The following is a 56,193-nucleotide window of genomic DNA, read 5'->3' as shown; positions in this document are numbered from 1 at the left end:
GACACCCCCTCCAAGGGGCAGGAGAACGACGCCGCCCCCCTGCTCTTTCAGGCTCTGCAAGGCTTCGATGGCTGCAGCGGATTCGAGTCTCCGCTGCTCGATGGCCTCCAGCTGGCGCCCCATGATCTCCATCTGCTGCCCGTACTCGTTCAGGTAGACCTGGAGAGTCTGCAGCTCCCGTGCATCCACTCTCTCCATCTCACTCGCCATCGAGTACCCTTATACGGTCTACTTTGATATAATTTCGTTTAAGACGGTGTTTGCTGCCGATGATCGTGTACGTGCGCTCCATGGCGAGACGCTCATTGGGCGCTTCGATCACCTTGGTATATGGTTTCCATTCATCGTTTATCCTGCAGCTTCCCTGCACTTCGAAGCTCTTCCCTGGCATGATTCACCCCACGAATCCGAATACTTCTTCTATTCTTCCGAGTTCAAAACCGCTTGTCTGTGTTCCGGCGATGTATCCCCGTGTATTGGCGACGAGCCCGCTGCCCACCAGCACTCCGCCCAGGTTGACGGAGCCCGTCCCGATGGGCAGGTCGGTGACGCTGGAGAGTGCCGCGAGCTCTGTCCTCGTCGTGCGCGGATGGACGAGAACTCCCGAGTTCGTCGCAACAGCCGCCATTCCAACGGTCTTCACCCCTCCGAAGGTTACCTTCACGGCCGGTACCTTCAGAAACGCTGCGATCTCCTTCTCGATCTCGGGATCCATGTCCGGGTGAAGCGCGGCAAACCGATCGTTGGCCAGGATCACATTCCCGGCGGCGTTCATCCCGGACCGGAGCTGCATTACCTCTCCATACTCCTCCAGAGTGCCGATCTCCTGCTCGAGTGCGAGACCGCTGACGATCATGCCGCGACTGTTCCCCGAGAGGAGCGAACCGACGATCTCGCTCTCCTGGATCGTCGTACGTACGACCTCGACACCCAGCTCTTCCCGCAGCGCATCCGCGAACGCACCGGGGGCAGTCGGAGATACCACGGCGAGATCACCCATCACCCTGCAGAAGACCCCGATGTTCGGATCGCCGGCGTAGTCGAGGGTCGTACTCATGTCACTCCTCTGCGAGTTCTGCCTGGACCTGACCATCCTCGAACTTCATCGCGCGGACGCGAATGCGGGATGGCGGATTTTCGGCACCGCGAGACCAGATCTTTTCATTGATGCTTGCATCTATCTTGATGTCATCGCTCTTCATGTGACGGGCGAGGTACTGCCGCACCTCCTTTACCGCCCGGCTCGCCCGCGTCCATCGCGGAACCCGCTTTGTCTGGATCATCGGGATGACGTATATCTGCTCCTGCAATTTCTCTACCATGGATTACACCTTCAGGGTGCTTCTTCTCCAGCTGCGCCGCTTGGGGTGCGATGTGACCGTGCGCTTGGTCCGGAGCATCACCCATGCCGGCACCCGCCGGTTCTGCTCGCATGCCTTTGCAAAACGGATCTTCAGACCTTTTGTGAATCTGCTCATACGTTCACCGTACAGTGTGATTTTGAAGGGGAGGATCTCATATTATCCTGCCGATCACTTTCGGACAATTTTGAACTCTCTCTTCTTGGGCACGACCTGCCGCAGAAGCTCGCGGAGCTGGTCGTCTGTGATCTTCTGGCGCAGACGACCGCTCTGCGCAAGCATGACGAGCTGCTGCTCGATCGCACGTGCGAACTCCGGACGGGCAAGCCGAATCGTGTTCAGCCTCTCCCGCGCTTCAGGTTCGAGGATCTGCATGAGGATCATCTGGAGCTGGGCTTCCTGCCGACGCTCCCGCTCGATCTCTTCCTCGAGAGCCCTCTGGTCACCGGCCTGACGCTGGAGCTGCTCCAATCGCCGCCGGCGAAGCTCCTCCAGCTCATCTTCTGGCAAGATTGACGCCTCCATCCTGGTGGTTGTCTACCTCGGAGCGGCGCCTTCCGCAGCTTTCAGGGCCTTCTGCGCCACCGTATCCAGGAACGACATGCCAAGCGCCGAGATGCGGCGCCCGGTTCTGCCCTTCTCAACGAGACCTGCCGCTTCCATCTGCTGGAATATTTTGCGGAGGATGGAGCCGCTCCCTTTTCTGAACTGATTGGGGCTGGACCCGCGGTCTCGTTTTCCTCCATATGCGGTCCGCATCCTCTGGACTCCCACCGGGCCGTCGATATAGAGCCGGCGCAGAACGGATGCTGCGCGGATGTACCACCAGTCGGGATTCTCGGGGGGCATCTCTCTGTGTATACCCGTCTTCACAAAAGCCGACCATTCGGGAGGTTTGACCTCAGGACGCTGTTTCAGCGCCTCTGCCGCATGTTTGATGAGCAAATCAGCCGGGACATCATAGACAGTTGTCATGAATACTCCTTACCATGGGGATTTAACAGTCTTTACATATTTGTCCAGTAGCCTTTTATATATTTCGAGTATAGGCGCCCGTCCTCTGCATCGGAGACGGTTCGTCCATCGGATTTCGAGAAGAGGAGCGGCGGTGCAGATCCTGCCGCCGGGCGCTCCGGAACGGCCCCGCTGTTCGTCCGCCGCGGCATCACTTTTTTGCCGAAAGGACCAGCGTTCTCCCCCGCACGAGAACCACGTCCGATTCCGTCTTTTCGGCAATGGCGTAGGGATCGACATCGGTATTGCGGAGCCAGCGGACCTTGATCACCCGGCGAGCGGCGAGCTGCCTCTCGATCTCCTGGAGGGTACCCTCCGTGCACCCTTTCTTCCCGATCCAGACCGTTGGTTTCAGCTCCTGCATCGGCTTCCGATCCCGGCTCAATGCACCACCCGGTATCGTCTCCGGCTCCTGCAGCGGAGGCAGGTGATCACCACCCGCCCTCGGTGAACGCGGACGCGCGAGGTTCTGCCCGGAACGAGGAACGCACTGCAGCGGCGGCAGAACTGTCTCTTCAGCGGGCGGGGGATTCTCACACGATGTTTCATGGCGATGGATCGGGCCAGAGCGACACACCGATCGCTCCAGAGGGGATTCTCCGGGAAGAATGCCGCCGCCTGCTGGAACAGCCTCTCTATTCGTTCGCGGGCAATTCTCTTCCCTTCCGAGCGCTGCGACTTCGCACTCATGGCCATCTGACCAAACCAGCTCGGGAGCATTTAAAGGATCCGCGGATCGCACGCAAACAGGAATGGTTCATCGTATCCGCACCGTTCTTCCAACGAGCTCCAGCCTCCCCTCGCAGTAGAGCCGAACCGCCTCCGGGAGGGCGACATGCTCTTCCTTGAGAATGCGGGCGGCAAGCGTCTCCTCATCATCGCCGTCCAGCACCGGAACGCACCGCTGCAGGATGATCGGGCCAGTATCCATCCCCTCGTCCACAAAGTGGACCGTGCAGCCGGACACCTTCACCCCGTACTGCAGCGCCTTCTGCTGGGCATGGAGCCCGGGGAATGCCGGCAGGAGCGCCGGATGGATATTGATGATTCTCCCCGGGAATGCATGGACCGTATCCGCCCCGAGGATGCGCATGTAGCCTGCCAGCACGTAGAGGTCCGCCGAAACTCTCTGCATCTCCCGAAGAAGGGCCTGTTCGAACTCCTGCCGCGTCGCGAACGCGGAGAAGTCGACCAGGGAATGCGGGATGCCGGCAGACTGCGCCCGCTGTATCGCATATGCCCGAGGATTATCCGTGATGAGATACAGGGCGGCGTCCGGAATGGCACCGAACTGGACGGCGTCGATCAGGGCCTGGAAGTTGGACCCCCGTCCGGATGCCAGCACAGCGATGCGGTGCATGGATTAAGGTTCCTTGGAATCCCTCTTAACAGTTTTTCATTCTTTCAGCGGAGGATTCTCCGCGGGAGGCGGGATGAGTTTTACCTTTACGACACGCCGCCCCCGCATCTGGGCGACCGCCAGGGTGATCCCGCTATCCTCCAGCACGATCCTCTCCCCCTTGTAGGGGATATGGCCCAGCCGTTCGATGAGGAGGCCGCCGATGGTCTCGTAGGCCTCGTCGAGCGGCAGCTCGATGGCGAGCTCGTCGTTGATGTCCTCCACCCACGCCCGTGCGTCCACGAGATAGCCTCCGTCCGTTTTCTGGATCTCCGGTTCCTCCTGATCGAACTCGTCCAGAATCTCCCCGACGAGCTCCTCCAGGATGTCCTCCACAGTGACGATTCCCGCAAAGCTGCCGTACTCGTCCAGGACAATGGCCATGTGAACCTTCCGCCGTTGCAGCTCCTTGAGGAGCTCGTCGATCTTCTTGGACTCCGGTACGAAGAACGGTTCGTGCATGAGATCGCGGATCGCCGTGTGTTTCCTGGCCAGGACGACGGGGAAGAGATCCTTCACGTTCAGGAGCCCGACGATATTGTCGATCTGGTCGTGGTACACAGGTAACCGGGAGAATCCCGTCTCGTTGAAGATATGGATTGCCTCTTCGAGATCGCTGGTGTCCCGCACCAGCACAACGTCCAGACGAGGGGTCATCACCTCCCGTGCCGTGGTATCCCCGAACTCGAATACGCTGTGCAGCAGATCGCTCTCCTCCTCCTCGATCGCACCTTCCTCTTTGCCAAGATCGATCCAGCCCTTGATCTCATCCTCCGTGATGGAAGGTTTGGCGAACGCCCTCGCGAGCGCATGCGTGCTGCTGATTCTGTCCACGATCCAGAAGAGAGGGGTGAAGAGGCGGGAGAGGAGGTAGATGGGCCTGGCTACGGCCAAGGCTATCCGGTCGCTCGCCCGCACGCTGTATGTCTTCGGCCCGATCTCCCCGAAGATCAGCAGCAGGAAAACGGTGACACCGGTTGCGATGCCCACGCCGGCATCCCCGAAGCGGTCGATAGCGATCGAGGCGGCCAGCGTCGATGCGGTCACATTGAAGATGTTGTTGCCGATGAGGATCGTGATCAGCAGATGATCCGGCGACTGTTTCAGCGCTGTCAGCGCCGCTGCTCTTCGGTCGCCCTGCACCAGAAGGCTGCGAACTTTGGCTCGAGTGATGGAGAGGAGCGCCACTTCGGAGCCGGAGAAGAATGCGGACATGACAAGGCTGATAATAAAGAGCAAAATCTTTGCAGATTCTGAAATCATGGCCTCCACGCCGCAGTTACGGCCACATACGAACAGGCATTCATATATAGTTTGTATTGATTATTGAGTTCTAACTAAATAAAACCAGCGATCTAGCCCATATAATGGCGTATAAACTCCCGTTCCCGCGCCAGCAGCAGAATCTTCTCCTCGGCTGTGGCTTCGTAGCCGAAGTTCAGATCCTCGATCTCCAGCGTAAGATGCCCCGCATATCCTCTGGAGGCCAGATCCTCCAGGATCGTCGCGGCAGCGGGATCCCCGTGGACCGGGAGATGTTTACGGCCGTCTCTCACGCTGGACAGGTGGATATTTACTAAGCGATCGAAGCAGAGATCGATATAGGCGTGGGCGGATGCCAGATCCCGTGAGAGCGCATGCGCCGTATCCAGCGTGAACTTGAGCCAGGGCTCTCGATCCAGAAGGTCCCGCGCATCCTCCGGGGTGTGGAGCAGGGAGTTCACCTGGGGCTCCATGTTCTCGATGCTGATGGAGACGCCGGTTCTGCGCGCCGCATCCCGAAGCGTCTGGATCAGCCTCTCGAACCGCTCGTAGTCGGCCGCAGTCGGGACCCGTTTTGCCGTGCGCCGCCCGGGGTGAACGGTCACCACGTCCGCATCCGCCTGCGCTGCGATCTCCACCGCCTGCAGGATGTCGGAGAGAGACAGGGCGGCTACACGGGGGTTGATGGAGCAGGGATTCAGGTCGAGGATAGGTGCGTGAACGGTGATCGGCGCCAGCGACCGATGGCTCGCGATGCACGCCAGAAGCTCGCCGACAGGGAGATCGCGGGTCCAGAAGTGCGGGGTCTCGACCCAGAACTCGATGCCGTCGAGACCCGCGGCAGCGACGAAGTCGAATACGTCGGGCAGCGGGTATTCGTGGAAGAACATGCTCGAAGCCGCAATGCGAACCATCGTCGCCCCCAACAGTTGATATAGGGACCGATCCTAATAGAACTTAATGGATTCAGCGGAGCCCCCGGGCATGGACGGGAAGGGCTGGGCGGGCGCCCTCACAGTCACCGAGGTCACCTGCATCATCGGCGAGATGCTGGAGTCCCGGGCGCTGCAGGACATCTGGGTTCGGGGAGAACTCTCCAACGTCAAGCAGCACAACTCCGGGCACCAGTACTTCACCCTCGGCGATCCCGATGCGCTGCTGCAGTGCATCATGTGGCGGGCGGACGCAAAAAAAATGCAGTTCCAGCCGGAGAACGGAATGGACGTCCTGGCATACGGCTCCATCGGCATCCACCCGCAGGCGGGGAGGTACCAGTTCTACGTCCGCGAACTGGCGCTCTCCGGGGAGGGGGAGAGGCATATCCTTGTGGAGCGCTGGAAGCGGGAGCTGGAGGAGGAGGGGCTCTTCGATCCGGGGAAGAAACGCCCGCTTCCATCCTATCCACGGCGGATCGGCGTCGTCACATCGGAGAGCGGCGCGGTGCTGCACGACATCGTGACAGTGCTGTCGCGGCGGTTCCCCCTCGAGGTTGTCCTCTCACCCACGGCGGTCCAGGGCGAGAACGCGCATCGAGAGATCGCAGAGGCGATCCGCCGGGCGGACGGGAAGTGCGACATCATCATCCTGGCACGGGGAGGGGGGAGTTTCGAGGACCTATTCCCATTCAACCATCCCGATGTGGTGCGGGCGGTGCGAGGCTGCGGCGCACCGCTGATCAGTGCGGTCGGGCACGAAGTGGACGTGACCCTCTCCGACTTCGCTGCCGATGCGCGGGCTCCCACGCCGTCGGCGGCGGCGGAGCTTGCCGTCCCCGACCGGGCAGAACTCCTGCGGGATCTCGCGGACCTGCGAGAACGCCTGAACCGCATCCTCGACGGCGCGATTGTCGGATGCTGGAGCGACCTGGAGGATCTCCGGCTCCGCATGCATCCAAGACGGCTGTTGCGCCGGATGGACGCGGCACGCCTGGAGATTCAGGATCTCACCGAACGCCTGGCACGCGGTGCGCGATCATCCCTGTCCACTGTTGCGCGCCGGCGTGAACGGATGGAGATCGCACTCGGGGACAGATTGCGACGATCGAGGAGCGAACTGATCGAAGCGGCCGCGTGGCTCCAGCCATGCCGCCTGTATGGCAGGGTCGAAGAGGCACGGCGCGTGCTCGGAGCGCTGGCGGCGCAGGTCGAGGCCGGTCTGCGGACCCGGATCGAGAGGGAGCGCGTCATGCTCGCGGAGATGCGCGTGAGACTGGACGGGAGCAACCCGCGCCTGATCATGGCACGCGGATACTGCTACCTCGAAAAAGGATCGGTCCCGGTCGGCTCCGTACGCCAGCTCTCGATCGGCGATCGCATCGTCGCCCATCTGCAGGACGGCAGGTGTGAGATGCGGGTGGAGTGGATAGACAGATGACACAGAAGTACGAAGAACTCGTTGCAGAGCTGAAGCATATCGTTCGTAGAATCGAGGAGGGGGATCTGACCCTCGAGGAGAGCATCGCCCTCTACGAACGGGGGATAGACCTGATCGGGGAGTGCGAGAAGATCCTGGAGACGGCCGAGTTGCGGATCAGTCGTCTGAATCAGGAGCAACAGCGATGAGCTCGACGTTGAGGCTGCAGCCCTGCCGCAGGAGGGTAACGAGGCTGCGCGGCAGGGTGCGGGCGGTATGGCTGGCTCCGATGCCCACCGTCCGTCCGCAGACGAAGGTGCTCCTCCGCCATACCAGATCCGTCGGGTGATCCAGGGTAAAGCGGGAGCTGCCATGGGCGATCACCTCTACGGTCTCGTCCTCTGCCGTAAGCCGGGTGATGAGGATGGCGTCGTCGCGCACGAGCACCTGCTTGAGGCGGGAGTCGAGAGCGGATGCCCCCTTGTCGGCACAGATGCCGATGATGCAGTCCCCGGCGGGGGTCAGATCCCGGTCGCGGGTAACCTCGAACGTCGAGGGATGCGTCGCCCGGATGGTCGGACTTCCCCGGCACCGCACCACATCCCTCGCCTTCATATCCTTTATAAGGAAGCTCCGCTATTCCTAATCAATGTATACCTCGCACTACTACTGTCCGGCCTGCAACGAGGAGACGGAGTACGTCGTCCTGCAGGAAGCGCGGGAGCTCCTGGTCCGCTGCAGGGTCTGCGGCACCGTCCGGCGCATACCCCGGCAGGAAGAGACCCCACGAACCGTGAAGACCATCGTCAGTTTGCACGACGCGTCGAAGGTCTGCAGTACCGAGGTCATGGAAGGGGACTACTATGCCGTTGGCGACATGTTGGTGGCGGAGTGCGGTGAGGAAGCCCTGGGCGTGGAGATCACGGCAATCGAGCAGAAGGGGCGGCGGGTGAGGAAGGCCAGCGGGGATTCGATCGATACGCTCTGGACGAGGGCGGTCGATCAGGTGGTGGTGAAGGCCTCCATCCACGCGGGGTGGAAGACGATTCCGATGTATCAGGCGTTTCCCGGCGAGGAGGAGTTCGCCGTTGGGGAGTCTTACCGGTTTGGAAACCGTCCCTTTCGAGTCTCCCACATCAAGCTCCGGAGAGGGGATGTGCTCCGCCGGAAAGGCCAGAAGGCTGTGGCGCGGGATGTCAGGCGCCTGTACGGCTACGGATCGTAGGGGATCGGCAGGGCGCAGCTGCGCCCCCGACATCGCCCCAGCCCGCCCCATACCGTCTCCCCTGAAGAGCCGCTCCCTGTCACCCGCTCTGCCGATGATGGGAGTGCGATACGCCTGTATCAGCGTTCGCATGGATCGACCAGGGGGAGACCCCGGGGGCGCGATAATCCCTATGTCGCCCGGGTTGGGCGCGTGATCGTGAAGAATCCTTCTCGTTACCCGCTCTCCGATGCGGCAAGAGTTCGGTGTGGGGGGTGTTCGCCGTACGGAGCTACTCCCACGAGCACCCTGCCGCATTGACAGGGGACGGTCGGAAGAAGGATTCGCCCCCACGCGCTACTCCACCGGCATGGACAGTCCCCTCTTCGAATCCGCACGGGAATCGCGGTTCCGGTGACATGGCGAGGGCGGGCAGGGAGGGAATTGCCCCGGAACTATACTCTGAACATTCGATCGCCGAGAATGCGGGTAGGATGCTGCTCTTCATCGGGCCCCCGATGTCGGTGCTTCCTTCGGCATCCCTTCGCGGCTCCCCGCAACAATCCGGAGAAATTTGGGGGCAATCAACGGGAAGGAGGAAAACCGCGCCATTCCGACCAGGGGAAGTTCGCCTACAGGAATCTCCGTATCTCGCCCTCGAGCTCCTCCCGGTGCACCAGGCCTTCGAACCTCTTCAGCTCCGCGCCGTCTTTCAGGATCACGATCGTGGGCGTAACCCGCAGTCTATACTTCTTGATATATTCGGGATGCTTCACCGCATCGATCTCGTCGATATCGATGTTCAGTTCCTTCCTCACTTCCTGGTTGATGGCGGTCTGCTCGATGCACCCCATGCAGCCCTCCTGGTGAAAACTGATGACCCGAATCGTCATGTTCAAAGAAAAGAGGATTGGTTATAAAAAGCCTGCGGTATCCGATCTACCGGATATCGCTCACGATGATATCCACGGACCCGTAGCGATGCACGATGGTGAGATTATCTGCATTTTTCTCGGTAATTTTCGCCATTCTCAAGCTGCCACTGGGAGTGACGTTCTCCCCGGGCGCCGAGATGACCGGAGTGTCGGTAAAGCCCATGGGCACCCAGTCCCCGACCTCCGCCGTGGTGAAATTTCCGCCGATGATGTCGAACTCTTCGGCATCGATATCAACGGTCAGAGGGTCGGCAAAGGTGAACGAAACCGACTTTATCTCCCCCGGGCGCATGCCCACGACGCCCCGGGATATGTCGTCGAGCTCCAGCCCAAGGATCGCGTACTCGAGCCATCCTGTTGCCGGATTGTACGCCGGAACGGGATTCACCACCTTATTGCCGATCTTACCAGCCTGAACAACAAGAGGCTGGGTATGGAAGGCCGGTACCCCGGAACGAAGCGCATCGGCATACGCCTGCTGATCGGTGGTCAGGATCGCCTTCCCCTCCGCATCGCGGATAGTGAAGCCCACCACAGCCGTATCGTTCACCTTCACCGTTCGAAAACCTTCGATGAGAGGGGACATGTACGTGGCGACCATGGCAACGGCAAAAAAGACGCCAAAACCGACGATGAATACTTTTGTCCAGTTTAAGGGCTTTTTCTTCTGCTCCTTCTTCATCGTCAATCCGGTTTGTGCGGTAGAGATAAAATGGTTGTGCTGCCGCAGCGCGCACAATCACGCAGTCCACAAACGCATCCGCGGCACGGAGAGAGAACCCGCCGCAAAAACCGTCTCACCAGCTATTCCCGCAGGGTTATCCGGCCGTACCGGGGATTGGCGGATCGCAGGGGGCAGTTGCGCATGGCGGCCCGTGCATGGCGCGTCGGACCGAAGGTCAAATCCCATCTCCCGGTAGCAGAGGGATGGGCCGGGAACAGTTATATAGGAATGGGGGCAGAGTAGGGTGCGTGCAGCCGTGCGGAACAGAGGGCATCGGAGGCGGATGGGCCCGCGAGGACATGACTCTGGTTGAGAGAGGCCCAGCGGATACTTCGAACGTCCGGAAGCAAAAGAGAGTGATAAGTTCCAAAGTATCCACCGGGGTTTGCCCTCATGCATGTCCTTATGCGGTGCATACGGAAACCTCGCGGGGGAGAAAAGGGGGAACGGCATTCCGCGTGGGGTGTTCGTGCGACGGCTCGCCCGCCGATTGGCCCGCCGAGCGTATCCGGTGATAGGGGCCTCTTGCCATGGGATTCATCCGCGGCAAGACGGTCTCGCATCCTCCAGCAGATACGGCAAACCGCACGGCCAGCCGAAAAAACCCTGAAATCAGGATATAGAGCCGACCCGGGGGCAGGAAGCCCCCGACCTACCGATGGATTGAAGTAACGGCATGAGGAATGTATCTGTAATGGATAAAAAGAAGGTCAAACATTATATGACCTACGATGTCGTCACCGTGGATGTCAGCGGGACGGCGAGAGACGTGATAGAGAAGATACGGAAGACCGGCCACGATGGATTCCCGGTGGTGAACGGCTCGGAAGTCGTTGGATACATAGCCGCTCGAGACCTTCTTTTTGTCCCCCCGCAGACACCTGTCGAGAGGATCATGAGCAAGCACCTGATCGTCGCCGATCCCGAGATGAGTATCCAGGATGCAGCACGGGTGATCTTCCGATCCGGCATCCAGAAACTGCCTGTGGTGGACGAGGAGAACCGGCTTGTGGGCATCATCTCAAACGCCGACGTGATCCGATCGCAGATCGAACGCGTCTCGCCGGAGAAGGTGTTCAAGTTCATCGAGACGCTTCGCAAACTCTACGGGGTCGACCCCACCCTGAAACGCGAGAATGTCCCGATAGACACTCTTCTCCCCACGCAGTCCAAGATATACGAGGACGAGCTGGAGGGGCGCATGTACGAGATCAAGAAGGGTCTTGCAGAACCCCTCATCGTGGTGAAGCGGCCGGGGAGACTCATCCTGGTGGACGGGCATCACCGTGCAATCGCCGCAAAAAGGCTGGGTATCACGAAATTGGACGCCTATATCATCGAGATCGACGAAGATCTCGAACTGGGGCTGGAGAGGACCGCACGGGCGATGAACCTCTCCACGCTGGACGACATCAAGGTCCTCGACTACGCTCGCCACCCTCTGGTGGCGCTCACCCACCGTCTGGTCCGGCACACCTAGGATCCTTCTGTGTGCACGTCGTATCGGCTGTTGAGCACATGCTCTTTGACGACCTCGTCGTCCGGTATGACCAGCTCCGGCCAGAGGCGGGTGCCGGAGTGAACGACCACCCGCCGCTGCATGTCGACACGGGGACCGATAACGGTGTCGTTCTCGATGGAGCAGCCATCGCCGATGCGGGTATCGTTGTCAATGATGCTTCCGCTGATCGAGCAGTCCCTGCCGATCCGGACACGGTTGTAGATGGACGAGGAGAAGATCTTCGTGTTCTGGCGAATGGTGCAGCCATCGCCGATGGATGTGTAGGGCCCGACCAGCACGTTCTCTTCGATGGTAGTCCCGGCGCCGATGGCGACCGGACCGATCAGGCGCGAGTTCGCCCCGAGCGTGATCGACCCGCCCAGGCGCACGGGACCGATGACACGGGCGCCCTTCATGGTGAGATCCCCGCTGATGCTCGTATGGGCGATACCCTGCAGCTTCCAGCGTTCCGCCTGCCGTAGAGAGCGCGGGCTCCCCACATCGGTCCAGTTGCCCCGTGCGAGCCAGGCCTTCAGGCGGTAACCCTCGTCCATGAGGTGGGGGAAGAGGTCGCGGGCGAAGTCGTACTTCGTGCCGGTGGGGATATGGTCGAAGATCTCGGGCGAGCAGACATACATACCGGTGCTTGCCAGGTTGCTGAACGTCTCACCCGGAGCCGGTTTCTCCTTGAACCGCTGGATTGTGTAGTTCACGTCGATCTCGGCGATTCCGTATTCACTCGGATCGTCGATGGAGAGCAGCCCGATCGTCGTGATCGTATCGCCCGTCAAATGCCCGCGGTAGAACTCAAGCAGGTTCAGGTCGGTGACGTGGTCGCCCCCGACCACCAGGAAAGGCTGACCGTCCAGGTACTTCTGTGCGTTCTTGACGCTGCCAGCAGTGCCGAGTTTGGTCTTCTCATGAACATATGTGATATCGACACCGAAGAGGGAGCCGTCGCCCAGGGCCTCCTCTATCTCGGTTGCCTTGTATCCCAGCGTCACGATCACATCGTTGAATCCGAGGCTGGAGAGGTGGTCGACCAGATGCTGGACCGATGGCGCATTGACGATGGGGATGCAGGGCTTTGGGCGATCGAAGGTGAGAGGGCGAAGGCGGGTACCTTCGCCCCCGCACATGATGCAGACCTTCATGCCGGACATATAGTTTCCCATCGATTTTAAGCCTGTCCACGCAGTCGGTCAGGCTCCTCCACGACTGCGGGGAAGGCGGCGACGCGGCGGTCCGAACGCCTATATAGCTGTAGGACAGAGGATTTTTTGAAATGCCTGCGTTTGAGTGCAGCCGCTGCGGCAAGTGCTGCATGTCGCTTGGCGGTGTCATTCGGATCGAGAGAGCGCTCTCGCCCACCGATTTCTACTGCAGACTGCTGGTTACCCAGGAGATGTTTCTCGCCCGTGTGGATAGCGCATACCGCGATCTCTTCCGGGATCGGGACGGCGGGAAGGTGCATCCCGGCTGGTGCCCGTTCCTGCGGAAGAGTGACCGGGGGTACGTCTGCACCATTTACCAGACGAGGCCTGCACTCTGCCGCGAGTTCAAGTGCTACTCCATGCAGATCCTGCACGCGGATGGCAGGCTAGCCGGCCGCGTCGGAGGAAGGAGAAGCCTCCTCTCGTCCGATGCAACGTTGAACCGCATCTGGGAAGAGAGGGTTGCGCCCGTGAAGGACGAGAGCGATCAGGCCTGGATCCTGCGCGTGAAGAATCTGCTGGAACGGGAGGGCTTTACCGTAAAGATATTCGAGTGAAGCGGGATATCCCTGGAGAAGCCGGCTTTACGACTGGACGTTCCATTCCTGGAACGGATCCGGCCATGAAGGCGTGCGGCATCGGGAGTGGCGCTGCCTGTAAAGAAGATGGTATTCAGGGGGTCTTCTTCCGCATCCCTGAGAGTACCAGGCAAAAAGGTACCGCCAGGATCGGGGCATATACGAGCGGGGCCTGTCGGGGGGGAGAGTCCACGCCGCCCGGCTTCTGATCGCCCGGCGGCGAGCCGGGCAGCTCGGAGGCATTCCACTGGAATACCGCACCCTCCATCTGGACTGCATTCTGGAAGGTGAGGTTCTGTCCCGAGAACGGGATGGGTGCAGGAGCGATCCGGGTATGCGGAATGTTTTTCAGAGATTCGGGAACGCTTTGGCCGACAAGCAGCCGTTGCAGCGCACCGCCGTCATCGACAGGACCCTGCAGGATGAGAACCCTGTCCCGGTACCAGATGCGCGGATGGCCCGCGAGGTCGGCAAGGTTCAGACTCCTGAACGGGGCTGTATTCTGCCGGCAGAATGCGAGATCAGCCTCGCACTCTCCAAGCAGCCTGGGAGTTTCGGCCAGGATTGCCCGATCTCCTATCCACGCGGTGTCTGGATTGACGAGGAGGACGGGTACACCGCTTCCGATGCCATACTGTTCATCGAAGCGTGCCATAACGAGGGCATTCTCCCTGTCGCGAAACACCTCGTACTCGATCACCACCAGGCCTGACGAGTTCTCCAGCCAGCCAGGAAAGAGAGCCTGATCGACGTTCTTGCAGTGGGAGCATCCGATGCCGTGGAAGTAGAACGCGGCGAAGGGCTCTCCATTTGCCGCCTGCACAGGGCTGCAGCCGGCAAGCGCGATAACGAGAATCGCGGAAAGACACCCGATCCATCTCATGGGACACACTCCGGTCACCCCATGTTGAACGTTCACCATTACATGCCTGACGGTTTCATCTCTGTCGTACGCCGCCCGGATCATCCCTCCGCACCCTGTAGGCAGTCATCCTGATGCGAGACCGTCCCGAAAGAAGGAGGCGACAAAGTCCATGTCGACATGAGCCTCGTACCAGTCCGCCAGGCGGTCATAGGAGTCCGTGAGAGGGGCATCGGCAGGGGGATCGTCTCCGGATAGCTCTCCGGAACCATCGCCATGCGCATCCTGGAGGTATCGCAACAGCCCCCGGACTGCAGAGGGGTTCTGGAAGAGGCCGTGCATGTAGGTTCCAAAGACCAGTCCATCCTCGCTTGCCGCCCCGTCTCCCTCGAAGGCTTCGGAAGCGCTTCCCCTCTCCGTCCGGCCCATATGAATCTCGTAGCCGCACACGGTGCCCATGTGCAGGAGCAGGGGGGGGATTGCACGGGCCCGGCGCCGTACCTGGACTGTCGTCTTGCGGTAGCCCTCGAAGTAGGTGGTCGAGTCCAGCAGCCCGAGTCCTGCATACTCCCCCCGCCTCGACTCGACCCCGGAATCGACAATCGTCCGCCCGAGCATCTGATACCCTCCGCAGATACCGATGATGGGGATATTGCGTCTTCGCGCAAGAAGGATCTCCTCTGCCGTGCCGCTCTCCTTCACCTTCTGCAGATCCTCGATCGTGTTCTTGGTGCCGGGGATGATGATGCAGTCGTAGCCGCGGAGCGATCGCCCCAGGGGCACGTACTCCACGGCAGCGCTGCGCTCCAGAATCTCGAAGTCGGTGAAGTTCGAAATGTGGGGGAGCCGCACGACGGCGATTCGCACGCTGGAACGGGACGGCCTCTTGTCGGCGAGGGACAGGGAGTCTTCGCTTGGCAGGGGGATATCGAAGCAGGGCACCACCCCGAGCACCGGGAGCCCGCTGATCTCCTCCAGCTGCTTCAGCCCGTCGGCAAAGATGGCGGGATCTCCCCGGAACTTGTTGATGATCAGCCCCACGATGCAGTCCCGCACATCCCGCGGGAGGAGTTCGACTGTCCCGAAGACCTGCGCAAAGACACCTCCCCGCTCGATATCGGCGACGAGGACGATGGGGATCTTCAGCGCTTTCGCCAGCCGCACATTGGCGATATCGCGGTCGTAGAGGTTCAGCTCCGCTGCCCCCCCCGCCCCTTCGACGACGACGTGCCCGTACCTGCCCTCCAGCCGGCGGTAAGCCCGCAACGACTCCTGCAGCAGCGCATCGGTCTCCCGGTAGTACTCGGATATGTGCACATCCTTGTAGGGGGAGCCGAGCAGCACGATCTGCGAGGTCTGGTCCCCCTTGGGCTTCAGCAGGATGGGGTTCATATCCCGTTCCGGCGCCAGGCGGGCTGCCCATGCCTGCATCGCCTGGGCAATCCCGATCTCGCCGCCATCGGGAGTGACATAGGAGTTGAGGCTCATGTTCTGCGACTTGAAGGGCGCTGCCCGAATACCCCGCCGTTCCAGGGCACGGAGGATCGCCGCCACCGTTACGCTCTTTCCTACGTGGGACGCCGTGCCGAGCACCATCAGCGACATGCTGTAGGTACATTTAGATGAATTTAAATAAAGAGTACCTGGATTGAGAGTATATCCAGCAGTGATACAATGAAGTTCAGCACCGTCGCACTCCAGTTGCTGCAGTCTCGCTACCTGCTGCCTGGAGAGAGTCCATCGGATCTCTTTTCGCGCGTTGCACGGGCCGTTGATACGGGCAAGGCACGCGAGTTTCTTGCCATGATGGAGAACCTGCTCTTTTTACCCAACTCCCCCACCCTCATGAACGCCGGCACACCATCAGGGCAGCTCTCCGCCTGCTTTGTCCTCCCGGTTGAAGATTCGATCGCGAGCATCTTCTCCACGCTTAAGCATATGGCACTCATCCACAAGAGCGGCGGAGGAACCGGATTCTCGTTCAGCCACGTGCGGCCCCGCGGGGATTCCGTGAATGGTACAGCGGGAATCGCCAGCGGACCGCTGTCCTTCATCGAGGTGTTCGACAAGGCGACGGAGGCGGTGCGGCAGGGGGGAAGACGACGAGGCGCGAACATGGGCGTGCTGGCCAGTTCGCACCCGGATATCGTCGCGTTCGTTAACAGCAAACGTGGCGGGGGGCTGCGCAACTTCAATATCTCCGTGGGTTTCGACGCGGAGTTCTTCCGGTGCCTCGAGTCGGGAAGGCCGTACGAGCTCGTGAACCCCCGGGACGGATCCGTCTGGGGAACGATAGGGGCCCGCGATCTGTGGGAGATAGTGGCGCATGCGGCCTGGTCCACCGGCGATCCCGGCATGCTGTTCCTGGACGAGATCAACCGCCGGAATACCGTCCCGGGGCTCGGTCTCATCGAAACCACCAACCCCTGCGGCGAGCAGCCCCTCTATCCCTACGAGAGCTGCAACCTCGGAAGTATCAACCTCGCAAAGTGTGTCCGGAAGGGAGAGCTGGATGATGACCTGCTGCGGCATGCAGCGCGGAACGGCGTCGAGTTCCTGGATGCGGTAATCGATGTCAACCAATTTCCCCTCCCGCAGATCCGTGAGAAGACGCTGTCCACTCGTAAGATAGGGCTCGGGATCATGGGGCTCTCGGACATGTTCATCCAGCTCGGGTTGCCCTACAGTTCGAACGAGGCGCTTGCCACCGCCGACCGCCTGATGGGCCTGATCCAGCAGGAAGCCCGGGAGACGTCCCGGGAACTCGGCGAGAGGAAAGGATCCTTTCCGGCGATCGACAAGAGCGTATTCCGCAGCCCCATGCGGAATGCGACCGTCACCACCATCGCTCCGACCGGATCCCTCCATATCATCGCCGGTACGAGCGAAGGGATCGAACCTCCCTTCTCTCTCGCATACCGTCGTACCATCGACGGACGGCCCGTCGAGGTGGTCAATCCGCTCCTGGAGGCGTATGCGGCATCGTATCGCGGGAGCGTCGATATCCTCTCCCATGCGAAAAGGACAGGGAGCGTTCAGGATCTGCCGCTCCCCGATCACACCCGGGACCTCTTTCAGACCGCACTCGAGATCCCCGCGGAGTGCCATGTGCGGATGCAGGCAGTTCTGCAGAAACACGTCGACAATGCCGTCTCAAAGACGGTCAATCTGCCGGAGCATGCATCGGTTGACGACGTGTCGCGGGTATTCGAGCTCGCCCGATCCCTCCGGTGCAAAGGCATAACCATCTATCGAAACAGGAGCAAAGAAAACCAGGTTCTCACCAGCGGATGCGACGTATGCAGGCTGGATTGAATGGCATGCCAAGAAATATATAAAGAGAAACGCAAGGTACATTGCAATGAATGGTGGGATATGCCCAACATGCGGACTACCACGAGAACTGTGCATCTGTGAGGAGGTAGCAAAGGAGCAGCAGCGGATCCAGGTGAAGATGAACCGTCGACGGTACGGAAAAGAGGTGACCATCATCGAGGGTCTCGACCCGGACGACATCGACCTGGAGGATCTGACGAAATACATGAAGAGCAAACTTGCGTGCGGCGGGACCATCAAAGGGGGCACCATTGAGCTGCAGGGGAATCACCTCGACCGGGTGAAGCAGCTCCTCGCCCAGAAGGGGTACAAGCTCGACAATATCAGCTGAACCGGGCACGGGCCAGCGCGTGCAATCAAGATGATTTCTCTTTTTATTCGGGATCCCGTCGTTTGAACTATCCGGTCGAAACACAGTTGTCTTGCTTGTCCGGTGGCAGAAATCGCTGAAATTTACGCGACATCACCGATTCAGCGACGGCTTCCGCGGACTCGCAGCCACCGCATTCCCCCCCCTCGGATGCAGCCGTTTGCTCCCCCCGCAATCCATGTTTTCTGTTGCCGCATCGGACTTCCCGCTGCAACCCGTGCCGGAAGAGGCGGGAAGACGATCCGCCGGACGCGGTATATGCAGCCTCTGTGCCACCGGCCCGAAACCGGAGTGGCGATACGGAAAAAATTCGAACCCGGAGAGGGTGCGAGAACGGACGAGGGCGACCGTATCCCGCCCATCCATGTTCGAGGACCGCTCTCTCACGATCCGATTCCTCCGCCGGAGGCTGAAGAGGGGGATTCCGGGACCAAACTCCTAGCCGAAGCCCGAAATCCCGGACCTGTGAACTGAACGCGGAGTTCCAGAGAGATCCGTCCGGAAGCCGCTCTGGTACTGCCGGGGCGGACCCGAAAATATGATTCCGGGGATCTCCCCTACACGAAGAACCGGAACATGATCCAGGCCAGGATCAGCATGATTGCCGAGTACTTCAGACCAGCGACAGCACGCCCCTCACCCATCTGGCCCGCGACGAGCCCGGAGAAGAAGCCCTGCGTGAACCCTGCGTGCGAGAAGAGCCGCTTGTAGAAGAAGATGTCCACGTTCCCGATGAACCGCGTGGCCGCACCGCCCGCGGCGGAGGCTGCCCCGCCGGCTTCTGCCATCGTGGTGAGGAATGTGGAGACCAGGATCGCGATCACGAAGAGGAAGACAAAGAACGAGATCAGGACGATGATCATGTAGATGAGCATGTTGTTCATCCGCTCGGTCTTCAGGTTGAAGAACTCGTAGGCGTCCGTCGCCGCTGCGCGGAGCACCTCACTGGCATCACCGCCGGCTTTGCTCGCCTTTGCGATCAGATCCACGCTCCGCCCTGCCAGGGGAGTATTCACGTTCCTTCCAAAACGGTAGATCGCATCGACAAACGGCACGCTCCAGGACATCTCCGCGTCCAGTTTCCGGATATGCGGCGTGAGAGCACCGTACTCGCCGCCGGAGACGATATGCACTGCATTCGGGAGTGTCATCCCGCTGTCGTTCATACCGGCGACGTCACGGAAGAAGTTGGGGAGGGACTCTTCCAGACTCTTGACCCTCCGCCCCTCCATGAAGTCGAGGACCGCAAGAGGTATCACTGCGATCAGCACGGATAGGACGATCACATCGTCGATCATCGTGGAGTTGAAGAGTGCTTCAATCCCATAGATACCCACGATAAAGGAGAATCCGACGAAAAACACCAGGAACGAGGCGGGCAGGGAGAGGACGAGGACGTTCATGGGCTTCTCGCGGAGGAATTCCATGGGGTGCTTGAAGAATTTGCCAAGCCCATAGCGGTGCCGTCTCTGGTACTCGATCCGGTCGAAGATCCTCTGCTGCTCCCGTTCGTACTCTTCAAGGTCTGTTGCGGGAACCAGATCGTCCTTGGACCTTGGGCGGTTCAGGAAGTCGTTAACAATGTCTGTAAATCCCATCTCACACCTCCGGTGTCATGGAACTGATCAGGATCGTGAACATGATGCTCCCGAAGGGCACAATCAGGTAGATGACGACGTACAGGAAGATCGGGTCGCTCTGCCCCGATAGAATGGACATGATCGACTGCAGGATGATCAGAAAGAGCGTGCCGGCCACGAGCGCGGTGACGTAGGACTCGGCGATGAGACCGAGGACTTCCAGGAAATTCTTCTGCTCGTGACGATTCTCCAGGGCGTACTGCGCCGCCTTGGTGCGGAAATACTCGGTGAGATTGCTGCCGCTGGATATTGCCGCCATTGCACCCTGGAGGAACTCTTTGAACCGCTCGCTCGGGGTGATTGTCGCCACGATGCGCATCGCGTCGATGAGATCGCGGCCGAAGATGTCGATCTCCCGGGCGATGTAGCGTGCCTCCACCGCGCTTTCACCGTAGATCGTACTCTCCCCCAGGAGGCGGAAGATCTCCGCCGGGGGGATACCGGCAGTCGACATGGCGGTGATGTAGTTGATCGCGTAGGGAAGTGTCGCATCGATATTCCGTCGCCGCTCTCCCGCGACGATGCCCGGATACAGTAGGAAGATCAGGTATGTGATGCCGCCGAAGATGAGCAGCGACAGGATGGTGATGATGACAGTGCCGATGATCAGCTTGTAGTCGTTCAGGAAGAGGAAGAACTCCGGCACCGTTCCCCTGTAGGTGAAGAGCTCCGGCAGGTTCAGGACGACACTCAGAACGCCGAAGACGGCTGCAGCTGCCAGGCCGACCAGGATCGAGGTGACATAGGCCGTGGCGAGGTAGGCCTCAAAGGGCGTCTTCAGCCGGGCGCTCATGAGGTTGTTGCGCAGCACGAGGTAATCGTCCCGTTTCTCCTTCAGACGCCCTCCGAGCAGGTTGAAACTGAATCTCTGGTAACTGTTCATGCCGATCGTCCCTCGCCGTAGAGATCGCCGCGGACAAGATTGACCACCGCCTCGGGATCGCGGTGGTAGGAGATGAGCATCTTGGAGACATCGGTGTAGTGGCGGATCATCTTCAGCCGCATCCACTCCAGAAGCTCCTGGCGACGCTTGAGCTCCTCTTTCATCCTGGCTTCGCTCCAGCCCCGATCCTCCATGATCTCCTCGAGAATGAAGGATTTCCCGGAGTAGCGGATCTCATCGGTCGCCGGATTCCAGCGGAATACCTCGTTTGTGATCAGCTCGTTCGTTCGGGGATCGATGTCCAGGATCTCGATGAGCTGCTTGTTCCGCCGGATCCGCTGCCCTCCGACGCGGGCCTGGACCTGGACCGAGACCAGTTTCAGGGCAGAGAGCATGTTCCTCGGCACGTTCAGCGGGGGGTTCTCCAGGCGGTGTACGACACTGGCGACCGAATCGGCGTGCATGGTCGAGTAGGTGACATGCCCGGTACTCATCGCCTGGAAGAGCGTCAGGGCTTCCCTGCCTCGAACCTCGCCCACGAGGAGGTATTCCGGCCGCTGCCGCAGTGCTGCGCGGAGGAGTTCGTACATGTCGATCTCTCCTTTGCCGGCCGAGTCGAACGACGAGCGGGTGACGCTCGGGATCCAGTTGGGGTGAGGCAGCTTCAGCTCACGCGTATCTTCGAGGGTGATGATCTTGGCGTTGGGGGGGATGAAGAGGGAGATCGCGTTCAGGGATGTCGTCTTGCCCGACGCCGTGCCGCCCGCGAATATGCAAGATTTGCCATTCTCCACGGCAAGCCAGAGGTAGGCGATGGAGAGCGGCGAGAAGGTGGACCATTCGATGAGGTCGGTGGGGGTAATCGGCTCCTCGCGGAACTTGCGGATGGTGAACGTGGACCCATGGGCGGTGACCTCTGTCCCGAGCGTCATCTGGATACGGGATCCGTCGCTCATCGTCGCATCCAGCATGGGTTCTGCAATCGAGATGTATTTTCCGGCCCTCTGCGCAAGTTTGGTGACGAATGAGTCCAGTTCGTTTGCGTTCTTGTACATCAAGTTGGTCTTGATGTTCTCGTAACTGGTGTGGTACACAAATATCAGGCTGCCCACGCCATCGCACGAGATGTCCTCGATGTACTTGTCGTGCATGATGGCATCGATGAGTCCATCCCCGACGAACTCCTTCTCGATGTTGTACATGATCTTCTCCCGGGACACCGGGGTGAGTTTGATGCCGTAGTCTGCCGTGATATCATCGACTGCTGTGCGAAGTGCCTTTTTTGCAGTCTCTTTCGTGAGATCCTTGGTGTTCACGTCGAGCGTCTCAAACAGGCGCTCCTTGAGTTCGGAGAGCAGCTCCTTCTCGGCCTCGTTGAGCTCCGGCTCCAGCACATGGTACGTGTATTCGTGCGTGGTGTTGTCGTAAGTCACCCGAATATAGGCGTAGGGTTCGTTCACCGGGTAGAGCTCGATCTCCTCGACACCGGGCGGGACTCTCAGAGTGAGGTCGACCAGGGGCCCGTGGATCTTCCGATTGTACTCCTCGACCTCCGAGCGGATGGCCTTGAAGATCCGGAACCGACCCAGCACGCCGGTCCGGGCGGATTCGTCTTCCTGTGCCCGATCGGAGCCGATGGAGATGTCTTTCAGGCCGACAGACGGCAATCCGGTGCGCCAGATCTCGTCGATCTCGGACGGCAGGGTGCCGATGTTCGTGGCATCGAAGATGCTCGTCCGCCCACGGAGTTTCACTTCATCGATCTCGAACGTGGCGCCCTTCGGTAGAATGAGATCGGAGATATCGCTGATCTGGTCGATCGAGATGATCTTCTCCTGGCGCTCATTCCCGCTCGACCACTGCGTCCGTTTCGCGTCCCTCACCGGCGTGGCAGGGGACGGTTGAGTCGTCGGAGGGACGTGTTCGGGAGTCTCCGTCCGGGGTTCATCGCCCTCGGTGATCGATGTCTCCCCTCCCTCGGGCGACTTCAGAATCCCTTCCATGACGGATCTCAGATCCTGCTCGAGATTGCCGGATCCGGAACGGGCGGCGGGCAGTGCGGCGGAATCGCCGTCTTTCGCTATCGCCTCGCCTTCCTCCGCCTCTCCCCCGCTGGACCGCAGCTGCGGCGCAGCGGGGGGCGGACCCGCATCCGCCTGTGCGGAAGGGGCCATCTCGTCCTCGGTCGGGCGGATCATCTGGATCCGTTTCATCAGTCCTGCGAGGTTCGTCTTCTCCTTCAGGGCGCCGCTTTCACCAGCTCCGCCCGACTCCGCACCCTCCTTCGGACTCTCTTCCTCTTTTCTTACTGTTCCGATGCGTTTCAATAAAGCGCTCAATCCTTCTTTCGATTCGTCTTCATTTGACATGCTGCCTTTCACCCTCCAATATCGATAACGGACTCCGCATAGGGATCCTTGAAGTCTACCATGAATGTGTACATCTCTTGGGCGCGATCCATGATCACGCAGTCGTATCTGCCGTTTAGGAGCCGGAAGCAAGCCCGGCCGTCTTCGGTGGTGTTATCCGTACCGATGACCTGCCTGCCCTTCCGAATCGAGACCCGCATCCCGGACTGCACAACGCCATCCCGCACGATGATCAGGCATAACACTCCCGGGCTCTGCCGCTTGCCGCCGATGATCGGTAGATCGTCCGAAAGCCGTTTCTCGAGATGGATCTTATCGAATACCCGGCAGCGAGAGGCGAGTGCACTGGCAATGGACTGATCCGTGGAGAATAGCTCGAACCGGTCCCTGTCCTGAAGGTGATAGGCCGCCGTCTCACCAAAGAGAGTGCCCTTGCTGTCGATCAGCATGACACCCGCCGGATCGCCCTTTTCAAAAATGATGATAAACTTCTGGGATTTCTCGTCTGAAATCCCCACACCATGAAGGGATTGCGACTTCGCATACTGGATAAGATCGCGATACGCGTAGTCCCCGATGTACGTCGAGGTGCCGAGCACTTCATCAATTATGCCACTTATATCCATGCATATCAGTATCCATCGGTCGATAGACGTTCTGTGAGTGCTTCCACTCCCCTGGGGAGAACGTGCGCTCAGCAGTCTTGCGTACATTACTTCCGTACTAAGTTATAGTTAAGCATTTTGTTTTGCTGTACATGAAAATTTTAATAGTATACGGTAAAACATTCTGAAAACTGAATTTATACGAAATTAAAGCCGGTAATTACACAATCGACCATGGACACGAAACATTCAAGAACGCCTTTCTTCTTCTGCCATAAAAGCGAGATGCATTGATGGACTGCACCATTGCATGGCGACGTTCCCCGCCATGAAGCCGGACTTACTTTCGGACGTGGATGGGTTACCGGGAACTGCCTCCGAAGAGGGTGCGTGCAAGGCGGTCGATAAAGCCTTCCTTCACCCGCTCGGACTCCTCTTTGTACTCGTACCCGGCAAGCTCCGAAGCGATCCTCCGGAACGCCCGGGAGGACTCGGTAGTGGGATACTTGATCACGACCGGCGTCTTGTATGCAGCTGCTCGACGGACATTGGGGTCTTCCGGAATCATATCGATGACACGGACGCCGAGAACATCCTCCACACTGTGGCGCCGCAGTTCTGTATTCTCCATGCCAGAGCGGTTAAGTATTGCACCGTATACCTTCCCCCCCACCATCTCGGTCAGAATCTTGGTCTTGAGCGCATCTGCCATCGACGAGAGCTCGGGATTGACCACCAGGATCACCTCGTCCGCGATGGCGAGCGCCACCACCCCATCCTTGCTGATGCCCGCAGGGGCATCGATCAGCAGGAACTCGCACCGCCCGACCAGCTCCCGCATGACATCCCGCATTCGCTCGGGATTGGAGTTCTGGAACCCCTGCAGGGATATCCCGCTTGGAACAACCTTCACCCCGCTGGGGCCTTCATATATGGCGTCGTCGATCTTGGCCTTGCCGGCAAGCACTTCGTGCAGGGTGATGGGAGCCCCCTCGAGACCCAGGATCAGTCCCATGTTGGCCATCCCGATATCCGCGTCCAGTATATAGGTCTCCTTCCCGAGCTGCGCAAGGGACGTGCCGAGATTCACCGTCACTGTCGTCTTTCCCGTACCGCCCTTGCCGGAAGCAACTGTATACGCTCTGATCATGAAACACCTTCTCACGAAATAACTGTATTGACGTCAATTAAGGTTTTAGCAATTCACATACTTATCTATTGCCGTTTGAAGATCGACAACCTTCTTTCTCCGTATCCTGCGTTGTTTTCTTTACATTCTCTTTTTCCGCAACCTCCACTATGAGATGTTCGAGGTCCAGATCCCTGAGGAGTGTTGCAGCATCGGATTTAAAAGATCCCCTGAGGCCTTTCAGTGATTCGAGGGATATGCGGTCGGCGCCTCCCTCCAGGCTGGCAGCTCTCCCCTGGGTCTGTCCGCCGGTATGGCTGCCCGCCCGTGTCGGGCTCGAAGCTCCTGCCGGGCTGGTGGAGACCGTGCTCACCTTCACCCTCCGCCCCGGCGTTCCCCTCGCCGCGACCGGTCTGATGACGGTGGTCGACGGCCGAACCCTGGGCGGTGCCTTCCAGTGGTTCGGATCGACAAGGAACGGCCGATTGGCGCTGATCGCTGCCTCAATCTGATCGGGCGTGAGATCGGTCAGCACGGCATCAGCCCTCTCGTGCTTCATCCGGAGGATGCCCTTCCAGGCAGCCTCTCCCTGGCATCCCTGATACTCCGCCAGGATGCATTCGCCCCGCCCGAACACGAGGCGACAGCTCTGACCCGAAAAAGTGACCGTACAGCACCCCGTGAAGCCCGTGGATCCCAGGCTGTCCAGAAAGTCTCCAAGATGTACCTCCTTCTCCCGTGACCGAACTGTACCGTTAGGAATCTGCATAACCCTAGTTCACCTCCGACTGGAGTCCCTTCAATGCCACCCGGATCAGCCCCAGATTGGTATCGGCATCGGCAAGCACGCACAGGTACAGGTCTCCGTAAGGTGCGATGACGATCTTGCCCGAAACCGTCTCCAGGATGATCTGATCGAGCATGCCGATACGCATATCCGCGGCGATCTTCGTGCCGGCCCGGAGCAGATCCTCCGCCAGGGCAGCCACCTGATCGAAATCGGCATCGCCCAGCGACTGGACCGCAAACCCCTCGAAAAACGCCGACACTGCCCGGATCCCAGGCTGCCCGAGGATCTTTCGCATCTTCCCCTCATCCAGGATACGCGGGGGTGTATCCGTGGCTCCCGGCTCCTCGGGTACGAGGAGCCTCTCAGCGGAGCAGATCGAGAGAGCATCAGCATACTCCTCTGGAGTATACTTGCGTATACCGAACTCGGGGGAGGGCTCTTCGGCCAGGCGGACGAGCGCGGACCTTCCCCGAAAAGATCCTCCCGTTCCATTCAAGTACGCCGCTGTGATGGTGCCCCGATCCACCAAGAGAAACCCTTTCCCCTGCTCCGCAGTGACCTCCAGAGCACCGCAGAAGGCCGCAGTATAGGGGATTGCCTCGTCCAGCGTGGCCTTGAGGAGCCCGATCCTTGTTCCCTCGGGTAGCTTCATGGTTACAGCGCAGCGATGAGTCTATCCTTGTTCTTCTTCAGCTCGTATCGAATTCGGCCGATGTTGACGTCGGTCTCGGCCACGATCGCGATCAGCTCGTCTGCGGAGAGGGGGGAGAGGAGGATCGGTCCATTATCCAGTTCCACGAGCATCTGGCGGAGATCTCCTTTCCCGAGCTCCGCTCCCATGGCTTCGGAGGTTCCCATGCCCGTCGATGCCATTGCGCCAAGGGCATCGATATCCACCTTGCCCGATACCGCGCTCTCAATCACGAAACCATCCCTTCCGACGACGACCGCAGCGGTTACGCCGTCAAGCTTCAGGAATTCGCCCAGTATTTGCTTTAACATTCCGAATCATCTCCTTTTCTACGTGCAGTTGAAGGGTGCGGTGCATGTGCCGCCTTCCCTTCGATCTCGATGTGCAGCGGCATCCTCCCGATCGCATGCGTTGCACAGGAGATGCAGGGATCATAGGCACGGATGATCATCTCGATACGGTTCGCCGCTCCTTCGGTCAGCGAACCGTTCTGCACCACCCTTCTTGCGACCGCTTCCACGCTCCTGTCCATCGCGTAATTGTTCTGGCAGGTGGCAACGATCAGGTTGCACCGCTCGATGAATCCCTCCGCGTTCACCGTGTAATCGTGGATCAGCGTACCCCGCGGGGCTTCGACGATGCCGACGCCCCTCAGGTTCTTCACCTCCGAGACGGGCGTGCGGATGTCGGACCCGCAAATGGCGGCGTCCTTGAGAATCTGAACTGCCCGTTCGCAGGCAAAGAGGAACTCCACGTACCGCGCCACGTTGTACGCCAGAGGAGACTGCACGAGCGATCCGTACCTGTCCCGGTACACCTTCAGGGCGGCATCCGCCTGAGGGGTGCCCATGCTCCCGCAGATGTTCAGGCGGGCCAGAGGTCCGACGCGGTAGTGCTGACCGTTCCTGAACCTGCAGAACTTCAGGTAGGATCGGGGAAGGGAGTACTCCTGTACGAACTCCAGATAGTCAGCGCCTCTGAAGGTGCCGATAGGGCTCCTGTCCGCACCAATCGCCTGCACCGTCCCCTCGTAAGGAGAGTACACCCCTCCGGCGGTCATGCCCATGAAGGCGGTCTCAACGGCGCCTAAGGCGAGGTCGGTCGCGTCCAGGATTCCCCGTGCGATCTCCCAGCCTTCCGCGGCAATGGCGAGTCCGCGCTCTGCCATGGCCAAGAGCCGTGATCGATCCTCTTCTGACAGGGCCTTCGACATTCCTCCCGGCACGGCGTTGCTGGGATGAATGGGTTTGCCGCCTACCGCCTCGGTGATCCGCTGACCCAGTTTCCGCACCTCGATCGCTTTTTTTGCGATCTCGGGATTCTTCTTTGCCAGCCCGAGAACGTTCCTCTCGCCCGGGGGGGCGTCGTGTCCGATCAGGAAGTCCGGGGCTGCCAGCATGAAGAAGTGGAGGGCATGGGAATGGATGTACTGACCGTGCAGCAGAAGCTCCCGGAGCTTCGTTCCCGTTGCCGGGGGTTCTGCCCCGAAGATCTGATCGACGGCCTTTGCCGAGGCGAGATGGTGCGCCGCCGGGCAGATGCCGCAGATGCGGGGGGTGATCCGGGGGGCCTCCTCCACGGCGGCACCGATCATGAACTTCTCGAATCCGCGGAGTTCCACCACGTTGAAGTGGGCGGAAGCCACATTCCCCTGCTCGTCGAGTGCGATCTTCACCTGAGCATGCCCCTCGATGCGGGTCACCGGGCTGATGCTGATCTCTCTCATTGGCTCCGCTCCTTGACCAAGTCCCGAATCTTTGAGATCTCCTTGTCCTCCATCACCAGGCTCCCGATTGTAAATCCGTACAGGGTGTGGGCGATATCGTACATCTCCTTCTCCAGTTCGGCACGGGGCCTGTCCGTAAGATCCGAAACCCTGCGCACCATCATGTTGTAGATGTCCCTGCAGGGTTCCCGGAGGATGTCCAGGGACGGCCCATTGCACCCGTGGCAGGGGATATTGTTGTGCGGGCAGGATGCTCCGCACCGCCCGAAGGTGACCGCGCCCAGACAGAGGTATCCCTGCCCGAGGAGGCAGTGTTCCCGGTCCGGTATGCCCTCGTGCCGCCGTTTCAGCTGCCAGTTCGAGATGGGTCCCATCTTCCGGTCGCACTCCGAACAGACGGACTTCTTGGGAAGATCGGGTTTCTCTCCCGAGACAAGCGCCGGCAGGATCTTCTTCAAGTAAATCTCCTTTGGCGGGCAGCCGGTGATGTAGTAATCCACGGGGATGACGTCTCCCACTGCGAACGCACGGTACAGAAACGGCGGGACGTCCGTCGGGATGACTCCGTCGGGTTGTACCGACTCCACCTCCTGGTACACGTACCGGAAGATCTCCTCGTTGCTGTTCAGCATGGAGAGCCCCGAGATCCCCCCGTAGCAGGCACATGTGCCCAGCGCGATGATGTGCTTCGAGCGGTTTCGGATCTTCTGCAAGCGCTCCTGGTTCTCCTGGTTTCGAACGGCGCCCGTGACGAATGCCACATCGATACCCTCCGGGGGTTCCTTCACGTCCATGAGGACGGGAGAGTATACGATCTCGGCTGCCCTGACGAGATCCAGCAGGGCTTCGTGCAGATCCAGCACCGCGATGGAGCAGCCGGAGCAGCTTGCCAGTTCCTCGATTGCAATCTTCATCCTTTCCGCCTCACTTCAGGATCAGTTTCTTCAGGCATGCATTGGGGCCGGTATGCACGATCTCCAGCCGGGCGCGCCTGCCTGTGATCTCCTCGATCGCCCCCACCACGTAGCCGTAGAGAGTCTGGCAGAGCGGTCCTCCCTGATCCTGCCCGTTTCTCCGCAGCGTCTGGCGAACGATGCAGTCGTGGAAGACCAGGTAGATGAAGGAACTCCCGTTCTCCTCCTGGATGTACGTCTTCGCATCCTGAGGCTTCCAGATCTCGAAGGTATACTGCCCGCGGAGAATGTGGGATAGCTCCTCGAGCGCTTCCTCGATGTCGTCGATCTTGCGGAAGTACTTGGCCGTTTCGTGCCCGAACTTCTTTCCGGCCCGATATGTCACCGCGTTTGCCCCTCGCCCGGCGATCTCCTCGAGGGAGCGTATGATGAGACCATTCAGCTTCATCAGCCCGTGAAGGGTATCCTCCACGTCCGCGGCATTGGGGCGGCAGCTCAGGGGAACATCCTCGGATCGATAGACCGTGTCCGTATGGAAGGTCTCGTTCATCTGCTCGATGTGGCCTCCGACCATCTCAGATCACCTTGTTCAGCATCTCGCAGACCCGGCTGTCGACGTAGTGCCGCTTCGAGGGGTATACCCCGCGGTGCTCCAGCGCCTGGGCCGGACAGATCTCATGGCAGGAGAGGCACCCCATGCAGCCAGCCGGACGGATGGGGACCGATACTCCGTCCCGCAGCTCGTAGACATGCATGGGACAATCCTTGACGCACAGCCCGCATCCGTTGCAGGCCTGGCTATCGACCCGAATTTCTATCAACGATCCTCACCTGTACAGGATTATCTATCTTTAAAAACTATTATCTCACAATATTAAAACTTATTGAAAATCGTTATACTTAAAAATACCTACATATAATTAATGGTATCCGCCATGATTCTCCCTCTCGCCATTTCTGCATCGGCCGTTTTAATCACGCTGCTCTACGCATCCCTCCTCGATCTGAAGGATCGGCGAGTGCCGTTCAGAACGTGGTACCCGATGCTGGTGATCGCATTACCTGCCACTTCCGCATTCTACTGGATCGCTGGAGGATCCATGGGCCCTCTCACCGGTTTTGTCGCCCTGGCTGCCTTGGTGCTGTATGCATACTACCTCGACAGCACAGATACGAATAATGCATTCAATCCCGTCCTTCTCATTGTCACCCTTGCCCTTCCAGCGGTATCCTGGTTTGTGGCATCCACGGAAGCGTCGCTGGCAGATCTGCTGGCGTACGCCGTCATTGCCGTGATCCTTCTGTATGCAACGTTTCTTGATATGCATGAGAGATTGACGCTGTTTCGGAGACTGTACATTGCTCCAGTCATGATCGCGTTCGCATTCGTCACACAGCATTATTCTATTCACGGCACCGGGAGCGCAATCGGAGCGTATATCGCAATCACCGCTCTATTTTGTGCTCTGTTCTATACTTTTGGGGCATTGCACCTCTTTGGAGGGGCAGACGCGTGGGCGTTGATTTTACTGGGTCTCAGTGTCCCAATCTTTCCCATTCAGCCCCTTCTGGGATACCCTGTCCATAACTTTCTGCCGTTCACTGTGCTCACCAACGCGGTGCTCCTGAACCTCGCAGCGCCGCTGGGCCTCTTTATCTGGAATGTCGTTCACCGTCATCGGGCGCCGCTTCCCCACCTGTTCTTCGGATACCCGGTGCCGGGCGATCATGTCGAGCATGCATTTGGGTTCGTCATGGAAGAGATTGAGGAGGAGGATACGAGAATCGAACGCCGATTCATCCCCGTCCGAGAACTTCTGCTGCGTATGTTCCGCGGCCAGCGGACGCGGTATACGAAAGACCTTAGGAATCATCCGGAGAGATACCAGAGGGAGCTGGCGCTCTACCGCAGGGCCGGCCATGTCTGGATTCTGTACGGGGTTCCCTTCATCCTGCCAATCACCGCCGGGTTCGTCACCGCGGTATTTTTAGGGGATGTCCTCTACTTTATGATGCAATATGTAGCAGGAGTATAAGATGGAGTTGCAGTTCGTGGACGGGCTGATCCCCGTCGTCGTCCAGGATGCAGGAACACGGGAGGTGCTCATGGTCGCCTACGCCTCCCGCGAAGCGATCGATCGGACAGTCGAGACAGGGTTTGCCCACTACTTCAGCCGGAGCCGCAAAAAGCTCTGGAAGAAGGGTGAGGAGAGCGGGCACGTTCAGCGGATCGTGCGGATTCTGGTGGACTGCGACGAGGACTGCCTCCTCTACCAGGTTGAGCAGCAGGGCGCCGCATGCCACACCGGACATGCCAGTTGCTTTTTCAGGACGATCGAGGGGGAAGAGATACAGAAGGCGGTGTTTGACCCGGCGAATGTATATGCTAATAAAGGTAGATGACGCTTTATACTGAATGGTGATTTTTTATGAAAATAGTTCCGGATACCAGTGCTGTAATAGATGGACGAATAACCCAGATGATAAAAAAAGGCGAATACAAAGACGCGACAATAATCATCCCCGAGGCGGTCGTTGCCGAGCTGGAGGCGCAGGCAAACCAGGGTAGAGAGATTGGCTTCTCGGGGTTGACGGAACTGCAGGAGCTCTGGAAGATGGCCGCGGAGGGCATCATCCAGATGAAGTTCGTGGGCGCAAGACCGAATCTGGATCAGGTGAAACTCGCCAGCGGCGGCGAGATCGATGCCATCATTCGGAACGCAGCGATAGAGAACGATGCCAAGTTCATCACCAGCGATATCGTCCAGGCAGAGGTGGCCAAGGCCAAAGGTCTCGACGTGACATACCTGCGGCCCCAGATCGGCGACTTCGTTCCCCTGGGAATCGACCAGTTCTTCGACGAGAACACAGTGGCGGTTTACCTGAAGGAGCGGGCTCCTCCGATCGCGCGGAAAGGGACGATCAAGGAGATGCGGCTGGTCCCGATCCGGGAGGCGCCGCTCAGCGATTACGAGCTGCGAGGGCTCGCGCAGGAGATCCTCGAGCGGGCGAAGAGGGATCCGGATGGATTCATCGAGCTCGAGAAGCGGGGGATCACGGTCGTCCAGATCGGATCCATGCGCATCACCATCGCCCGAAGACCCTTCTCCGACGGGATGGAGATAACAGCGGTGCGGCCGATCGGGCACATCACCCTGGCAGATTACACCCAGGCAAACCTGATAAAAAAGGCGATCATCGGAGACAAACGCGGCATCCTGATCGCCGGACCACCCGGTGCGGGCAAAACCACGCTGGCACAGAGCATCGCCACATTCCTCGCAGACCACAACTACGTCGTCAAGACCATGGAAGCCCCGAGAGACCTTCAGGTTCCGGATCAGATCACCCAGTACACCCTGCTGGATGGAAGCATGGCGAACACGGCGGACGTGGTGCTGCTGGTTCGTCCTGATTTCGTCGTCTTTGACGAGCTGCGCAAGAACGGCGACTTTGAGGTCTTTGTCGATATGCGCCTTGCAGGCGTGGGCATGATCGGCGTTGTGCATGCCGTGGGCGCTGCCGATGCCCTCTGGAGATTCTTCGACCGCGTGGATTTCGGAGTGCTGCCGCAGATCATCGATACCATCATTATCCTGAGCGAGGGCGAGATTGTCAAGATCTACAGCCTCGCCTTCACCATGAAGGTGCCGGAGGGGATGGTCGGGGATGTGCACCTCCGCCCGGTCATCACGGTGCGGGACCACGAGACCGACGAGACAGAGATCGAGATATTCAAGTACGATGGAGAGACCATCGTCATGCCGACCAGAGGCAGGGCTGCCCAGAAGGGGGTTCCATCCCGCGAGAGCGAAGAGAAGTTCTCGTGGAAGCTGGCGGAGAAGGAGATACAGCGCGAGATAGGACGGTATACAGACGGCTACGTGGATGTCCATATGCTCTCCGACACCAAGGCGGTCGTCTACATCGACGACAAGGATGTGCCTGCCGCGATCGGAAAGGGCGGCAAGAACGTCTCGGCCATCGTCAACAAACTGGGCATCGGAATCGACATCCGCCCCCGAAGCGAAGGGGAGAAGCCCGAGGGGGAAGGCGACCTTCAACTGGAAGGCGGCATACGGATTCGCACGGATAAGAAGCAGCTTCTGATCCTTTCGCCCGAGAACAGGGGGAAAATCGTGGATGTCTTCTCCGGCAAAGAGTACCTCTTCACCGCAACCGTGAACGAGGAGGGGGAGATCCACCTCGCGAAGAACAGCAGCATCGCACAGGAGATGCTGCGGCGTTACAGCAGCGGGGAGATGATCCGTCTCCGTCCGGTATGAGCGGGAGGGTGAGATCTTGGTGAAAGAACTTGATTTGCGTCGCATAGAAGAGCAGTATCGGGACAGCTGGATGGAGGCATTCGAGGCAAATCCCGATGGCAGAGAGAAGGTATTCCTGAACGTGGCATTCCCCTATCCGAGCGGCGCCATGCACGTGGGTCACGGGCGAACCTACACAGTACCGGATGTGATTGCGCGGTTCTACCGGATGCAGGGCAGGAACGTGCTCTTCCCCATGGGATTCCACGTCACGGGGACACCGGTGATCGGGATTTCTCGGCGGATCGCACGCGGCGACGAGAAGACGATCCGGCTCTACCGCGACCTCTACCGCGTGCCGCCGGAGACGCTGGAGCAGTTCACGGAACCGAGGGCAATCGTTCGCTACTTCTCCGAAGAATACCAGCGGATCATGAGCCGTCTGGCCCTATCGATCGACTGGCGACGGCGGTTCATCACCGTCGACCCCCCCTACAGCAGGTTCATCGAGTGGCAGTACAAGCACCTCCAGGAGCGGGGGTGCGTTGTGCGGGGTGCGCACCCGGTGAAGTACTGCCCGCAGTGCGAGAGCCCGATCGGAGATCACGATCTCCTGGAGGGCGATAAGGCGGAGATCGTCAAGTTCACCCTAGTGATGTTCACCGGGAAGGATGCCCTGATACCTACAGCAACCCTGCGTCCCGAGACGATATACGGGGTGACGAACCTCTGGGCGAACCCGAACGTGACGTATGTTCGCGTCCGGGTGGACGGGCAGATCTGGATCGTCAGTCCGCAGGCGGCGGATAAGCTCCGCCTGCAGGATCACGACGTGACGGTTCTGGAGGAGATTCCCGGCGGGACGCTCGTCGGCGAGACCGTACGGCACCCCCTCTCCGGCGAGGTCACGATTCTGCCGGCAGATTTCGTCGATCCGGACATGGCGAGCGGTCTGGTGATGAGCGTTCCCGCTCATGCACCCTTTGACTACATCGCCCTGCGGGATCTCCAGCAGGAGGGGCGCTATACAGAAATCCGCCCGATTCCCCTCGTTCAGGTGGAGGGATACGGGGAGGTGCCGGCGCGCGACGCCGTCGAGCGCGCCGGCATCAGGAACCAGAAGGATCCGAGACTGGAGAGCGTGACGCAGGAGGTCTACAGCGCGGAGTTCAGCCGCGGAAAGATGCGGGCGGAGTACGGCGGGCTGCCGGTGCGGGAGGCGCGGGATGCGGTCATCGCGGAGATGATCGAGCGGTACCGCTCCGTGTTCATGTACGACTTTGACCTCAGTCCCGTGGTCTGCCGCTGCGGCGGGAGAGCGTATGTGAAGATCCTCCACGACCAGTGGTTCCTGCAGTACAGCAATCCCGAGTGGAAGCAGTCGGTTCACGACCAGATCGGCACCATGGTGCTCGTCCCTCCCGAGGTCAGGGCGGAGTTCGATCGGACTGTCGACTGGCTGAAGGACTGGGCGTGCACCCGTCGGATCGGCCTCGGAACAAGACTGCCTTGGGATCCGGAATGGATCGTGGAGCCGCTCTCGGACTCCACCATGTACATGGCGTACTACACCATCGCCCATCACCTGAAGAGCCTTGATCCGGCGAAACTGACGCCCGAGGTGTTCGATTATATCTTCTTCGGAACAGATTGCCCGGATACCCTGGATAAATCGCTCCTTGACGAGATTCGGGGCGAGTTCCTCTACTGGTATCCCTACGACTTCCGGTTCTCCGCAAAGGACCTGATCTCCAACCATCTGACCTTCCAGCTCTTCCATCACCGTGCGATCTTTCCGGCGTCGCTGCAGCCACAGGGAATGGTGGTGTTCGGCATGGGTCTCCTGAACGGAGCGAAGATGTCCTCGAGCAAAGGGAACGTGGTGCTACTCGAGGATGCCGTCACCGAGTTCGGGGCGGATACAGTGCGGATGTTCCTCGTCGGGAGCGCCGAACCCTGGCAGGACTTCGACTGGCGGAACGAGCTGGTCGCATCCGTGCGCAAACAGATCGAGCGGTTCTGGAACATCGTACAGGAGGGGATGGCAGCGGAAGGCTGCGGGCAACCGTCCCCGATCGATGCCTGGTTCATGAGCCGGCTGCAGCACCGCATCGAGAGGACCACCCAAGCGCTGGAGGCATTCCAGACCCGCCAGGCGCTGCAGGAGGCGTACTTCGGGATAGAGTCCGATCTGAAGTGGTACCGCCGCCGCACCGCTGCAGAGGGGGGCAAAGGGGCAGTGATGCCCGAGCTATGCAGGACATGGGTGCGGCTGCTCTCTCCGTTCATCCCCTACACCTGCGAGCAGCTCTGGAAAGACATGGGAGGAGAAGGGCTCGTCGCCTTCGCAGACTGGCCCGTCCCCGATCCCCGGCGCGTCGATCGGCGGATCGAGCTCGAGGAGGAACTCCTCTCCCGCACCGTCGAGGATATCGAGTCCATCGTGAAGCTGATCCAGCTGAAGCCCCGAGTGATTCACCTCTATGTGGCGCCGGCATGGAAGTGGGACGTCTTCCGCACCATCGCCCGCTGCCCCGATCGGTCGCAGGGGCAGCGGGAGGCCATGAAGGATGCATCCATCCGGGCACGCGGAAAAGAGGCGGCGGCCGCCGCCAAACAGATCACTGCGCTCATTCACCGCCTCCCGCCGTCGATCGTGGAGCAGCTGCTCGAGCAGGATCTGGATGAGAAGGCTCTATTCGAGAGCGTCCGGAATTTCCTGGAAAGGGAGTTCTCCGTCCCCGTCCGGGTCCTCACGGCGGATGGCGGTAACCATGCAAAGGCGGAGAACGCGCTTCCCTACAAGCCAGCCATCGTGATCGAGTAGATCACCCCTCAACACCCTTTTTCGCCCGCTTTACACGTTCTTTCGCGGTGTATCCCGTTACCTCCTCGAGATAGCGCCGAAAGCGGCGGTTGGTGTCCACGATCTCGTCGTCTCCTGCCTCAGGATCCGACTCCGAATCAACGATCAGACTCTTTCCGTTCCTGCCGAGCCAGACGTCGAGCCTTTTGAGCGCGCCATAACGGATCCTGTAGCGGCCCTCCAACTTCGTCGGTTCCACACCGAATGCGTCGACGAGTCCCCGGACCATTTTTTCCTCCAGATTCGCAGAATGGCCTCGCTTTACTTCGAATTCTTGCATAATGTTTTTAAGCACCTCCATCTATGTTAAGCTACGCTGAGGTGATTTTGTGAATGATATTAAAATTACTGCCAGATCTCTCACGGGTTCCGATAAATCCGTTATAATAGGGTTTCCCGGCAGCGGTCTCGTGGGCAGTATCGCTCTCTCCTACATGGTAGAGCGCCTGGATTTCGAACAGGTCGGGAGTGTCACGAGCAAATACTTCCCGCCGATCGTGATGATGAACCGGGGTGTCATCAGCGTACCGGTGCGGGTGTACGAGAAGGGGAACCTCGCCGCCATCGTCGGGGACATCCCCATACACCCCATGATCTGCTACGAGGTGGCAAACGGGCTTCTCGACTGGCTCACGCAGTTTGATGTGAAAGAGATCGTCACCATTGCGGGCATCGTGACAAACGAACCAGAAAAGAGAGTCTTCGGCGTGGCCACCACGGAAGATGTCCTGAAGACGATCGAGGACAAGACGATCATCCTCCCCATGGGGAGCATCTCCGGTATCGCCGGGAGCCTCCTCACGGAATGCAAGGTAAGGGGGATTCCGGCGGTGGGGCTGCTCGGAGAATCGGCGCCCACCCCCGATCCCAGGGCTGCGGCATCCGCGATCGCGGTGCTCAACCTGATGTACGGCCTGGATCTGGAGACGCAGCCGCTGATCGAGCAGGCAGCTGAGATCGAAGCGGCGATGGCGCGGCTGGCAGAACAGGTGCAGGGAACGGAGACCCTGCAGAAGAAAGAGCAGCTGCCGATGTACGGGTGATTCAGATGCGCTGTGCAGCACTTACAGGGATCAATCCCGCGATCATCGATGCGCTCCGAACCGGAAGGCCCCGGACGCTGGAGCTCCAGAGCGCCCACAATATCATCACCCTGGCCGGTGAGGAACCAGGTTCGTTCATCTTTCTGACCGCCATCGACATGGAGGACCTCTCGCCCGGCGATGTCGGCATTCTCGCCCAGATCCTCTCCATCTCTGTCAGCATGCGGCGGATTGTCGTGGAGTACTCTCACTCTTCCTCGATCGAGGAACGGGAGAGAACCTCCGCGCGCGTGCAGCTGAAGTACGCGTGTCCATCCATCATCAAGTCCATCCAGTCCAAGGGGATGGGAAATCCGACCGTTATCGAGGTGGTGAAGTCCGAGTGCTACCATGCAGGATAATCTTTCTTTTCAGGGTCCCTGGCGCCTGCAAGATTTAATGAGTACATACGATGAATATTAACAGTTCAGGGAACAGTTCAGGGGCTTGTGGCTTAGCCAGGATATAGCGCCGGGCTTCTAACCCGGATATCGAGGGTTCAAATCCCTCCAGGCCCGCTATTATTAATTTCCTCTCAGTACATGCCGCAGAAGGGCCGCGCGGTTAGCAGACGGGCGCACCGCAACCCCGTCGCAAAGAAGGGAAAAACCGATTTTCGCTGGATCCGCAGGTGGATTAGCCGTGCTGTAATATTACCGTCTGCTTTCTGGCGGCGGTCCTGGTAGAAATGAGACGGAACCGGCCAGACCGGTTCCGTCTCTTCCGGTTCTCATAACGGCTGCCAGATCCGCTTCAGATCTTATTTCAGTCTGCTTCGGGCATCGAGCGCCGCTGCCAGTCCCGGGACCTCCCGGGGAGATGTTCAGACCTCTGGCATCGTCAGCGATCTCGTGCGATTGCCGATGCTCTTCGCAGGGCAGACGCAGGGGCTATCTCATCAGGCCGGCTCTCCGCCCCTGATGGTCGTTCGTCTCTGCCATCGTCTACCCCCCGTGCGATAGCATGCATGCCGCACGCCCGCCCTTAGATAATAGCGTCTGTGCGGTCATCCAGGATTCAACTGCACAATTCGCCCCGAGAGCGATGGAGTCTCCTCGATCGAAACCCCGCAGGTGTCTCTGCTTCGTCCGTCCGAAACACAGGGGATGCCCCTTCGCACCCTCAGGTGGTTGCGAATGCCCGTATCTCCGCTCCAGGATGGCGATCGGACAATCTTGATGGGGGGCGAACGCGGGAGAGGGAGACTGCCGCGCAAGCCCGCCGGCGGGTCGGGGAAGGCACCTTGCTCGTTTGTCCGACGGTTGCGATGAACAGAATGGACGTCAGGATCTCGCCCCGACAAGGATCATGCAGAGCAGGGGAGCGTGGTGCTGGCTACCGTCGATCTGCCGGATACCGATTGGGGGGCACGGAGTTCGGGGATCATCGCGCCGCCAGGGACAGGTCCGAATGGAACGGGCAGTGAGAACCGCCGGGCATCGCCTGGGGACGATACGGCCGTTTCACCCGGGCGTGCCGGGGCGATCCCATGTGAGGGGGCAGGAGAATCGGAGCTGATATGGCACCAGCCGAACCCGTCCGGATATGATGAACGCGCACTCCCACCGAGCCCGGCAGGCCGCCAGTCCCGCGCAGGAGCGGAGAGGACGGGATACCCGGACGACGTAGTTCCATCGCGTACCGGACCCTCCCTGCGCCTCCGATGAGATCTGTGCATCGATCGGAACCGGCATCCCTGCTGTGGATCCGACGGGGCAGTGCCCGAGAACCTCCTATCGCGGATCTGGGGCGCCAGCTTGATGGGCTTCGGGGTCGGTACGCTCTGCCGCACTGGAAAGAGCGGACCTTAAGATATCGAACCGCCCGTCCATCCAGAAAGATCCGGAGAGTTCCGAACGCAGTGAGGCCGCAGGCAGCGCAGGCGACGGCGCATTCGTCCCGTACAGGGGGACGGCGCATGCACCGGGAGGGTGAAACAGAATGTTGACTCCTTTCCGACTCGGATCTCACCCACATCTTCCTTCATGGCGCGAGACGATCCTCTTTGCCAGGAGAAGGCCGATGCCGATGCCAGGATACGCCGTGCGGTTGTGCAGACGCGGGAAGATCACGAAGATGCAGTCGTAGTGATGTGGCTCGATGCCGATACCAATTTACGCAGCGGAGAAGATCCAGCGGCGATCGTCCGTACAGGCACCGACGTGTACATTCGGGATCATTTCCGCGGAACTTGACGGCGTTGCCAAGCAGATGAATGAAGAACTGCTCGAGCTGGGCGCCATCGGCCAGAACGAGCGGGAACGGATTGTTGGTGACAACCGCCTCTGGTCCAGGACAGCAGAGCGCATCCTGTCGAGGGTTCTCTCCAGCACCTGCTCGCTGTCCGTCGGCAGGAGATTACGCGGGAGTACTCCGGGAGATCGTTGTTCAGCGTCTGCCTGTGCGTTGCCCCGCCCTCGATGGAATCCCCGGAACTCGGCAGCACCCGAAGTGAACCTGTCGCAGTATCGGCGGACGAGGAGCTGACAGGGATTCGGATGGGCTCCTGCAGTTCGTGCGAGGTAACCTGTGCAAACCGTTCGAGATCCTCCTGGATCCGATGAAACAGGGCCGCATCCCGCCGGCGCCCCTCCTCGGCGACTCTCTGCTCGGAGATATCCCGCCTTATCCAGCGGAGTTCGGCTACCGCCTCAATTAACTCGTACTCGGCAGCTTCCGTGCCCGGGGCTGGAAACGTCTTCTCCTGCGCGGTACGCATGCTGATCTCCCGGTTCGCAGGGTTATCACCCCGAGCGGCCCGTTTCAGGGCTGCCCGGTACGACGGACGCGCATCAGGATCGATGAACTGATCGAGCAGTCTCCCGACGAACGCCCCCGGCGTACACGATAGCAGGGGCGGAGCGGCCCGGTTCGCCTCGAGAATTCTGCCATCCGCATCGATGACAGGGGGAGGCATCCGGGGTGTAACAAATACGTGCCGGTATCTCTTCTGTTCCCTGTCGAGCATGTGGCGGAAGCGGATCATCCCCTGATTCCGTTGCTTGCGCTCCGCACCGACGATACGGCGATCTTCGATCGGTGCCGGCAGCGTATCCGGTATCTTCTGTCCAGAACTCCTTCTCTCATCGATATCCGGCAGCCTGATCTGCCGCGTGATCTTCGGACGCTTCTCGAGCGCTTCTTCTGCCGGATGTATGCGTCGTCTGCGAACAGGGATCTCGTCTCGCACCGGAGTGTCCGTCTGCCAGGCTGGGCGGGATCCATCCAATCGCGATCGGAACGGGATCCGGCATGCCGCATCGATTGCTGCTCGCCGAAACGATACCCCGGCACGGCAGAGCAGCGATGAACAGTACCGAACCGTGCCGACGCAGAAGCACGATCGGTATCGGTATTGATCGAGGTGCCTCGACAGTTCATGAACCTGTGTAAGCCCCTGAACTGACAAAACCGGAATATGTACGGGATCCATTGCATAAACAAGCAGATTAATGGAACTGATACAATGCAAAATTGGTTTGGCACCTACAGCCGAAAGCGGCACCACGGGGTCACAACAGCAGGAGCGCGGGAAGGCGGACGGCACCGCACCCCGCTGAAGGACGCGGGACACGGGGCGGCAGCCTCTGCAGCATCGCATTCACACGGCTGAATCGCTGCAATCTTCTGTACCGGCAGTACCTCTTCCTGCCGGCGGTGCTAGCATGCCGGGCGGACTCCGTCGTGGATTCTCTCCGTTTCGATGCAGAGAACTCCCGTTACCGGCTCCGTTCGCCTTTCATCGTTCCCTGCCCATTCTGTTCAATGTCCCGGGGCCATTCGGGAATTCTCCTCCGCGCCGGGCGGGAACGTTTGGAATCGGCAATAACATTTATCAGGATCCCACCCTTTATAGGGGGTTGTATGGCGACAGAGAAGCACACCGGGTCCGCCCGGGAGCACATTCACGAGGCCCGGCAGGAGTGGCAGAGGGGCGCTCCAGCAGAGCGGTTCCAGGGCGGCAGGGAGCGAGAGGAGGGGGGACCGACCCCTGCACAGCAACGGGCTCGGAGAGAGAACATTGAAAAAGCGCAGGAAGCCCGCAGATACGAGAACCGGACCAAGAGGGACCTGTACGAGCGGGCGAAGGAGCTGGATATCAGCGGACGATCGAAGATGTCCAAGCACGAGCTGATCGCGGCGTTGCGGGAGAGACGCTAGAGCCGTTCTGCTCCAATCACATTCGGGGGAGGCTTCCCGTGCAGGAGACCGCTCCCCCGTACCTTTATCGGCGGACGATGCGACGAACTTCGATGGACTTCGCCATCCCCCCGCCAGTCATGCAGGGGGCGGTCATGCACGGATGCAAACCCTTTTCACCGTAGGGTTATGGTTGTTTGCCGGGATCAGCAGATCTTCGTTCCGGGGGGCACGGTTCGAAGAGGCACCAGGAGCGATGCTGCCTCGCCGGCAGCGAGAAGCATGCCTTGGCTCTCCACACCGAATATCCTTGACGGTTTCAGGTTGGCTATCACGACCACATCCTTCCCCATCAGATCTTCCGGAGCATAGAACGGAGCGATGCCGCTCACGATCTGCCGCGTTTCACCCTCGCCGAGATCCACCTGCATCACATAGAGCTTATTCGAGCCCTTCACTTCTTCCACGGTCAGGACCCGCGCCACCCGAAGATCCATCCGTGCAAACTCGTCGATGGTTACCGTCCCCATGTGCACCTCCTTCGCCCCCTTTGCCTTCGCTCTCTCGACCCGCATCCGCAGAGTCGCCTCAAGGGCGGTCACCTTCTCATCCTCCACTTTCTCAAACGCTGGTGAGGGGCGGGGGAGCTGCTGCACGGGCAGATCCTCCAGCGCCTCCCGGAAGGTGTGGCCCGTCACCGCATCCCCGTACCCGAGCATCTTCCAGATCCTGGACGCCCGCTCGGGCATGATCGGATCGGTGAGAAGTGCGAGGGCTTTCACGAGCTGAAGACAGTTCCGAATCACGCGACGGGCCGCCTCCGGGTCCGTCTTCACCAGCTGCCAGGGGGCGCTCTTCTGGATATAGCTGTTTCCGAAGGCGGCCAGGGCGACGATCGAATCCACAGCGTTCTTGAACTCATACTCCCGGATCGCATGTTCTGCGTTCGCAAGAGTCGCAGAGATCTGATCCCGAACCTCGGGAGTCGCCATCCCCTCGGGAACCCCGCCATAGAACTTCTGGGCAAAGTGGAGCGTGCGGTGGATGAAATTGCCCAGCGTCCCTACCACCTCGTTATTGATCCGCTCCTGGAAGACCTTCCAGGAGAAGTTCAGCTCTTTTGTGTGGCTGGTATACGATAGCAGGTAATACCGGAGGTAGTCGGCGGGAAGCCCCTGATCCAGGTAGTCCTCATCCGTCCAGACGACGTAACCGCGGGATTTCGAGAACTTCTGATCGTCGATCTTCACCATACCGCTCGCCACGACCGCATAAGGGACACCGTAACCTGCCCCCTTCAGCATTGCCGGCCAGAAGACGCAGTGGTGGTAGATGATGTCGCTCCCGATGAAATGGGTCACGCGGGCATCTCCGCACCAGTACTTCTTCCAATCGGTCCCTGCCTTCTCCGCCCATTCCTCCGTGAACGAGATGTAGCCGATGGGGGCATCCACCCAGACGTAGACCACGAGGTCGTCCTGTCCGGGGAACTTCACACCCCATTCCAGCGTGCGGCTGATGCACCAGTCGCGCAGCCCCTCTTTCACCCAGCCGATGGCATAATTCCGGGCATTTGACGTGCCTTCGAGCGTATCGAGGTAGTCCAGCAGAAAATTGTGAAAATCGCTCAGGCGGAAGAAGTAATGCTCCTGCTCCTGCAGGAGCGCTAGGGTGCCGCACACCCTGCAGCGGGGTTCCCTGATCTCCCCCGGTTCCAGGTGCCGTCCGCACCCCATATCGCACTCGTCGCCCCGCGCCGGCACGCCGCAGTGCGGACAGATCCCCTCCACATAACGATCGGGGAGAAACCGTGCACACTCCGGACAGTAGCTCTGCTGGACAACCTGGGAATAGATATGCCCGTTATTGATGAGGCTCTGAACGATTGCCTGCGTGCGCCGATGGTTGGTCTCGCCATCGGTCATGCCGAAATGATCGAACACGACGTGCATGCGCTGGAAACAGTCCAGGAAATGCCTGTGATAGCGCATGGAGAGCTCCCGCGGCGAAACCCCCTCCTCCTCGGCGCTCACCACCACCGGGGTGCCGTGGTTGTCGGAACCGCAGACGAATACGACATCCTCCCCCGCATGCCTCAGGAACCGCACGTAGAAATCGGCAGGCACATAGGTGCGCAGATGTCCCACATGGCAGGGACCATTTGTGTAGGGAAGGCCGCACGTCACCAGCAACGGACTATCCATCATCCCTACAATTTTTGTATTGTTGCTATAAATAGGTGATATCGAGATGGCGAAGATATTCGAGATTGCAACCCGGTCGTTCGGCGCCGATGCGGAGGAGCCCGGAATTTCGGCTCTTTCGAGATGGATATCGGGAAGAAAACAGGGACCCGGGGACATCATCACGTATCGGATCGAGACCTCCCTCCGTCTCCAAGCCAGGATCACCACCCCCTGTGCCGGAGGACGGTTCTACGCGGACAGGCTGCTGGAGTGCATCGGGGGCATTGAAGACGGGAAACTCCGCGGCGAGCCCGAGATCCGCGAGGAGGATGCTCTCATGGATGCCGGAACGATCCTCACCCTCTGTAAAAGAGCCTGGCTGGCCATACCGGGGCCAGGTATGCTTCCGATCGCAGATGAATACTTCCATGATTCCGAGGAGTTCCAGGAGGGGATGGCACGGGCATACGGTGACCTGATGCGAACGATGCGGGACGCGGGGATCGCAGGTCACGTGATCCTGACGGACGATCCCGGCGAGATCGAGCTGGAACTGCTCTCTGCACCGAGGGTGTTATTCTTTCATCCCGAACCGAATCGCAGACTGCTCGCATCCCTGCTTGAGCACCAGCGGCAGATCGCGATCGTGCCCTCCCTCCTCGACGAAGCCCTCGACCTGGCAGCGGAGTATACCATCCAGCAGCTCGTCCTGCTGGATCCGCAGCAGGAAGACATCTCACGGGCTGCCGAGGTCATGGATATCGACCGGATCCGGGTCGGGGGTTATTGTCGGGAAGACTGCGGCAGGTACTGGGACGATCTTGCCAGCCGGGCCTATCTGATCAGATAGAATTGGCAACCTTCGCCAGGCGGTTGAAGTGCCGGGTCCGTTTGAACAGCCAGAAGATCGCTCTATCGATCAGATTGAACGAGAAGTTCCCCCCGGCTGCATGGGGATGGCCCCCACCCCTGAACTGGCGGGCAATCAGGTGGCTGATGGGGGGAACCGAACGGATGGAGAACCGCCCCGAAGGGGAGACGATGATCTCGATGTCGGATCTGTAGCGTTCTCGGAGAGCGTATGCCGTCTCGCTCGGATGCCCGTAGAGAGGCGTGAACGCGATGCGGTATTTGTTCTCGTAGATCCGGGCGTCCCGCATGCTCCTGTCGATCATGGCCTGCATCTCGCGGTCGATCTCATGGAACTGCTGTTCGATGCGTTCGTCGGAAAAAATGCCCCGGATCAGACAATCCCGCACGTACTCCCGATTCTCCTCCCTTGTCAGTACCCGGGCCAGGATGGCGGCCCGCGGATCCCGGTTCTTCCAGAGATCGTAGTCGCAGACCACCTCTGCCACCTCGAGAGCCCTGCCATCGTGCGGGAGAAGGTCCCGTGCCACAATCCCGCAGGCGCAGAGCTCGGTGTCGACATGCAGCACCCCCACCTTCCCGCGGATACGCTGAACCTCTTCGTCTTCCCAGCGATGGTGGTCCCGCCACTCGATCCTCCAGCCGTTCGAAACGGCTTTCTCGGCAGCCTTCTCGATCCCCTGCTGGTAGCCCAGGTCGGATATGGACAGAAGGTGACCCCTGCCCGCGACACCCGCGATCCGCTGGAAGAGCTGCGGGAAGGTACCCACCGAGCTGAAGACGGTGAAGATCTCCCCGTACCTCATCCGATGAATCGCGTCTGCCCCCACGGCATCCAGATCGTTGTGCGTGAGGTGAACCACATCGCACCTCCTGGAGACGAGGGCATCTTCAAGACCGCTCTCTTTCTCCTTACTCCTCGACATCTCAAACCTGCGCCTGCAATTCCAATCCCGGCAGAATCTTCCCGCTCTGCTCGGATGCGTCCAGCGTGGTGCAAACCGATCATTTATTAGGATTCACGTACTATTATAATCCTCAGGTCTTCCTGCCTCAGTAGCTCAGTTCGGGAGAGCGCCAGACTGAAGATCTGGTTGTCCCCGGTTCAAATCCGGGCTGAGGCACTCGCGTTTTTCTGTTGTTCCGGCCCCTCCATGGCCCCCATGCGGCCGGTACGCCGGCAGGGAAGTCCCTTTCTGACGGAGCAGGAACCATCCCCAGAGGGGCGACGAGGGCGGTTCCTGCACAGCACATGCGGAAGGGGCCTGCTATCCCATCTGTACGGGGAACAGGCAACCGGAGGGTCTGTCTGGCGCTCATTCGGAACGGTGCAAGCCGATCGCGGAGAATGGATCCCCATGCCTGCCGTGGGGCGGGCATGCCCCGCCCGTTCTCCATCCCCGATGATGCCGGGCGCCGTTCCGAACCGCGCACCGCATGCGGGATGGGCTACGCCCATCCTGAAATCTTCTGTCCGTCGAAGAAGATCTGAAGGGCGTTTCTCAGTTCTGAAGGGGAGATCGGTTTCTCCAGAACACCGGCGACCATGCTCCCGTAGCGGGATATCTCCTCGTCCTCCAGGCGTTTCGCGGTGAAGAGGATTACGGGGACGTTCCGCATCTCCGGATCCTGCATCATCGTCTCTAGGATCTGCCAGCCGTTCATCGGAGACATCATCACGTCCATGAGAACCAGCTCCGGCACGTGCGCCTTGATCAGGTGCACGGCATCCATCCCGTTGTCCGCCACGAGGGGCTCGCATCCTATCTTGCGGAGTATAAGCTCCATCACCTCCAGGGTGGGCAGATCGTCATCCACCACCAGAACGCGGCGATTCATCGTTCTGCCTCCTTCGGAATGCGGATGGTGAACGTGCTTCCCTGGTTTATCCGGCTCCGCACGTGTATGTCGCCGCCATGAAGGCGGATATACTCGCGCGCGATGGATAGTCCCAGACCCATGCGGTTCGTCTGGCGTGAAAGATTGTCAGCGTCCGGAAGATAGAACGGCTTGAATATGGCTCCGAGCGACTTTTTGTCGATGCCGATGCCGTTATCCTCTACAGCGATGCAGTGATCCCTGCCGTCGCTGCTGTAGGTGATGGAGACCGCTTTTGGAGGAGTGTTATAGCGCACGGCATTTGAGACGAGCGTCTCGATCGCCTGGTAGATGCAGTTCGGATCCGCAACGATCACTGTGTCCCGGGGAATCCGAACGGTCACCGCGGCATCCTTGTCATAGCCTCCGCGGGCGATGATCGAACTCACCAGATCGAACAGGCGTATCTCCCCGCGATCCAGCTGGAGTCTCCCATTGTAGAGGATCGAGAGTTCCAGCATGCGATCCACGATGCGCCGCTCGCGTTCGACATTCTCGAGGCAGAGACGCAAAATGCGTGTGGTCTCTTCGTTCAGAGAGTAGAGGTCCGGCTCATCCAGGAGCAGGTGGAGGTAACCGAGGATGGGCTGGAGCGGCGTCCGAAGTTCATGGGCGGCAGTGGTGATGAAATCCCTGCGGTGCCTGATCTCGCGTTCCAGCTGGATCCGTGCCAGGTTCTCCCCCGTCTCCTCCGTAACGTCCCGACACGAACCCATGATTCCGACCACAGCACCGGCATCGTCGAACAGAGGCGTCAGGGTAGTGGAGAATGTATGCTCCCGTCCGTTGAGCGTTATCGGCATCTCCCACTCGACGCTTCTCCTCGACCTCCGCACCTCCTCCACGCGCTCCATGTACCTGTCCGCCTCTTCTTTTGTCAGGAAGTCGTAGGGCGACCTCCCGATGAGGCCCTGGATCCCGATGCCGTATGCGTCTGCGGCCTTCCAGTGCACCTGACGGTAGGTGCCGTCCAGCTCCTGTAAAAAGTTCAGGTCGCGGGAATGACCCACGATCTTCTCGAAATGCTTCCTGGAATTCCCGATTGCAGACTCCAGACCCTTCAAAGCACTAATATCTATGAATGTAGCTTCAAATACCTTCTCAAATTCGATTTCCCTGCAGGAAATCAAGAAATCGAGTAAATCCCCAGACTTTGAGGCGAACCGGGCTTCGCGATTCACGACAGGAAACCCGGCTCGCAGACGCTCGAACAGGCTCTCTCTCTGGGCGGGTTCAGCCCATAGTGCAGCAACCGGTAGCGCCTTCAGCTCGCGGAGAGTATAGCCCAGTCGTTCTGCGAGTGTACGGTTTGCCTCGAGAATGCTGCCTTTCTGGATATCGAACAGAACGATGCCGGCCGCTGCATTGTCATAGAGTCTTCGGTACCTGGAAGAGAATAGATCCCCATCGCGGGCGAGCAGGGTGGTTGCCGCCACCACCCAGATGTAGAGGGCCGCATTCAGCGTGAAAGTGATCGGATCCACCGCCGTCCCAATGAGAGAGAAGTATGCGCTGATCGTTAATAACGCAGCCACGAGAAGAATGGTTGCCTGGAGACCAAACCGGGGGTACCAGATCGATACGAGCACGATAGGAATGTAATAGAGCTGGGGAAAGAGGTAGACGAAGTAGGGATTGGGATTGCCAGCGGAGATATCGAAAGAATATACCGTTGCACAGAGGGCGATGATGATGAAGGCAAGAATCACCCAGAGTCTGACGAGATCGCTCTCGTCCAGATCGAGATGACGCTTCAACCGCGGATATGCATCTTCCAGGAACATGCCGGTGATAGTAGTTATTCCAAAATTAGCATAAAAATATTGCTATTTTTTCTATTTAATTATAAGAAAGATTTTTAGGAAAATAAAGATATTTATCCTGTACATTGGACTGTTGCCGTCGGTCAATCCGGGAATTCCCTCGTTCGGCTGTCGCTACCGCCCCGTCGCTGCCCGTGCGGCATACCCATATGCGATCTGCCGATGGATGCGGATTCATGGGGCGCTCGGCTCTCTTGCCGTACATGCATGCGAGGGGATCGCCGATAGAAGGCCCATCGCATCGGGAAAAGAATAGGTGCACCCCGCCGATGCCCCCCACGCGCATCCGCGTCTGCTGGAGGGACAGGCCAAGAAAGGAAGGAGTAATAAAGGGATCACGGCACACAGATACATGATGCGCCCGTACGTTACAGTGAACTTCGCGATGAGTGCAGACGGCAAGATCTCAACCTTTGAGCGGCGGCAGGTGCGGATCTCAGGACGCGGCGACCGGGAACGGGTCGACCGGATGAAGGCGGGAAGCGATGCCGTCATGGTGGGCATCGGCACCGTTCTTGCGGATGATCCTTCCCTTACGGTAAAAAGCCCCGAACTCGTGCAGCAGCGGATCGACAGGGGTCAGGATCCCCATCCAATCCGTGTTGTGGTCGACAGTCACGCCCGAACTCCCCTGAATGCCGAGATTCTGCATAAAGGCGAAGGAAGGCGTGTCGTAGCCGTATCCCTGGGCGCCCCGATGGAGAGGGTCGATGCGATTGAGAGATACGCAACTGTCGTCAGGGCAGGCGCCTCCGAGGTGGATCTCGCCCTCCTGATGCAGGAGCTGCACACGATGGGGGTTCGTCGGTTGATGGTGGAGGGAGGCGGGACCCTGATCTGGTCCCTCTTCCAGCGGGATCTCGTCGACGAGATGTACTCTTTCGTCGGGAACGTCATAATCGGGGGCCGGGATGCCCCGACTCCTGCAGAGGGGGCAGGGTTCTCCAGCGAGAGCGCGTTCCCGCGCCTGAACCTGGAGAGCCTTCAGAGACTGGACGGGGGGGTCCTCATCCACTGGCGCGTTGATCGGTCCGCGTAAGAGCGCAGGGATGCCCCCGGCAAACGGAAAAGGAGGGTGTGCGGATTTCTCACCGTCGCGTCTGGAACGGCACCAGCTGATCCACCACTTTATACGTGCTGCCGTCAGTGTAACTGACCCGGATCTCGACGCGGTCGGTTCCGGTCGTGCCCTGGAATTCCACTCTCTCTCCGCTCCTTATCTGATTCTTGAGAAGGGTTTTCTCCTCGACTCTGCCTTCTGCACTGGTGAATTTGATGACTATGCGTGTCAGGTCTGCCTGTCCAAGCCCCCCATTGAAGGTGACCGTAACAACCGGCGTTACCGGGATCGGGTTTTTATCGATCTGGAAGGCCACCATCTTCGGACCCGGCAGCGTCTCCGTCGGTCCCGGTGAGAGGGATGCACCCGGCGTCTGCGTGGCGGTTCCCGGGACCGCCGTCGCCGGCGGGGTCGTGGTGGTCGTGGGAGTTCCATCGGGCGCCGTCGTGCACGCCGCTGCCATCGCCAGGATCCCCAGCATGACGAGAAGAGGTATGAGCAATCTGGCGTTCATATGGCAAGGTGGTTCCCTCCGGTATTTGAGTATTCCGACTCGCAGAGTGAGGTGCAATCGCGATGCAGAGGGATATCCACCGTAAGATGGCCAAGTCCATCCTTCAATACCGGCACGCACCCATGCCACCGATCCTGCCGTCTTCCAGTCCGGCTGACGACCGGATCCACGTACAGGATCTTCTTTAAAAAATATTTCCAAATATTAATGATTCCTGGAAGGAAACATTTTAGACATGAACTTGAGACAGCCCAATGCCAACGAAGCACTGGGAACATTCAACCGGTCCCGCGATGTCGTTCCGATGTCGGGGATCTGCACCCGCTGCATGGACGGGTGCAAGGGAGGCTGCGATATCTGGCTCTCCTCGTTCCGGGGGCGCGAAGTCCTGTACCCTTCCCCGTTCGGAGGGATGACCGCTGGCGCTGACAAGAACTATCCCATAGACTACTCCCACCTGAACATCCAGGGGTACGCCGTCGGGGCGAAGGGGCTGCCGGAGGGCACTGAGATCGGGCCGGATTCTGCCGTCTTCCACAACGTAAATACGGAGACGGAGTACGGATGGGACAGAAAAGTAACGTTGCGGGTGCCGATCTTCACAGGAGCGCTGGGTTCGACGGAGATTGCGCGGAAGAACTGGGAGCACTTTGCCATCGGCGCGGCGATCTCGGGCATCACACTGGTATGCGGGGAGAACGTCTGCGGCGTCGATCCCGACCTGCAGCTGGACAATAAAGGGAAAGTGGTGAATTCGCCGGAGATGGACCGGAGGATCGAGATCTACCGTAAGTTCCATCAGGGATACGGCGAGATCCTGGTTCAGTTGAATGTGGAGGATACACGCCTGGGCACTGCCGAATACGTCGCCTCCAAGCACAATTTGGACACGATCGAACTGAAGTGGGGGCAGGGGGCCAAATGCATTGGAGGCGAGATCAAGGTCCCGTCCCTCGAGCGGGCGCTGGAGCTGAAGAGGAGGGGGTATATCGTCCTGCCCGATCCCGAACGGCCTGAGATACAGAAGGCGTTCAAAGGAGGAGGAATCGACGAGTTCGAACGGCATTCAAGGCTTGGTTTCGTGACCCACGAGGGGTTCCTGGAGGAGGTCGACCGCCTGCGGGATATCGGGTTCAAGCGCGTCACCCTGAAGACGGGTGCCTACTCCATGGTCGAACTGGCGATGGCCCTTCGCTTCGGTGCGGAAGCCAAGATCGATCTGCTCACCATCGATGGCGCTCCGGGAGGCACCGGCATGAGCCCGTGGCCCATGATGAACGAGTGGGGTATCCCGACCTTCTACATCCAGGCGCTCGCCTACGAGTTCTGCGAGCGGCTGCGCAGGAGAGGGGTGCGTGTACCGGATATCGCGATGGCAGGGGGGTTCTCCGACGAGGCCAATGTATTCAAAGCCATTGCGATGGGCAGCCCCTATGTGAAGGCCGTATGCATGGGCAGAGGCCTCATGATCCCCGGTATGGTCGGGAAGAACATCGGGGAGTGGATCAAGCAAGGCGACCTGCCCAAGACGGTCTCCAAGTACGGCACGACCCCGAACGAGATCTTCATCACCTACGAGGAGCTGAAGGCCAGATATGGAGCTCGCATGCAGGAGATACCGACCGGTGCGATCGGCATCTACACCTATACCCAGAGATTCCGGATCGGCCTGCAGCAGCTGATGGCAGGCAGCAGGAACTTCAGCCTCAAGACCGTGGGGCGCAAAGATCTGATGGCCCTCACCGAGGATGCAGCCAGAGTGTCCGGTATCCCCTACGTGATGGACGCCTATAGAGACGAGGCGGAGACCATACTCGATCTCTGACAGGCAGAGGGCAGAAAGAACCATTCTTCGTATCTCTTTTTGACCGAATTTCGGAACGGGGCTGCAGGGAGGGGGGCGGGCAATACCGCATCTCATCAGCCGCGAGCAGCACGGACGCACGGCAATGGGGAACAGACAGAATGCGCCGGAAGTGACGGACCGGGAGATCAAACCGGGATTCGCGCTCCTCGCTGTGTCTGCAACGTGTACCGATCAAGCTCGTTCTCCTCGAGGATCCCCGGAACACATACTATTGCGTCCGGAATGACACGGGATTCATTCCCATCAACGATCTCTTTGCCACGCCGATCCTCTCGTCTGCCCCCATTCACGCCCGGCGGAAGCGGCTGGAGAGACCGAACAGGGTCATCGGGACCATCTTCGCCGGGGTCGGAACCCGTCTCCTGATAGACCTCTCCGACAACGATCCGCGCATCCAGGGTACGAATCAATCGACGAGGCGACATCTCCCGGCTCGTCCGCTGATGCAGGGCTTCCCGACCCCACGCTCCCGGGAGGCGAAATGACTGATAGGAGGGGCCATGGGGACGGGAGCTCTCGTACGGAGGAGATACCGAGACGTATATATATCGCCGCGCCCATTCCCGTGAGATACCATGCAGGACGTGTCGATCCTCATCGGCGGACGGGCAGGTGAAGGGATCAACCTCGCAGGCCTCAGCATCGCTCGCCTCCTGAACCAGCTCGGCTACCATCCCTATATGTACTACGATTACCCGTCCCTCATCCGGGGCGGACATAATTTTGCCATCGTTCGGGGTGCAGATCGTCGAATATCATGTCACCGCGACCGGGTCGACTATCTTCTGGCCCTCAACCAGGACTGCATCGACCTGCACAGGCGCCGCATCAAGGAGACGACGACGATCATCTACGACTCCAACGCTGTAAAAACCCTGCCAAAGGACGGAATCGGGATCGATCTCTTTCACATGGTGAAGGAGGAGAATGCACCTCCCATAACCCGGAACTCTGGAATTATCGGGGCGTTCTCGCGGGCTGCAGGCATTCCCTGGAAGATCCTGGAGGACCTGTTCAGGAGGACGATCCCGAAGAGTCTCGAGATCAATCTCGCCATGGCTAGGAGAGGCTACGATGCCTCCCGGAGCGCAGCACCCCTGGCGATAAAAAATGGGGCAGGCCTTCCCATGATCTCCGGCAACGAGGCCATCGCCCTGGGATTCCTGAAGAGCGGTCTCTCCGCCTATATTGCCTACCCGATGACCCCGAGCACCAGCCTCCTCACCTACCTTGCCGCGGTGGCAGACGAGTTCGCACTGAAGGTTGTGCACCCCGAGAACGAGATTGCGGTCATGCTGATGGCGCTCGGCTGCTCCTACATGGGGGAGCGGGTGGCCGTTGGGACCTCGGGGGGTGGTTTTTGCCTGATGACAGAGGGGCTATCCCTGGCCGGGCAGGCGGAACTTCCCATCGTGATCGTGATGGGCCAGCGGACAGGACCGAGCACGGGCCTTCCCACCTACACGGCGCAGGGCGACCTCTTCTTCGTCATGCACGCCGGCCAGGGGGAATTTCCCAGATTCATCGTTGCACCCGGAGATGCAGACGAGGCCTATTTCTGGGGCGGCGTGGCCCTGAACATGGCTTGGAAGTTCCAGGTGCCGGCATTCGTGCTCACCGACAAGCACCTTGCCGAGGGCATATATACATTCGACTCCGAGCTGGTCCCCCAAGTGAACCCTGAAGAGCCCCCTCTCTGGGATCGGCAGGGGCCCTATAACCGCTACGCGATAACGGCATCCGGAGTCTCGCCTCTGGCATTTGCGCCGGAGAAGGGGCAGACCATCAAGGTGAACAGTTACTTCCACGATCCGGGAGGGATCACCACCGAAAACGAGGAGATGGTCCGACGGATGCAGGAGAAGTTCCTGCGCAAGGAAGAGAGCCTCGCAGCGGATCTTCGGACGTACGAACAGGTGAAAGTGCAGGGAGACCAGGAATCCGCCACAGCCCTTCTCTGCTGGGGTTCCAACAGCGGAGTCTGCCGCGAAGCCGCGGAAACGCTCGGGATACGCATGGTCCAGCCGGTTGTCCTCATGCCGTTTCCCGCCGAGCCGTTCCGGCGCTCGGTCGAGGGGGTGGAGAGACTGATCGCCGTGGAGAACAATGTCACCTCGCAGCTGAGCCTGCTCATCCGAAGGTTCGGATTCCGTACCGATGCGGAGATCCTCAAGTACGACGGCAGGCCATTCTCCCTGGACGAACTGCTCGCCCGGTTGCATGAGGTGCTGGCATGACACGGCAGTTGATTACGGCAGCCGAAAACACCTGGTGCCCGGGATGCGGCAACTTCTCCATCCAGCATATGATGAAATCGGCGCTGCTGGAGCTGAACAGAGAGGGTCTGGCCTTCGAGAATGTGGTGCTCGTCGCCGGAATCGGATGCCACGGGAAACTTGTAGACTATCTTGACATCAACAGTTTCTACGCGATTCACGGAAGACCCATTCCCGTGGCTTCGGGTATCAAGATCGCCAACCCGGACCTCCATGTGATCTGTTTCTCCGGTGATGGAGACGCGTATGCGGAAGGGTTGGATCACCTTCTCTTCGTTGCCAAGAGGAATCTGGACATCACGGTGATCGTCCATAACAATCGGGTGTACGGGTTGACGACAGGGCAGTACACGCCCACGTCGCCCGAGGGGTTCAAGGGCCGTTCTACACCGCGCGGCACGATTGAGAAGCCTCTCAACCCTCTGGAGCTGGTGCTGGCGAGCGGCGGAACTTACATCGCGCGGGGATATACGAAGAAGCTACAGCAACTCAAGGAGCTCTTCAAGCAGGCGATACGGCACAGGGGTTTCTCCCTCGTGGATGTACTGCAGGTCTGCGCCACGTATTACGATATCCATGACTACTACGATCGGCACGTCTACGATCTCACCGATCACGACCCCGGGAGTTACAGCCAGGCATGGCAGAAGGTTCGAGAGTGGGATTACAACGCCGACGCACCGATCGCCCTCGGGACATTCTATCAGGCTGCTCTCCCCACATTCGAGGAGCGTCTCCTCCGGCCCGGGGGAGGGACGATCGATCGGGTTGAGAAGATACGCAGGATTCTATCGCGTGCGGTCTGAAGGGATCGGGACGGGAGGCGTGATCCGCCGGACCCGTAAAATGATGGGAAGTGTCCCCTCCTGCGGTCTGGACAACATTTATATTCCATACTGACAGGAAGGGGGAACCGGTAAATGCACGAGGAGGTTTTTCTTTGATTGCTGAGAGCGTACAGGAGGCGTTGAACAAGCAGATCAATCGCGAGCTCTACTCCGCCTATCTTTATCTCTCCATGTCGGCCTATTTCGAGTCCACGTCCTACAGGGGCATGGCGAAATGGATGCGCACCCAGGCACTGGAAGAGCGTGAACATGCGATGAAGATCTTCGATCATGTCATATCCCGCGGCGGCAAGATCTCCCTCATGCCGATCGAGGCGCCGAGACAGGTATGGAGTACTCCCCTCGAAGTCTTCGAGGAGGTTCACAAGCACGAGCAGAAAGTGACGAACTGGATTTACGATCTGATGGATCTGGCAATCCGGGAGAAGGATCATGCGACAGCCAACATGGTCCGCTGGTTCGTGGACGAACAGGTGGAAGAAGAGGCGAGCGCCAGCGATATCGTCGACCGGCTCAAGATGATCGGCGAGGAGAAGGGGCTGCTCCTCATGCTGGATGCCCAACTGGCAGAGCGCGCCTGATACTGTCGATCGTCCGATCGTCCATGGGGGAGAACGCCTGCGGAAGACAGCCTTCCTGCGCTGCCTTCTCCGCTTCGCCTGTCGGTCCGTCTGCTCATCCGAACTGCGTCAGAGGCTTCTTTCGCGTCGTATCCCGACGTTTTTCATCAACTCCTCTCTCACATAGTCTTGCCGCCGTTTTCGGCATGAGGCCCGTCCGCTTGGCTCGGGAGCGGCGTGCCCCACCAGGGGCGACAGCCATTCCAGATCCAGGACTCCTGCCGCGCCGCACCGGATGGCGAAGCGGGATCATGAGGGAGAGGGGGATGCCCCTCGCCGCAGCGCGATGCCCCGGGGAGGGGTGTCTACGCATCCCCTTGCTGCAGCCCCGCTCCACCGGGGAGGCGACCGGATACCGGGAATGCATGAACCATGGATGCAGCAGCTGCAAGGAGCGGACAAGCCGGATGGATGATGGTCGCTCCGGGCGAGAGGGAAGGGGCGCGGTGCACCGCGAAAGATTCGCCGCGAGGAACCGGAGTCGGGATTCCTGCGGGTGAAGGCCAGAACACGGGGTTGTCCAGCATGGGGATGCCCTGATGGATTGAGGGGGAACGAATGGAGCCCGTTCTCAGGATTCCCGATATCGATACGCGGGACGAGGCGATTGCCCTGCAGCTGCAGCTGAAAGAGCGTGTGCGGATCGGAGATGCCGTGGATCCTGGTACGATTCGCAGTATCGCGGGAGCGGATGTCTCCTACGCCCGAGATGGCGGTACGGGTTATGCAGCGGTCGTCACCTTCACCTATCCGCAGATCGAGTTCCAGAACGGAGTGTGCGCTGCTTCCGGGATCCGCTTCCCCTACATTCCCGGTCTGCTCGCATTCCGCGAGGTTCCCATCCTCCTCGAGGCTTTCTCGCAGCTGGAAGAGGCACCGGATGTCGTCCTGTTCGATGGTCACGGCGTGGCGCATCCCCGAGGATTCGGTATCGCAAGCCACATGGGAGTCCTGCTGGATACGCCGAGTATCGGTGTGGCCAAACGCATTCTTACGGGGAGATTCTCCGACCCTCCACTCACCCGCGGATCAGCGTCC

General features: G+C 59.7%; 57 protein-coding genes and 2 tRNA genes (2 of these 59 cut by a window edge). 23 read left to right on the top strand and 36 right to left on the bottom strand.

Features of this window, described 5'->3' with window-relative positions; genetic code table 11:
• The 12 genes from pfdA to QMC96_00785 form a co-directional block, all read right to left on the bottom strand.
• A protein-coding gene (gene pfdA / locus QMC96_00840; GenBank protein ID MDI6875303.1) for a prefoldin subunit alpha crosses the window boundary here: on the bottom strand, window positions 1–210 show its beginning. It extends 228 nt beyond the left edge of the window; only the first 210 of its 438 coding nucleotides appear in the window; it begins with the start codon at window positions 208–210; its stop codon lies beyond the left edge, outside the window.
• Window positions 200–391, bottom strand: a complete 192-nt coding sequence (gene rpl18a, locus QMC96_00835) for a 50S ribosomal protein L18Ae (protein ID MDI6875302.1) — start codon at window positions 389–391, stop codon at window positions 200–202. The genes pfdA and rpl18a overlap by 11 nt, the downstream gene beginning before the upstream one ends.
• A 3-nt stretch (window positions 392–394) precedes the next feature.
• On the bottom strand, window positions 395–1,057 hold the full coding sequence (locus QMC96_00830; GenBank protein ID MDI6875301.1) for a translation initiation factor IF-6: 663 nt from the start codon (window positions 1,055–1,057) through the stop codon (window positions 395–397).
• A 1-nt stretch (window position 1,058) separates the two neighbouring features.
• Window positions 1,059–1,322 (bottom strand): 50S ribosomal protein L31e, encoded by a 264-nt coding sequence (locus tag QMC96_00825; GenBank protein ID MDI6875300.1) that lies wholly within the window; start codon window positions 1,320–1,322, stop codon window positions 1,059–1,061.
• Between the two features lie 3 nt (window positions 1,323–1,325).
• Complete coding sequence (locus QMC96_00820) at window positions 1,326–1,478, bottom strand: 50S ribosomal protein L39e (protein ID MDI6875299.1); 153 nt, start codon at window positions 1,476–1,478, stop codon at window positions 1,326–1,328.
• Window positions 1,479–1,532: 54 nt separating this feature from the next.
• Complete coding sequence (locus tag QMC96_00815) at window positions 1,533–1,871, bottom strand: DNA-binding protein (GenBank protein MDI6875298.1); 339 nt, start codon at window positions 1,869–1,871, stop codon at window positions 1,533–1,535.
• A 27-nt stretch (window positions 1,872–1,898) separates the two neighbouring features.
• Entirely contained in the window at window positions 1,899–2,336 is a 438-nt protein-coding gene (locus QMC96_00810; GenBank protein ID MDI6875297.1) for a 30S ribosomal protein S19e, read from the bottom strand.
• Window positions 2,337–2,526: 190 nt separating this feature from the next.
• Window positions 2,527–2,739 carry a YhbY family RNA-binding protein gene (locus tag QMC96_00805; GenBank protein ID MDI6875296.1) on the bottom strand — a complete coding sequence of 71 codons (213 nt, stop codon included), beginning with the start codon at window positions 2,737–2,739 and terminating at the stop codon, window positions 2,527–2,529.
• 17 nt (window positions 2,740–2,756) lie between these two features.
• Window positions 2,757–3,065, bottom strand: coding sequence for a ribonuclease P (locus QMC96_00800; protein MDI6875295.1), 309 nt, complete (start codon window positions 3,063–3,065; stop codon window positions 2,757–2,759).
• A 67-nt stretch (window positions 3,066–3,132) separates the two neighbouring features.
• Window positions 3,133–3,735, bottom strand: a complete 603-nt coding sequence (gene purN / locus QMC96_00795) for a phosphoribosylglycinamide formyltransferase (GenBank protein ID MDI6875294.1) — start codon at window positions 3,733–3,735, stop codon at window positions 3,133–3,135.
• Between the two features lie 36 nt (window positions 3,736–3,771).
• Window positions 3,772–5,037, bottom strand: coding sequence for a hemolysin family protein (locus QMC96_00790; protein MDI6875293.1), 1,266 nt, complete (start codon window positions 5,035–5,037; stop codon window positions 3,772–3,774).
• A 92-nt stretch (window positions 5,038–5,129) separates the two neighbouring features.
• Window positions 5,130–5,951 carry a sugar phosphate isomerase/epimerase family protein gene (locus QMC96_00785; GenBank protein MDI6875292.1) on the bottom strand — a complete coding sequence of 274 codons (822 nt, stop codon included), beginning with the start codon at window positions 5,949–5,951 and terminating at the stop codon, window positions 5,130–5,132.
• 46 nt (window positions 5,952–5,997) lie between these two features.
• Here QMC96_00785 and xseA point away from each other — a divergent pair, with 46 nt between their 5' ends.
• Both xseA and xseB read left to right on the top strand, forming a co-directional pair.
• Window positions 5,998–7,410 (top strand): exodeoxyribonuclease VII large subunit, encoded by a 1,413-nt coding sequence (gene xseA, locus QMC96_00780; GenBank protein ID MDI6875291.1) that lies wholly within the window; start codon window positions 5,998–6,000, stop codon window positions 7,408–7,410.
• Window positions 7,407–7,598 (top strand): exodeoxyribonuclease VII small subunit, encoded by a 192-nt coding sequence (xseB, locus tag QMC96_00775; protein ID MDI6875290.1) that lies wholly within the window; start codon window positions 7,407–7,409, stop codon window positions 7,596–7,598. Before xseA ends, xseB begins: the two co-directional genes overlap by 4 nt.
• Here xseB and QMC96_00770 read toward each other — a convergent pair.
• Window positions 7,567–8,004 carry a DUF371 domain-containing protein gene (locus QMC96_00770; GenBank protein ID MDI6875289.1) on the bottom strand — a complete coding sequence of 146 codons (438 nt, stop codon included), beginning with the start codon at window positions 8,002–8,004 and terminating at the stop codon, window positions 7,567–7,569. The genes xseB and QMC96_00770 overlap by 32 nt on opposite strands.
• 34 nt (window positions 8,005–8,038) lie before the next feature.
• Between QMC96_00770 and QMC96_00765 the strand changes: the two genes are divergently transcribed.
• Window positions 8,039–8,614, top strand: coding sequence for an HVO_0476 family zinc finger protein (locus tag QMC96_00765; GenBank protein MDI6875288.1), 576 nt, complete (start codon window positions 8,039–8,041; stop codon window positions 8,612–8,614).
• Window positions 8,615–9,225: 611 nt separating this feature from the next.
• Here the strand turns inward: QMC96_00765 and QMC96_00760 are convergent.
• Window positions 9,226–9,486 carry a thioredoxin family protein gene (locus QMC96_00760; protein MDI6875287.1) on the bottom strand — a complete coding sequence of 87 codons (261 nt, stop codon included), beginning with the start codon at window positions 9,484–9,486 and terminating at the stop codon, window positions 9,226–9,228.
• A gap of 46 nt (window positions 9,487–9,532) precedes the next feature.
• A complete protein-coding gene (locus QMC96_00755; protein MDI6875286.1) occupies window positions 9,533–10,210 on the bottom strand; it encodes a hypothetical protein in 678 nt (225 codons plus the stop codon).
• Between the two features lie 736 nt (window positions 10,211–10,946).
• On the opposite strand from QMC96_00755, the gene QMC96_00750 reads away from it, so the two are divergent.
• Window positions 10,947–11,732, top strand: coding sequence for a CBS domain-containing protein (locus QMC96_00750; protein MDI6875285.1), 786 nt, complete (start codon window positions 10,947–10,949; stop codon window positions 11,730–11,732).
• On the opposite strand, the gene QMC96_00745 is transcribed toward QMC96_00750, so the two are convergent.
• A complete protein-coding gene (locus QMC96_00745; protein ID MDI6875284.1) occupies window positions 11,729–12,907 on the bottom strand; it encodes an NDP-sugar synthase in 1,179 nt (392 codons plus the stop codon). The two genes, QMC96_00750 and QMC96_00745, sit on opposite strands and share 4 nt — an antisense overlap.
• Before the next feature lie 131 nt (window positions 12,908–13,038).
• Between QMC96_00745 and QMC96_00740 the strand changes: the two genes are divergently transcribed.
• Window positions 13,039–13,524, top strand: coding sequence for a YkgJ family cysteine cluster protein (locus QMC96_00740; protein MDI6875283.1), 486 nt, complete (start codon window positions 13,039–13,041; stop codon window positions 13,522–13,524).
• Window positions 13,525–13,639: 115 nt separating this feature from the next.
• Here the strand turns inward: QMC96_00740 and QMC96_00735 are convergent, their stop codons facing one another.
• Both QMC96_00735 and QMC96_00730 read right to left on the bottom strand, forming a co-directional pair.
• Window positions 13,640–14,428 (bottom strand): hypothetical protein, encoded by a 789-nt coding sequence (locus QMC96_00735; protein ID MDI6875282.1) that lies wholly within the window; start codon window positions 14,426–14,428, stop codon window positions 13,640–13,642.
• A 105-nt stretch (window positions 14,429–14,533) separates the two neighbouring features.
• A complete protein-coding gene (locus tag QMC96_00730) occupies window positions 14,534–16,012 on the bottom strand; it encodes a cobyric acid synthase (GenBank protein MDI6875281.1) in 1,479 nt (492 codons plus the stop codon).
• A gap of 69 nt (window positions 16,013–16,081) precedes the next feature.
• On the opposite strand from QMC96_00730, the gene QMC96_00725 reads away from it, so the two are divergent.
• Together QMC96_00725 and yciH are read left to right on the top strand one after the other, a co-directional pair.
• A complete protein-coding gene (locus QMC96_00725) occupies window positions 16,082–17,722 on the top strand; it encodes an adenosylcobalamin-dependent ribonucleoside-diphosphate reductase (protein MDI6875280.1) in 1,641 nt (546 codons plus the stop codon).
• Window positions 17,723–17,768: 46 nt separating this feature from the next.
• Entirely contained in the window at window positions 17,769–18,074 is a 306-nt protein-coding gene (gene yciH / locus QMC96_00720; protein ID MDI6875279.1) for a stress response translation initiation inhibitor YciH, read from the top strand.
• Between the two features lie 596 nt (window positions 18,075–18,670).
• On the opposite strand, the gene QMC96_00715 is transcribed toward yciH, so the two are convergent.
• From QMC96_00715 to QMC96_00660, 12 genes are all read right to left on the bottom strand, one after another.
• A complete protein-coding gene (locus tag QMC96_00715) occupies window positions 18,671–19,711 on the bottom strand; it encodes a type II secretion system F family protein (GenBank protein ID MDI6875278.1) in 1,041 nt (346 codons plus the stop codon).
• A gap of 1 nt (window position 19,712) precedes the next feature.
• The gene (locus tag QMC96_00710; GenBank protein ID MDI6875277.1) at window positions 19,713–20,636 is read right to left on the bottom strand and encodes a type II secretion system F family protein; all 924 of its coding nucleotides are present in this window, start codon (window positions 20,634–20,636) and stop codon (window positions 19,713–19,715) included.
• Window positions 20,633–23,005 carry a type II/IV secretion system ATPase subunit gene (locus tag QMC96_00705; protein MDI6875276.1) on the bottom strand — a complete coding sequence of 791 codons (2,373 nt, stop codon included), beginning with the start codon at window positions 23,003–23,005 and terminating at the stop codon, window positions 20,633–20,635. Before QMC96_00705 ends, QMC96_00710 begins: the two co-directional genes overlap by 4 nt.
• A gap of 8 nt (window positions 23,006–23,013) precedes the next feature.
• Window positions 23,014–23,718, bottom strand: coding sequence for a hypothetical protein (locus tag QMC96_00700; GenBank protein ID MDI6875275.1), 705 nt, complete (start codon window positions 23,716–23,718; stop codon window positions 23,014–23,016).
• A 253-nt stretch (window positions 23,719–23,971) separates the two neighbouring features.
• Entirely contained in the window at window positions 23,972–24,760 is a 789-nt protein-coding gene (gene minD / locus QMC96_00695; GenBank protein MDI6875274.1) for a cell division ATPase MinD, read from the bottom strand.
• 61 nt (window positions 24,761–24,821) lie between these two features.
• The gene (locus QMC96_00690; GenBank protein ID MDI6875273.1) at window positions 24,822–25,508 is read right to left on the bottom strand and encodes a hypothetical protein; all 687 of its coding nucleotides are present in this window, start codon (window positions 25,506–25,508) and stop codon (window positions 24,822–24,824) included.
• Window positions 25,509–25,512: 4 nt separating this feature from the next.
• Window positions 25,513–26,181 (bottom strand): roadblock/LC7 domain-containing protein, encoded by a 669-nt coding sequence (locus QMC96_00685; GenBank protein ID MDI6875272.1) that lies wholly within the window; start codon window positions 26,179–26,181, stop codon window positions 25,513–25,515.
• A gap of 2 nt (window positions 26,182–26,183) precedes the next feature.
• A complete protein-coding gene (locus tag QMC96_00680) occupies window positions 26,184–26,531 on the bottom strand; it encodes a roadblock/LC7 domain-containing protein (GenBank protein ID MDI6875271.1) in 348 nt (115 codons plus the stop codon).
• Window positions 26,525–27,946 (bottom strand): Ni/Fe hydrogenase subunit alpha, encoded by a 1,422-nt coding sequence (locus tag QMC96_00675; GenBank protein MDI6875270.1) that lies wholly within the window; start codon window positions 27,944–27,946, stop codon window positions 26,525–26,527. The genes QMC96_00680 and QMC96_00675 overlap by 7 nt, the downstream gene beginning before the upstream one ends.
• The gene (locus tag QMC96_00670) at window positions 27,943–28,860 is read right to left on the bottom strand and encodes a F420-nonreducing hydrogenase (protein MDI6875269.1); all 918 of its coding nucleotides are present in this window, start codon (window positions 28,858–28,860) and stop codon (window positions 27,943–27,945) included. Before QMC96_00670 ends, QMC96_00675 begins: the two co-directional genes overlap by 4 nt.
• A 10-nt stretch (window positions 28,861–28,870) precedes the next feature.
• Window positions 28,871–29,434 carry a hydrocarbon binding protein (contains V4R domain) gene (locus tag QMC96_00665; protein ID MDI6875268.1) on the bottom strand — a complete coding sequence of 188 codons (564 nt, stop codon included), beginning with the start codon at window positions 29,432–29,434 and terminating at the stop codon, window positions 28,871–28,873.
• Window position 29,435: 1 nt separating this feature from the next.
• Window positions 29,436–29,681, bottom strand: coding sequence for a 4Fe-4S dicluster domain-containing protein (locus QMC96_00660; GenBank protein MDI6875267.1), 246 nt, complete (start codon window positions 29,679–29,681; stop codon window positions 29,436–29,438).
• 102 nt (window positions 29,682–29,783) lie between these two features.
• Here QMC96_00660 and QMC96_00655 point away from each other — a divergent pair, with 102 nt between their 5' ends.
• The 4 genes from QMC96_00655 to leuS are packed head-to-tail and all read left to right on the top strand — an operon-like array spanning window position 29,784 to window position 35,952.
• Window positions 29,784–30,896, top strand: coding sequence for an A24 family peptidase C-terminal domain-containing protein (locus QMC96_00655; GenBank protein ID MDI6875266.1), 1,113 nt, complete (start codon window positions 29,784–29,786; stop codon window positions 30,894–30,896).
• Window position 30,897: 1 nt separating this feature from the next.
• Complete coding sequence (hisI, locus tag QMC96_00650) at window positions 30,898–31,263, top strand: phosphoribosyl-AMP cyclohydrolase (protein MDI6875265.1); 366 nt, start codon at window positions 30,898–30,900, stop codon at window positions 31,261–31,263.
• A 26-nt stretch (window positions 31,264–31,289) separates the two neighbouring features.
• Window positions 31,290–33,146, top strand: a complete 1,857-nt coding sequence (locus QMC96_00645; GenBank protein ID MDI6875264.1) for a PINc/VapC family ATPase — start codon at window positions 31,290–31,292, stop codon at window positions 33,144–33,146.
• Between the two features lie 19 nt (window positions 33,147–33,165).
• Window positions 33,166–35,952, top strand: coding sequence for a leucine--tRNA ligase (gene leuS / locus QMC96_00640; protein MDI6875263.1), 2,787 nt, complete (start codon window positions 33,166–33,168; stop codon window positions 35,950–35,952).
• Window position 35,953: 1 nt separating this feature from the next.
• On the opposite strand, the gene QMC96_00635 is transcribed toward leuS, so the two are convergent.
• Window positions 35,954–36,271 carry a DUF5611 family protein gene (locus QMC96_00635; protein ID MDI6875262.1) on the bottom strand — a complete coding sequence of 106 codons (318 nt, stop codon included), beginning with the start codon at window positions 36,269–36,271 and terminating at the stop codon, window positions 35,954–35,956.
• Window positions 36,272–36,320: 49 nt separating this feature from the next.
• Here QMC96_00635 and QMC96_00630 point away from each other — a divergent pair, with 49 nt between their 5' ends.
• The 4 genes from QMC96_00630 (at window position 36,321) to QMC96_00615 (ending at window position 41,234) form a co-directional block, all read left to right on the top strand.
• Window positions 36,321–37,034 carry a proteasome assembly chaperone family protein gene (locus tag QMC96_00630; protein MDI6875261.1) on the top strand — a complete coding sequence of 238 codons (714 nt, stop codon included), beginning with the start codon at window positions 36,321–36,323 and terminating at the stop codon, window positions 37,032–37,034.
• A gap of 5 nt (window positions 37,035–37,039) precedes the next feature.
• Window positions 37,040–37,435, top strand: coding sequence for a DUF473 domain-containing protein (locus QMC96_00625; protein MDI6875260.1), 396 nt, complete (start codon window positions 37,040–37,042; stop codon window positions 37,433–37,435).
• 81 nt (window positions 37,436–37,516) lie between these two features.
• Window positions 37,517–37,591, top strand: a tRNA-Arg gene (locus tag QMC96_00620).
• Window positions 37,592–40,937: 3,346 nt separating this feature from the next.
• Window positions 40,938–41,234 (top strand): Rho termination factor N-terminal domain-containing protein, encoded by a 297-nt coding sequence (locus tag QMC96_00615; protein ID MDI6875259.1) that lies wholly within the window; start codon window positions 40,938–40,940, stop codon window positions 41,232–41,234.
• Between the two features lie 185 nt (window positions 41,235–41,419).
• Here QMC96_00615 and metG read toward each other — a convergent pair whose 3' ends face one another.
• Entirely contained in the window at window positions 41,420–43,420 is a 2,001-nt protein-coding gene (gene metG / locus QMC96_00610) for a methionine--tRNA ligase (GenBank protein MDI6875258.1), read from the bottom strand.
• Between the two features lie 43 nt (window positions 43,421–43,463).
• Between metG and QMC96_00605 the strand changes: the two genes are divergently transcribed.
• Complete coding sequence (locus tag QMC96_00605; GenBank protein MDI6875257.1) at window positions 43,464–44,249, top strand: hypothetical protein; 786 nt, start codon at window positions 43,464–43,466, stop codon at window positions 44,247–44,249.
• Here QMC96_00605 and QMC96_00600 read toward each other — a convergent pair.
• Complete coding sequence (locus QMC96_00600; GenBank protein ID MDI6875256.1) at window positions 44,242–45,195, bottom strand: phosphoesterase; 954 nt, start codon at window positions 45,193–45,195, stop codon at window positions 44,242–44,244. The genes QMC96_00605 and QMC96_00600 overlap by 8 nt on opposite strands.
• A 124-nt stretch (window positions 45,196–45,319) precedes the next feature.
• Here QMC96_00600 and QMC96_00595 point away from each other — a divergent pair.
• Window positions 45,320–45,393, top strand: a tRNA-Phe gene (locus QMC96_00595).
• 325 nt (window positions 45,394–45,718) lie between these two features.
• Here QMC96_00595 and QMC96_00590 read toward each other — a convergent pair.
• Entirely contained in the window at window positions 45,719–46,108 is a 390-nt protein-coding gene (locus QMC96_00590; GenBank protein MDI6875255.1) for a response regulator, read from the bottom strand.
• Window positions 46,105–47,931: a PAS domain S-box protein gene (locus tag QMC96_00585; protein MDI6875254.1), complete on the bottom strand. Its 1,827-nt coding sequence runs from the start codon at window positions 47,929–47,931 to the stop codon at window positions 46,105–46,107. The genes QMC96_00590 and QMC96_00585 overlap by 4 nt, the downstream gene beginning before the upstream one ends.
• A 394-nt stretch (window positions 47,932–48,325) precedes the next feature.
• Between QMC96_00585 and QMC96_00580 the strand changes: the two genes are divergently transcribed.
• On the top strand, window positions 48,326–49,009 hold the full coding sequence (locus QMC96_00580) for a 2,5-diamino-6-(ribosylamino)-4(3H)-pyrimidinone 5'-phosphate reductase (GenBank protein MDI6875253.1): 684 nt from the start codon (window positions 48,326–48,328) through the stop codon (window positions 49,007–49,009).
• A 49-nt stretch (window positions 49,010–49,058) separates the two neighbouring features.
• Here the strand turns inward: QMC96_00580 and QMC96_00575 are convergent, their stop codons facing one another.
• Window positions 49,059–49,544: a hypothetical protein gene (locus tag QMC96_00575; GenBank protein MDI6875252.1), complete on the bottom strand. Its 486-nt coding sequence runs from the start codon at window positions 49,542–49,544 to the stop codon at window positions 49,059–49,061.
• Between the two features lie 235 nt (window positions 49,545–49,779).
• On the opposite strand from QMC96_00575, the gene QMC96_00570 reads away from it, so the two are divergent.
• From QMC96_00570 to nfi, 5 genes are all read left to right on the top strand, one after another.
• Window positions 49,780–51,369 carry an FMN-binding glutamate synthase family protein gene (locus tag QMC96_00570; protein ID MDI6875251.1) on the top strand — a complete coding sequence of 530 codons (1,590 nt, stop codon included), beginning with the start codon at window positions 49,780–49,782 and terminating at the stop codon, window positions 51,367–51,369.
• 617 nt (window positions 51,370–51,986) lie between these two features.
• The gene (locus QMC96_00565) at window positions 51,987–53,648 is read left to right on the top strand and encodes a 2-oxoacid:acceptor oxidoreductase subunit alpha (GenBank protein MDI6875250.1); all 1,662 of its coding nucleotides are present in this window, start codon (window positions 51,987–51,989) and stop codon (window positions 53,646–53,648) included.
• Complete coding sequence (locus QMC96_00560; protein ID MDI6875249.1) at window positions 53,645–54,493, top strand: thiamine pyrophosphate-dependent enzyme; 849 nt, start codon at window positions 53,645–53,647, stop codon at window positions 54,491–54,493. The genes QMC96_00565 and QMC96_00560 overlap by 4 nt, the downstream gene beginning before the upstream one ends.
• Before the next feature lie 134 nt (window positions 54,494–54,627).
• Window positions 54,628–55,116 (top strand): ferritin, encoded by a 489-nt coding sequence (locus tag QMC96_00555; GenBank protein MDI6875248.1) that lies wholly within the window; start codon window positions 54,628–54,630, stop codon window positions 55,114–55,116.
• Window positions 55,117–55,713: 597 nt separating this feature from the next.
• Window positions 55,714–56,193: the 5' portion of a deoxyribonuclease V gene (gene nfi, locus QMC96_00550; GenBank protein MDI6875247.1), read on the top strand. It continues 222 nt past the right edge of the window; 480 of the gene's 702 nt are visible here — the first part of the coding sequence; it begins with the start codon at window positions 55,714–55,716; the stop codon falls past the right edge of the window.

The sequence above is a fragment of the Methanomicrobiales archaeon genome (genome assembly GCA_030019205.1).
Taxonomy (GTDB): Archaea; Halobacteriota; Methanomicrobia; order Methanomicrobiales; family JACTUA01; genus JASEFH01.
Note: the sequence above shows the minus strand (reverse complement) of the source record. Positions and strands in the feature narration are given on the sequence as shown.

Coding starts and splice junctions, on each gene's coding strand:
- QMC96_00760 (MDI6875287.1), bottom strand. CDS start 9,486: ATGACGATTCGGGTCATCAGTTTTCACCAGGAGGGCTGCATGGGGTGC.
- QMC96_00685 (MDI6875272.1), bottom strand. CDS start 26,181: ATGAAGCTACCCGAGGGAACAAGGATCGGGCTCCTCAAGGCCACGCTG.
- QMC96_00665 (MDI6875268.1), bottom strand. CDS start 29,434: ATGGTCGGAGGCCACATCGAGCAGATGAACGAGACCTTCCATACGGAC.
- QMC96_00805 (MDI6875296.1), bottom strand. CDS start 2,739: ATGCAGGAGCTGAAACCAACGGTCTGGATCGGGAAGAAAGGGTGCACG.
- rpl18a (MDI6875302.1), bottom strand. CDS start 391: ATGCCAGGGAAGAGCTTCGAAGTGCAGGGAAGCTGCAGGATAAACGAT.
- QMC96_00560 (MDI6875249.1), top strand. CDS start 53,645: ATGACACGGCAGTTGATTACGGCAGCCGAAAACACCTGGTGCCCGGGA.
- QMC96_00820 (MDI6875299.1), bottom strand. CDS start 1,478: ATGAGCAGATTCACAAAAGGTCTGAAGATCCGTTTTGCAAAGGCATGC.
- QMC96_00830 (MDI6875301.1), bottom strand. CDS start 1,057: ATGAGTACGACCCTCGACTACGCCGGCGATCCGAACATCGGGGTCTTC.
- QMC96_00770 (MDI6875289.1), bottom strand. CDS start 8,004: ATGAAGGCGAGGGATGTGGTGCGGTGCCGGGGAAGTCCGACCATCCGG.
- QMC96_00810 (MDI6875297.1), bottom strand. CDS start 2,336: ATGACAACTGTCTATGATGTCCCGGCTGATTTGCTCATCAAACATGCG.
- QMC96_00655 (MDI6875266.1), top strand. CDS start 29,784: ATGGTATCCGCCATGATTCTCCCTCTCGCCATTTCTGCATCGGCCGTT.
- QMC96_00590 (MDI6875255.1), bottom strand. CDS start 46,108: ATGAATCGCCGCGTTCTGGTGGTGGATGACGATCTGCCCACCCTGGAG.
- minD (MDI6875274.1), bottom strand. CDS start 24,760: ATGATCAGAGCGTATACAGTTGCTTCCGGCAAGGGCGGTACGGGAAAG.
- QMC96_00675 (MDI6875270.1), bottom strand. CDS start 27,946: ATGAGAGAGATCAGCATCAGCCCGGTGACCCGCATCGAGGGGCATGCT.
- hisI (MDI6875265.1), top strand. CDS start 30,898: ATGGAGTTGCAGTTCGTGGACGGGCTGATCCCCGTCGTCGTCCAGGAT.
- QMC96_00755 (MDI6875286.1), bottom strand. CDS start 10,210: ATGAAGAAGGAGCAGAAGAAAAAGCCCTTAAACTGGACAAAAGTATTC.
- QMC96_00600 (MDI6875256.1), bottom strand. CDS start 45,195: ATGTCGAGGAGTAAGGAGAAAGAGAGCGGTCTTGAAGATGCCCTCGTC.
- metG (MDI6875258.1), bottom strand. CDS start 43,420: ATGATGGATAGTCCGTTGCTGGTGACGTGCGGCCTTCCCTACACAAAT.
- xseA (MDI6875291.1), top strand. CDS start 5,998: ATGGATTCAGCGGAGCCCCCGGGCATGGACGGGAAGGGCTGGGCGGGC.
- QMC96_00790 (MDI6875293.1), bottom strand. CDS start 5,037: ATGATTTCAGAATCTGCAAAGATTTTGCTCTTTATTATCAGCCTTGTC.
- QMC96_00765 (MDI6875288.1), top strand. CDS start 8,039: ATGTATACCTCGCACTACTACTGTCCGGCCTGCAACGAGGAGACGGAG.
- QMC96_00745 (MDI6875284.1), bottom strand. CDS start 12,907: ATGAAGGTCTGCATCATGTGCGGGGGCGAAGGTACCCGCCTTCGCCCT.
- purN (MDI6875294.1), bottom strand. CDS start 3,735: ATGCACCGCATCGCTGTGCTGGCATCCGGACGGGGGTCCAACTTCCAG.
- QMC96_00635 (MDI6875262.1), bottom strand. CDS start 36,271: ATGCAAGAATTCGAAGTAAAGCGAGGCCATTCTGCGAATCTGGAGGAA.
- QMC96_00615 (MDI6875259.1), top strand. CDS start 40,938: ATGGCGACAGAGAAGCACACCGGGTCCGCCCGGGAGCACATTCACGAG.
- QMC96_00735 (MDI6875282.1), bottom strand. CDS start 14,428: ATGAGATGGATCGGGTGTCTTTCCGCGATTCTCGTTATCGCGCTTGCC.
- QMC96_00715 (MDI6875278.1), bottom strand. CDS start 19,711: ATGGGATTTACAGACATTGTTAACGACTTCCTGAACCGCCCAAGGTCC.
- QMC96_00575 (MDI6875252.1), bottom strand. CDS start 49,544: ATGAACGCCAGATTGCTCATACCTCTTCTCGTCATGCTGGGGATCCTG.
- QMC96_00785 (MDI6875292.1), bottom strand. CDS start 5,951: ATGGTTCGCATTGCGGCTTCGAGCATGTTCTTCCACGAATACCCGCTG.
- QMC96_00710 (MDI6875277.1), bottom strand. CDS start 20,636: ATGAACAGTTACCAGAGATTCAGTTTCAACCTGCTCGGAGGGCGTCTG.
- QMC96_00565 (MDI6875250.1), top strand. CDS start 51,987: ATGCAGGACGTGTCGATCCTCATCGGCGGACGGGCAGGTGAAGGGATC.
- QMC96_00690 (MDI6875273.1), bottom strand. CDS start 25,508: ATGCAGATTCCTAACGGTACAGTTCGGTCACGGGAGAAGGAGGTACAT.
- QMC96_00680 (MDI6875271.1), bottom strand. CDS start 26,531: ATGTTAAAGCAAATACTGGGCGAATTCCTGAAGCTTGACGGCGTAACC.
- QMC96_00730 (MDI6875281.1), bottom strand. CDS start 16,012: ATGTCGCTGATGGTGCTCGGCACGGCGTCCCACGTAGGAAAGAGCGTA.
- QMC96_00625 (MDI6875260.1), top strand. CDS start 37,040: ATGCGCTGTGCAGCACTTACAGGGATCAATCCCGCGATCATCGATGCG.
- QMC96_00645 (MDI6875264.1), top strand. CDS start 31,290: ATGAAAATAGTTCCGGATACCAGTGCTGTAATAGATGGACGAATAACC.
- QMC96_00800 (MDI6875295.1), bottom strand. CDS start 3,065: ATGAGTGCGAAGTCGCAGCGCTCGGAAGGGAAGAGAATTGCCCGCGAA.
- QMC96_00580 (MDI6875253.1), top strand. CDS start 48,326: ATGCGCCCGTACGTTACAGTGAACTTCGCGATGAGTGCAGACGGCAAG.
- QMC96_00670 (MDI6875269.1), bottom strand. CDS start 28,860: ATGAAGATTGCAATCGAGGAACTGGCAAGCTGCTCCGGCTGCTCCATC.
- QMC96_00605 (MDI6875257.1), top strand. CDS start 43,464: ATGGCGAAGATATTCGAGATTGCAACCCGGTCGTTCGGCGCCGATGCG.
- QMC96_00705 (MDI6875276.1), bottom strand. CDS start 23,005: ATGTCAAATGAAGACGAATCGAAAGAAGGATTGAGCGCTTTATTGAAA.
- QMC96_00740 (MDI6875283.1), top strand. CDS start 13,039: ATGCCTGCGTTTGAGTGCAGCCGCTGCGGCAAGTGCTGCATGTCGCTT.
- QMC96_00570 (MDI6875251.1), top strand. CDS start 49,780: ATGAACTTGAGACAGCCCAATGCCAACGAAGCACTGGGAACATTCAAC.
- xseB (MDI6875290.1), top strand. CDS start 7,407: ATGACACAGAAGTACGAAGAACTCGTTGCAGAGCTGAAGCATATCGTT.
- QMC96_00725 (MDI6875280.1), top strand. CDS start 16,082: ATGAAGTTCAGCACCGTCGCACTCCAGTTGCTGCAGTCTCGCTACCTG.
- QMC96_00585 (MDI6875254.1), bottom strand. CDS start 47,931: ATGTTCCTGGAAGATGCATATCCGCGGTTGAAGCGTCATCTCGATCTG.
- QMC96_00750 (MDI6875285.1), top strand. CDS start 10,947: ATGGATAAAAAGAAGGTCAAACATTATATGACCTACGATGTCGTCACC.
- QMC96_00825 (MDI6875300.1), bottom strand. CDS start 1,322: ATGGTAGAGAAATTGCAGGAGCAGATATACGTCATCCCGATGATCCAG.
- yciH (MDI6875279.1), top strand. CDS start 17,769: ATGAATGGTGGGATATGCCCAACATGCGGACTACCACGAGAACTGTGC.
- QMC96_00700 (MDI6875275.1), bottom strand. CDS start 23,718: ATGTACGCAAGACTGCTGAGCGCACGTTCTCCCCAGGGGAGTGGAAGC.